This is a genomic window from Streptomyces cucumeris, assembly GCF_024295805.1.
GTDB lineage: Bacteria > Actinomycetota > Actinomycetes > Streptomycetales > Streptomycetaceae > Streptomyces > Streptomyces cucumeris.
Map to the genome: position 1 here is coordinate 115344 of NZ_JANCLX010000013.1, position 57120 is coordinate 172463.

Annotated in this window: 53 protein-coding genes and 4 pseudogenes (1 of these 57 cut by a window edge); 8 read left to right on the forward strand and 49 right to left on the reverse strand. The window is 71.9% G+C overall.

Going from position 1 to position 57120, the window contains the following annotated elements; translation table 11 throughout:
- Positions 1-19 precede the first annotated feature (19 nt).
- From NMK44_RS20460 to proS, 20 genes and pseudogenes are all read right to left on the reverse strand, one after another.
- The gene (locus NMK44_RS20460; RefSeq protein WP_254745143.1) at positions 20-433 is read right to left on the reverse strand and encodes a hypothetical protein; all 414 of its coding nucleotides are present in this window, start codon (positions 431-433) and stop codon (positions 20-22) included.
- Positions 434-445: 12 nt separating this feature from the next.
- Positions 446-1042 (reverse strand): DUF6262 family protein, encoded by a 597-nt coding sequence (locus NMK44_RS20465; protein ID WP_254745144.1) that lies wholly within the window; start codon positions 1040-1042, stop codon positions 446-448.
- On the reverse strand, positions 1039-1212 hold the full coding sequence (locus NMK44_RS20470) for a hypothetical protein (protein ID WP_254745145.1): 174 nt from the start codon (positions 1210-1212) through the stop codon (positions 1039-1041). Before NMK44_RS20470 ends, NMK44_RS20465 begins: the two co-directional genes overlap by 4 nt.
- Positions 1209-3845 (reverse strand): tyrosine-type recombinase/integrase, encoded by a 2637-nt coding sequence (locus tag NMK44_RS20475; protein ID WP_254745146.1) that lies wholly within the window; start codon positions 3843-3845, stop codon positions 1209-1211. The genes NMK44_RS20470 and NMK44_RS20475 overlap by 4 nt, the downstream gene beginning before the upstream one ends.
- Entirely contained in the window at positions 3842-5035 is a 1194-nt protein-coding gene (locus tag NMK44_RS20480) for a tyrosine-type recombinase/integrase (protein ID WP_254745147.1), read from the reverse strand. The genes NMK44_RS20475 and NMK44_RS20480 overlap by 4 nt, the downstream gene beginning before the upstream one ends.
- 125 nt (positions 5036-5160) lie before the next feature.
- Positions 5161-6150, reverse strand: a pseudogene (locus NMK44_RS20485) (YifB family Mg chelatase-like AAA ATPase); the annotation flags it as partial.
- Entirely contained in the window at positions 6150-6509 is a 360-nt protein-coding gene (locus NMK44_RS20490) for a YraN family protein (RefSeq protein WP_254745148.1), read from the reverse strand. The gene NMK44_RS20490 and the pseudogene NMK44_RS20485, both read right to left, overlap by 1 nt.
- A 92-nt stretch (positions 6510-6601) precedes the next feature.
- The gene (locus NMK44_RS20495; RefSeq protein WP_176180398.1) at positions 6602-6910 is read right to left on the reverse strand and encodes a DUF2469 domain-containing protein; all 309 of its coding nucleotides are present in this window, start codon (positions 6908-6910) and stop codon (positions 6602-6604) included.
- A 39-nt stretch (positions 6911-6949) separates the two neighbouring features.
- Positions 6950-7483: an NUDIX hydrolase gene (locus tag NMK44_RS20500; protein ID WP_254745150.1), complete on the reverse strand. Its 534-nt coding sequence runs from the start codon at positions 7481-7483 to the stop codon at positions 6950-6952.
- Complete coding sequence (lepB, locus tag NMK44_RS20505) at positions 7476-8225, reverse strand: signal peptidase I (protein ID WP_254745152.1); 750 nt, start codon at positions 8223-8225, stop codon at positions 7476-7478. Before lepB (NMK44_RS20505) ends, NMK44_RS20500 begins: the two co-directional genes overlap by 8 nt.
- A gap of 145 nt (positions 8226-8370) precedes the next feature.
- Positions 8371-9462 carry a signal peptidase I gene (gene lepB, locus NMK44_RS20510; protein WP_254745154.1) on the reverse strand — a complete coding sequence of 364 codons (1092 nt, stop codon included), beginning with the start codon at positions 9460-9462 and terminating at the stop codon, positions 8371-8373.
- Positions 9398-10432: pseudogene (lepB, locus tag NMK44_RS20515) on the reverse strand (signal peptidase I); the annotation flags it as partial. The pseudogene lepB (NMK44_RS20515) and the gene lepB (NMK44_RS20510), both read right to left, overlap by 65 nt.
- Positions 10425-11249, reverse strand: a complete 825-nt coding sequence (lepB, locus tag NMK44_RS20520) for a signal peptidase I (protein ID WP_254745156.1) — start codon at positions 11247-11249, stop codon at positions 10425-10427. The gene lepB (NMK44_RS20520) and the pseudogene lepB (NMK44_RS20515), both read right to left, overlap by 8 nt.
- A gap of 62 nt (positions 11250-11311) precedes the next feature.
- The gene (gene rplS, locus NMK44_RS20525) at positions 11312-11662 is read right to left on the reverse strand and encodes a 50S ribosomal protein L19 (RefSeq protein ID WP_254745158.1); all 351 of its coding nucleotides are present in this window, start codon (positions 11660-11662) and stop codon (positions 11312-11314) included.
- A 133-nt stretch (positions 11663-11795) separates the two neighbouring features.
- The gene (trmD, locus tag NMK44_RS20530) at positions 11796-12617 is read right to left on the reverse strand and encodes a tRNA (guanosine(37)-N1)-methyltransferase TrmD (RefSeq protein WP_254745160.1); all 822 of its coding nucleotides are present in this window, start codon (positions 12615-12617) and stop codon (positions 11796-11798) included.
- The gene (gene rimM, locus NMK44_RS20535) at positions 12614-13183 is read right to left on the reverse strand and encodes a ribosome maturation factor RimM (RefSeq protein WP_254745162.1); all 570 of its coding nucleotides are present in this window, start codon (positions 13181-13183) and stop codon (positions 12614-12616) included. Before rimM ends, trmD begins: the two co-directional genes overlap by 4 nt.
- Before the next feature lie 84 nt (positions 13184-13267).
- Entirely contained in the window at positions 13268-13507 is a 240-nt protein-coding gene (locus NMK44_RS20540) for an RNA-binding protein (protein WP_254745164.1), read from the reverse strand.
- A gap of 2 nt (positions 13508-13509) precedes the next feature.
- Positions 13510-13953 (reverse strand): 30S ribosomal protein S16, encoded by a 444-nt coding sequence (gene rpsP / locus NMK44_RS20545; RefSeq protein WP_254745166.1) that lies wholly within the window; start codon positions 13951-13953, stop codon positions 13510-13512.
- Positions 13954-14107: 154 nt separating this feature from the next.
- Complete coding sequence (locus tag NMK44_RS20550; protein WP_254745168.1) at positions 14108-14701, reverse strand: hypothetical protein; 594 nt, start codon at positions 14699-14701, stop codon at positions 14108-14110.
- Positions 14702-14878: 177 nt separating this feature from the next.
- On the reverse strand, positions 14879-16294 hold the full coding sequence (proS, locus tag NMK44_RS20555; protein WP_254745170.1) for a proline--tRNA ligase: 1416 nt from the start codon (positions 16292-16294) through the stop codon (positions 14879-14881).
- A gap of 278 nt (positions 16295-16572) precedes the next feature.
- On the opposite strand from proS, the gene NMK44_RS20560 reads away from it, so the two are divergent.
- The gene (locus NMK44_RS20560) at positions 16573-17469 is read left to right on the forward strand and encodes an SAM-dependent methyltransferase (RefSeq protein WP_254745172.1); all 897 of its coding nucleotides are present in this window, start codon (positions 16573-16575) and stop codon (positions 17467-17469) included.
- A gap of 107 nt (positions 17470-17576) precedes the next feature.
- On the opposite strand, the gene ffh is transcribed toward NMK44_RS20560, so the two are convergent.
- The 5 genes from ffh to nsdA form a co-directional block, all read right to left on the reverse strand.
- A complete protein-coding gene (gene ffh, locus NMK44_RS20565; protein WP_254745174.1) occupies positions 17577-19133 on the reverse strand; it encodes a signal recognition particle protein in 1557 nt (518 codons plus the stop codon).
- A gap of 96 nt (positions 19134-19229) precedes the next feature.
- The gene (locus NMK44_RS20570) at positions 19230-21740 is read right to left on the reverse strand and encodes a [protein-PII] uridylyltransferase (protein ID WP_254745260.1); all 2511 of its coding nucleotides are present in this window, start codon (positions 21738-21740) and stop codon (positions 19230-19232) included.
- A gap of 146 nt (positions 21741-21886) precedes the next feature.
- Complete coding sequence (locus NMK44_RS20575; RefSeq protein WP_176180413.1) at positions 21887-22225, reverse strand: P-II family nitrogen regulator; 339 nt, start codon at positions 22223-22225, stop codon at positions 21887-21889.
- On the reverse strand, positions 22222-23526 hold the full coding sequence (locus NMK44_RS20580; protein WP_254745176.1) for an ammonium transporter: 1305 nt from the start codon (positions 23524-23526) through the stop codon (positions 22222-22224). The genes NMK44_RS20575 and NMK44_RS20580 overlap by 4 nt, the downstream gene beginning before the upstream one ends.
- 202 nt (positions 23527-23728) lie before the next feature.
- The gene (gene nsdA, locus NMK44_RS20585) at positions 23729-25234 is read right to left on the reverse strand and encodes a transcriptional repressor NsdA (protein WP_254745178.1); all 1506 of its coding nucleotides are present in this window, start codon (positions 25232-25234) and stop codon (positions 23729-23731) included.
- 466 nt (positions 25235-25700) lie between these two features.
- Here nsdA and NMK44_RS20590 point away from each other — a divergent pair, with 466 nt between their 5' ends.
- The gene (locus NMK44_RS20590) at positions 25701-26372 is read left to right on the forward strand and encodes a bifunctional DNA primase/polymerase (RefSeq protein WP_254745180.1); all 672 of its coding nucleotides are present in this window, start codon (positions 25701-25703) and stop codon (positions 26370-26372) included.
- A gap of 123 nt (positions 26373-26495) precedes the next feature.
- Here NMK44_RS20590 and ftsY read toward each other — a convergent pair whose 3' ends face one another.
- The 5 genes from ftsY to NMK44_RS20615 all read right to left on the reverse strand — a co-directional run bounded on the left by ftsY (position 26496) and on the right by NMK44_RS20615 (position 31638).
- A complete protein-coding gene (gene ftsY, locus NMK44_RS20595; protein WP_254745181.1) occupies positions 26496-27722 on the reverse strand; it encodes a signal recognition particle-docking protein FtsY in 1227 nt (408 codons plus the stop codon).
- A gap of 33 nt (positions 27723-27755) precedes the next feature.
- Positions 27756-28424, reverse strand: coding sequence for a response regulator (locus NMK44_RS20600; protein ID WP_254745183.1), 669 nt, complete (start codon positions 28422-28424; stop codon positions 27756-27758).
- On the reverse strand, positions 28414-30789 hold the full coding sequence (locus tag NMK44_RS20605; protein ID WP_254745185.1) for a histidine kinase: 2376 nt from the start codon (positions 30787-30789) through the stop codon (positions 28414-28416). Before NMK44_RS20605 ends, NMK44_RS20600 begins: the two co-directional genes overlap by 11 nt.
- A 1-nt stretch (position 30790) precedes the next feature.
- Positions 30791-31075, reverse strand: coding sequence for a hypothetical protein (locus tag NMK44_RS20610; RefSeq protein ID WP_254745187.1), 285 nt, complete (start codon positions 31073-31075; stop codon positions 30791-30793).
- Between the two features lie 140 nt (positions 31076-31215).
- Positions 31216-31638, reverse strand: coding sequence for a hypothetical protein (locus tag NMK44_RS20615; protein WP_254745261.1), 423 nt, complete (start codon positions 31636-31638; stop codon positions 31216-31218).
- 228 nt (positions 31639-31866) lie between these two features.
- Between NMK44_RS20615 and NMK44_RS20620 the strand changes: the two genes are divergently transcribed.
- Positions 31867-32901 (forward strand): LLM class flavin-dependent oxidoreductase, encoded by a 1035-nt coding sequence (locus NMK44_RS20620; RefSeq protein WP_254745189.1) that lies wholly within the window; start codon positions 31867-31869, stop codon positions 32899-32901.
- Here NMK44_RS20620 and NMK44_RS20625 read toward each other — a convergent pair.
- The 4 genes from NMK44_RS20625 to NMK44_RS20640 all read right to left on the reverse strand — a co-directional run bounded on the left by NMK44_RS20625 (position 32898) and on the right by NMK44_RS20640 (position 39617).
- Entirely contained in the window at positions 32898-34319 is a 1422-nt protein-coding gene (locus tag NMK44_RS20625) for a sugar porter family MFS transporter (RefSeq protein ID WP_254745191.1), read from the reverse strand. The genes NMK44_RS20620 and NMK44_RS20625 overlap by 4 nt on opposite strands.
- Positions 34320-34536: 217 nt before the next feature.
- A complete protein-coding gene (locus NMK44_RS20630; protein WP_254745193.1) occupies positions 34537-38523 on the reverse strand; it encodes an AAA family ATPase in 3987 nt (1328 codons plus the stop codon).
- 239 nt (positions 38524-38762) lie between these two features.
- A complete protein-coding gene (locus tag NMK44_RS20635; RefSeq protein WP_254745195.1) occupies positions 38763-38966 on the reverse strand; it encodes a hypothetical protein in 204 nt (67 codons plus the stop codon).
- A 369-nt stretch (positions 38967-39335) separates the two neighbouring features.
- The gene (locus tag NMK44_RS20640) at positions 39336-39617 is read right to left on the reverse strand and encodes an acylphosphatase (protein WP_254745197.1); all 282 of its coding nucleotides are present in this window, start codon (positions 39615-39617) and stop codon (positions 39336-39338) included.
- A gap of 269 nt (positions 39618-39886) precedes the next feature.
- Between NMK44_RS20640 and NMK44_RS20645 the strand changes: the two genes are divergently transcribed.
- The gene (locus NMK44_RS20645; protein ID WP_308358482.1) at positions 39887-40708 is read left to right on the forward strand and encodes a CAP domain-containing protein; all 822 of its coding nucleotides are present in this window, start codon (positions 39887-39889) and stop codon (positions 40706-40708) included.
- Between the two features lie 128 nt (positions 40709-40836).
- Here NMK44_RS20645 and NMK44_RS20650 read toward each other — a convergent pair.
- A pseudogene (locus NMK44_RS20650) lies at positions 40837-41418 on the reverse strand (flavodoxin family protein); the annotation flags it as partial.
- Between the two features lie 111 nt (positions 41419-41529).
- On the opposite strand from NMK44_RS20650, the gene NMK44_RS20655 reads away from it, so the two are divergent.
- Complete coding sequence (locus NMK44_RS20655; protein WP_254745201.1) at positions 41530-41976, forward strand: winged helix-turn-helix transcriptional regulator; 447 nt, start codon at positions 41530-41532, stop codon at positions 41974-41976.
- Here the strand turns inward: NMK44_RS20655 and mutM are convergent.
- From mutM to NMK44_RS20700, 9 genes are all read right to left on the reverse strand, one after another.
- Positions 41919-42818 carry a bifunctional DNA-formamidopyrimidine glycosylase/DNA-(apurinic or apyrimidinic site) lyase gene (mutM, locus tag NMK44_RS20660; RefSeq protein WP_254745203.1) on the reverse strand — a complete coding sequence of 300 codons (900 nt, stop codon included), beginning with the start codon at positions 42816-42818 and terminating at the stop codon, positions 41919-41921. The genes NMK44_RS20655 and mutM overlap by 58 nt on opposite strands.
- A 109-nt stretch (positions 42819-42927) precedes the next feature.
- A complete protein-coding gene (gene rnc, locus NMK44_RS20665) occupies positions 42928-43809 on the reverse strand; it encodes a ribonuclease III (RefSeq protein WP_254745205.1) in 882 nt (293 codons plus the stop codon).
- 19 nt (positions 43810-43828) lie between these two features.
- The gene (rpmF, locus tag NMK44_RS20670; protein WP_009714764.1) at positions 43829-44002 is read right to left on the reverse strand and encodes a 50S ribosomal protein L32; all 174 of its coding nucleotides are present in this window, start codon (positions 44000-44002) and stop codon (positions 43829-43831) included.
- A 2-nt stretch (positions 44003-44004) separates the two neighbouring features.
- Positions 44005-44595 (reverse strand): YceD family protein, encoded by a 591-nt coding sequence (locus tag NMK44_RS20675; protein ID WP_254745207.1) that lies wholly within the window; start codon positions 44593-44595, stop codon positions 44005-44007.
- A 183-nt stretch (positions 44596-44778) separates the two neighbouring features.
- The gene (locus NMK44_RS20680) at positions 44779-45960 is read right to left on the reverse strand and encodes a DivIVA domain-containing protein (RefSeq protein WP_254745209.1); all 1182 of its coding nucleotides are present in this window, start codon (positions 45958-45960) and stop codon (positions 44779-44781) included.
- Between the two features lie 101 nt (positions 45961-46061).
- Positions 46062-46541 (reverse strand): pantetheine-phosphate adenylyltransferase, encoded by a 480-nt coding sequence (gene coaD, locus NMK44_RS20685; RefSeq protein ID WP_254745211.1) that lies wholly within the window; start codon positions 46539-46541, stop codon positions 46062-46064.
- Between the two features lie 26 nt (positions 46542-46567).
- Positions 46568-47155, reverse strand: a complete 588-nt coding sequence (gene rsmD, locus NMK44_RS20690) for a 16S rRNA (guanine(966)-N(2))-methyltransferase RsmD (protein WP_254745213.1) — start codon at positions 47153-47155, stop codon at positions 46568-46570.
- 119 nt (positions 47156-47274) lie between these two features.
- Positions 47275-49506 carry an ATP-dependent DNA helicase RecG gene (gene recG / locus NMK44_RS20695; RefSeq protein ID WP_254745215.1) on the reverse strand — a complete coding sequence of 744 codons (2232 nt, stop codon included), beginning with the start codon at positions 49504-49506 and terminating at the stop codon, positions 47275-47277.
- A gap of 60 nt (positions 49507-49566) precedes the next feature.
- Positions 49567-51357: a DAK2 domain-containing protein gene (locus NMK44_RS20700; RefSeq protein ID WP_254745217.1), complete on the reverse strand. Its 1791-nt coding sequence runs from the start codon at positions 51355-51357 to the stop codon at positions 49567-49569.
- A 221-nt stretch (positions 51358-51578) separates the two neighbouring features.
- Here NMK44_RS20700 and rpmB point away from each other — a divergent pair.
- Positions 51579-51689 (forward strand): annotated as a pseudogene (rpmB, locus tag NMK44_RS42895) (50S ribosomal protein L28); the annotation flags it as partial.
- A 211-nt stretch (positions 51690-51900) separates the two neighbouring features.
- Here rpmB and thiD read toward each other — a convergent pair.
- Together thiD and NMK44_RS20715 are read right to left on the reverse strand one after the other, a co-directional pair.
- On the reverse strand, positions 51901-52740 hold the full coding sequence (thiD, locus tag NMK44_RS20710; protein WP_374215310.1) for a bifunctional hydroxymethylpyrimidine kinase/phosphomethylpyrimidine kinase: 840 nt from the start codon (positions 52738-52740) through the stop codon (positions 51901-51903).
- A gap of 10 nt (positions 52741-52750) precedes the next feature.
- The gene (locus NMK44_RS20715) at positions 52751-53719 is read right to left on the reverse strand and encodes a thiamine-phosphate kinase (RefSeq protein ID WP_254745219.1); all 969 of its coding nucleotides are present in this window, start codon (positions 53717-53719) and stop codon (positions 52751-52753) included.
- Positions 53720-53856: 137 nt separating this feature from the next.
- Here NMK44_RS20715 and NMK44_RS20720 point away from each other — a divergent pair, with 137 nt between their 5' ends.
- Positions 53857-54090 (forward strand): Lrp/AsnC ligand binding domain-containing protein, encoded by a 234-nt coding sequence (locus tag NMK44_RS20720; protein WP_254745221.1) that lies wholly within the window; start codon positions 53857-53859, stop codon positions 54088-54090.
- Between the two features lie 19 nt (positions 54091-54109).
- The gene (locus tag NMK44_RS20725; RefSeq protein WP_254745223.1) at positions 54110-54607 is read left to right on the forward strand and encodes a DUF3515 domain-containing protein; all 498 of its coding nucleotides are present in this window, start codon (positions 54110-54112) and stop codon (positions 54605-54607) included.
- A 30-nt stretch (positions 54608-54637) separates the two neighbouring features.
- Here NMK44_RS20725 and NMK44_RS20730 read toward each other — a convergent pair whose 3' ends face one another.
- The 3 genes in view from NMK44_RS20730 to NMK44_RS20740 are tightly spaced (at most 34 nt apart) and all read right to left on the reverse strand, a layout consistent with a single transcriptional unit that may run on beyond the window.
- Positions 54638-55810: a D-alanine--D-alanine ligase family protein gene (locus tag NMK44_RS20730; protein WP_254745225.1), complete on the reverse strand. Its 1173-nt coding sequence runs from the start codon at positions 55808-55810 to the stop codon at positions 54638-54640.
- A gap of 34 nt (positions 55811-55844) precedes the next feature.
- Complete coding sequence (locus NMK44_RS20735) at positions 55845-56864, reverse strand: NAD(P)H-dependent glycerol-3-phosphate dehydrogenase (RefSeq protein ID WP_254745227.1); 1020 nt, start codon at positions 56862-56864, stop codon at positions 55845-55847.
- Positions 56861-57120 carry the final stretch of a lysophospholipid acyltransferase family protein gene (locus NMK44_RS20740; RefSeq protein WP_254745229.1) on the reverse strand. Its footprint extends 505 nt past the window's final position, so the window shows 260 of its 765 coding nt (coding positions 506-765); its start codon lies beyond the right edge, outside the window — the gene reads right to left on this strand; the stop codon is at positions 56861-56863. The genes NMK44_RS20735 and NMK44_RS20740 overlap by 4 nt, the downstream gene beginning before the upstream one ends.

Consider the following 57120-nt stretch of genomic DNA (forward strand, 5'->3'; position numbering starts at 1 on the left):
CGAGTCGACGGGCGGTAGGTCAGAACGGCGTGGGTGCGAGCGGGTCGACGGGGATCTTCTGGTCTGGGATGACGAAGGGGGTGGCGCCGATGTCGCGGGTGCGGGTTTCGTGCCACCGGTTGCTCTGCCGCTCGGCCCAAGGCACTGGTCTGCGGCTGATCACGAACGAGTCGGCGCCGGGGTCCCGCTGGATGACGACCAGCGCGGGTTCGCCGGTGGTGTCCTCGGCTTCGACGTCGACGAAGGGCAGGTGCCGCATGTCACCGTCCCAGCGGACGGCCGGTGCCGCGTCGGCCAGGGCGAGTGTCGCCTCCAGGAGCCAAGTGGCCTTCTCTGGCTGGACGTTGTCGGTCAGCCAGTAGGTGAGTGGAAGGACGCTGTCGTTGTCGTCAGCCCAGAGGTCCATGGGCTTGTCGAGGTGGTAAACGAACATGGCGGGGTTCCTTCACTGCCGGGCGCCGACCGGGACGGTCTGCTGGAGTTCGAGGACTTGGGCTTCGAGGTCGGCGATACGTTTGTCGGCGAAGCGGAGGTTGGTGCGGGCGCCTTCGAGGCGTTCTTGGAGCTTGCGGTGCTCCTGGGTCACCTGCTGGAGGCGGCGTTTGAGGGTGGTGTTCGCGGTGGTGAGTTGCTGGACGGACTCGCCGGGGACCATCTGGTCGATGTCGCGGAGCTGTCCCATGAGCTCACCGATCCGCTGTCGCTGGACCAGGACCTCGTTCTGGGTCCGGCTGAGTTCGGCCTCGGCGTTCAGGGCCCGCTCGCGCCAGGACGCCTCGATCTGCTCGTGCTTCTCGCCGGTGCGCCGGTCGTGCCGGCTCTTGCTGTCGGTGACGGCCTGCTGGACGAGGGCGCGGGCGTCGGGGTTCTCGTAGAGAAACGTGGCGGACACGTCCGCCCGGTCGGCGATGGCCCGCACTGCGAGCCGTCCGCGTTCGCGGCGGAGCTGTCCGATCGCCTTCTCGACACGGGTGATCTTGTCCTTGGTCTGTTGACGGCGGGCGGCGATGGCCGCCTCGGTCTGGCCGGGTCCGGAGGTCACGGCGTCACCTCGTCGTCCGGCCGGTTCGTGTCGATGACGGTGATCGCGCCGCTCTCGACATACTCGGTCGCCGCGGTGGTGTCCGCGTGGATGTAGAGCTCGCTCGACTCGACGCAGAGGTGTCCCAACTGCCGGCGAACGATCTGCGTGCTGAAGCCGCCGTTGGTCATGACAGGTCCTCGGTCTCGTCGGTGTCGTACTCGTCGTCGAAGTCGTCGCCGTGGTCCTCGTGCTGCGCGAGTTCGTTGGCACGGAAGGCGGTGGCCCAGACGCGGCCGAAGTAGTCCTGGGGCCGTCGCAGGTCGAGGGCGAGGGCCTCGTCCAGGAGGCCGACGGCGGCCAGGGCCTTCTCCAGGCCGTCGATCGCGCGGGCGGTGGGCTCGAAGAGCTGATGGAGGTAGTCGGCGACCTTGGGGTCGCCCGCGCGTTCGGCGAGCATCCGCCACTGCTCACGCTTGCGGTGCCAGTAGACGAGGTCGGCGCCGGACATCACGAACTTCTCGCAGTTGTGGCAGTCCAGCTGCCAGGGGCAGGCGCCGCCGTCGACCACGACCTGGAAGGTGCAGAAACCGCCCTCGGCCGGGGTGGACCTGCGGGTGAGGTCGATCATCATCGCCTCGGCCTGCTCGCGGGTCATCGGTTCGCCGCCGGACAGCACCACTCCCGGTTCCGGGGCGCCGGGGCCCGTGACCCAGATCGCGTTGAGGGCGTCTTCGAGCCGCTGGTCGGTGTTGGCGATGTGGACGTAGTGCTCGGCCATCGCCTCGGACACCTGGCCGAGGTAGCGCTTGACGTGGGTGAGGTTCGCCCCGTTCTTGAGCAGGTTCGTGGCCAGGGTGTGACGGGCCTGGTGGGTGACGACATGGATGTCGGTGAGGGAATCGATCCAGTCCCGGAACTGGCGGTTGAACCAGCCGTAGCTGACGCCCTTGAGGTGCTGGCGGTTGGAGTTCCTGCTCGGGAAAAGCGCGATCACGCCGCGTTCGTCCGGAGTCGGGACGCGGCCCTCACGTTCGAGGAACCGGTCGACGGTCTTCGCCTGGCGCCGCTCGATGCGCTGGTAGAGGCGTTCGGGGATGCGGATTGCCTCGTCGTAGTTGCCGACCTTCGTCGCGTCGTACCAAAACATCGGAAGCCCGCCGAGCCGGCTGATGCACTCCAGCCGCAGTTCCAGCACCTCGCGGCAGCGGCGGCCAGTGAGAACCAAGGCTTCCCAGGCATCGCGCAGTCCGCGGTCGTCGACGTCCTGGGCGTCCAGGGCCTGCAGATTGGCCTCGTTCGCGACGGCCTTGGCCACGTCGTCCGGATAGGGGCGACGACGACGCTTCACCCTCTGGAGTGTTGGAACGGCAAGAACGAACGCTCTGTCCAGCCCCAGCCGCTCGCAGTCCCCTGTCTCCAGAGCCTTGCGCAAGGTCCGGCGGATCCCGTTGAAATACCCGGAGATCATGCCCTGACTGACCGGCTGGGGCGGCCTGTGGTCGCGACGGTCCCCCGCCAGGGGCGGCAGCCCGTGCTCTGCGCGGTGGCGCTGGTCGGCAACGAAGTCGATCATGTGGCTGGCGTCGAGGAGCCGTGGATCATGACCGCCCTGGGGCGCGTGGGCCTCCAGGAACGCGCTGAGTTCCGCGCATCCGCGCCGGTTGGTGTCGAAGGGACTGGAGCTGCGGGGCGGGGAGGCCACCAGCCGGTCGGCCATCTGGTCCCAGAGCAGATCTCTCAGCCAGCGCTGCGTGGTTCCGGTCAGGTCGACCTGCCCGCCGTGGCTGCCGAGCTTCACCCCGAAGTGCTCGGTTTCGATGTAGCCGGCGTCCTTGGTGTCCTCGCGGGTGAAGTAGATCATCCGCAGCATGCGGAGCATCGCCTTGGCGACCATCGCCGGGAAGTTGCGCATCGCCTCTGTGTCCAGGTCAGCCAGCGAGTTGACCTGCAGGTTCCGGCAATCGTCCGCGAGATACTGGATCCAGGGCAGAGGCCAGTGGCCTCCCTCGACCTTCATCTGGGTGCGCTGGAACATGCACCACTGGATCTCGGCCTTCGCCAGCGGCTTCAGCCCCAGCAGGGACACCTTGCCGTCCATCCGGTGGGCCGGGTCGGCTTCCGCGCACCACTTCCGGAACGCCAGCTCGTCGTCGTAGAGGACCGGGATCGTCTTGCCGCGGTCCGCCAGCCAGCGGCCCCAACTCCGCGGCAGCCGGGCCCCACCGGGCCAGCCGGCCTTGCGGTAGCGGCGGATGTGACGCTGACACAGCCCAACCGGGTTCTCCGCCAGGTCCGGGCAGGCCAGCACCCGGCACTTCCCGAAGGGCACGAACGGCTGCTGCGAGGCGAGGAACGCCTCGTAGTCCGGCTGGCCCTCCTTGCCCCGCCGCTTCCAGTGCGCCTTGCGCTGAAGCCACCGCTGGGTATGCAGGAAGCACAGCGGCGAGGACGCCCAGGCCGGGATGTCCGGGCAGATCGTGCAGTCCTCGGGCTGATACCAGGCCACAGGCATCAACGGCTCGGCCGTGCGCATGAAGTCGGCAAGTGTGCCGCCGGCCGCGCGGGCCTTGCGCCACTCGATGATGTGGTTGGCGCAGAGTGAGCAGGCCGGCTCCTGAGCACGCCGGCACTGAGGGACCCTGCAGATCCACCCGTAGGCCTCGTGCTGTTCCGGGATGCGGATCACGTCCTGGGCGAACAACTCCTCGAAGCCGGGCGCCTTCATCAGGGCATGCAGGACCTCCAGACGGTCGCCAGTGGTCCGGGTAGGTGAATGGCCCGGGGTGACAACGGGCAGCAGCCTGCGGACGGGCTCGCTCACGCCTCCTCACCCCAGACCGTCTTCAGCGCGGAGACGAACTTCGGGGAGTGCATGTCGGGGTGCCCGTAGACCTCTTCGACGGTCTGCACCGACGCCCAGTTGCCGGCCTCCTTGGCCACCCAGCTGTCGTTGTCCGTGACGTCGAGGATCTTCGAGGTTGTCGTGTGCCTGAACGCGTGCGGTTTGATGCGGCCGGGCAGCTCGGCCCGCCTTCCGGCCCGCCGCAGCACCCCGCGGGCCGCGTCCGCCGTCCACGGCTCACCGATCCGCGGGCCTGCCAGCTGGATCAGGAGCATGCCGTGCCCCGTCGCGTACTTCGCGTACTCCGTCGTCATGTACTTGAAGTAGGCGCTGACCATGGCCGGGCTCGCCCGGTAGATCTCGCCGCCGGTGATCACGCCGTCGGTCATGTGCCAGTCCTCCTTCTTCTTCGCCATGGCTCGGTTGGGGTTGGTCCGCCGGTGGCAGACGTGGACGTGCGGGCTCTTGCACTCGCCGCAGGCCGCGTTCTCGCGCAGGTGCAGGTCGACCAGGTGCAGGCCGGTCAGGCCGCCGATCCGCAGGGTCGTGTCGGACAGCCAGGTCACGACCATCTCGTCGCGGGCGGTGTTCACCGCCCCCATCAGCTCCGGCCGGGCACCGTCGGGCAGCATCTTCGGATGCCGGCGGCGAGTTCCCTGCCGTGGTGCCAGCGGGTTCGTCGGCACTGAGGTGATCACGTGCCCCAGGAAGGCCCTCTTGCGGTCCGTCTGGGTGGGCAGCCGCTCGACGTTCAGCGCTTCACGCAGCTCGCCGTTGATGCCCCGCCTCACGCACTGGTGCAGGTAGAAGCGCTTCAGGACCGTCGCCGAGACCGACAGGGCCGACGTGCTGTACGGACGCTTCGGCGGCACTCGCCACGGTTGCCCGTACGGCATCGGCACTTGCGCACCGACCGCCCCTTGGTAGCGGTGGAGGTCCATGATCGTGATCGTCTCCGTGGTCAGGCCCTCGCGGATGCGCCACCGAAGGTGGTCGACGAGGTAGTAGGCGTAGGTCTCCTGGGAGCCCGAGCCGTCGAAGAGGCGCAGATAGCTCTCGGCTTCTTCGTCGACCGAGTAGTCCGGCCAGAGGATCGAGAACGACCAGCTGCCGTCGGCCCGTCTGATCTTCTGGACTCGCAGGTCTTCCAGCACCAGCGTGCTTCGCACAAGGCATTCCTTCCGATTCGTCCCGTACAGGGCGAACAGAAGCAAACCGTCAGCTAAAGACCTACGGGACGCGCCAGAACTGCGTCTCAACGAGCGACACGGACACGCAGCTAGTGATCGCTAAAGTCCAGGAAGAGCACCCCGCGGTGGGCCAGCGAGACCGCACCGGGCCGGGGCAGGCCGTTGCCCCCGCCGACCAGGGCGGCCATGGTGGCCGAATGGTGCGGTGCACAGTACGGCGGGGTGTCCACCAGGGGCTGGCCGGGCGGGAGCACTCCGGCGATCGAGTGGACCGCGGTGACCTCCAGGGCCTCCTGCCGGGTGAGCGGCGGCAGCAGCCCGGGAAGCCGCTCGGCCAGCATCGTCTTGCCCGCGCCCGGCGGTCCGGTCAGGAACAGATGGTGTCCTCCCGCCGCCGCGACCTCCAGGGCGCCGCGCGCGGCCCGCTGTCCGGCGACATCGGCCAGATCGGGACCGCCCGCCCCGCTCCCGGGCCCCGCGGTCACCCCCGTGCCCATGCCCGCGCCCGGCACGGTGAGCCCCGCCAGCAGCGGATCGGGACGTCCCGGCTCGAACGGCTCCTGCTCCTCCTCGGGCACCGGTTCATCCGTCAGCACCGCGATGAGCTGACGCAGACTGCGCACCCCGAGCACCGAGACCCCGGGCACGAGCGCCGCCTCGGCCGCCGTCTGCTCCGGCACGACGACCTGCTGATAGCCCGCCTCGGAGGCCGCGAGCACCGCGGGCAGCACCCCGCGCACCGGACGCACCCGGCCGTCCAGCCCGAGCTCCCCGATCATCATCAGATCGGCGATCTGCCGTGGGTCGATCCGCTCGGCCGCGCCCAGCACCGCACACGCCACCGCCAGGTCGAATCCACTGCCGCCCTTGGGGACGGACGCGGGGCTCAGCCCCACCGTGAGCTTCTTCTGCGGCCAGACGGCCCCCGAGTTCACCAGGGCGGCACGGACCCGGTCGCGGCTCTCCACCAGGCTCTTGTCGGGCAGCCCGACCAGGGTGAAGGCGGCCACCCCGGGCTCCAGATCGGCCTGGACCTCGACCACCACGCCCTCGACCCCGACCAGCGCCACCGAACAGGTGCGGGCGAACCCCATCAGGCCACCCCCCGTACGTGCTCGACGACGGGCGCGCCCCGGTGCGGCAGCACCACACCGACCAGATCGATCCGCACCCCGCCCGGCGGCGGGCCCCCGTGCCGCTCCAGCCAGCGCTCCGCCAGCAGCCTCAGCCGCTCGGCCTTGCCCGGTCTGACGGCCGCCATCGGATGCTCATAGGATCCCGCGCGGCGCGTCTTGACCTCGCACACCACCAGCGCTCCGGCGTCGAGCGCGACGATGTCGATCTCACCGTCCCGGCACCGCCAATTGCGCTCCAGAACGGTCATCCCGGCCTCGGCCAGCCGTCGTACCGCCACATCCTCGCCGTAGCGACCCAGTGCCCCTCGGGCGTTCATCGGCACCACCTCCGGCACCGACTGTGACGCCTTGGTCACTCACTGTGGGATCTTGGAGGATTTCCGTGGAGGGGCATCAGCCTGTGGACAACTCAGCCACTCGGAAGGTCGAGGTCGCTCTTGTTGAGCTCCTCGATGTTCACATCCTTGAACGTGAGCACCCGGACCTGCTTCACGAAACGCGCCGGGCGGTACATGTCCCAGACCCAGGCGTCGGCCATCGACACCTCGAAGAAGACCTCACCCTGGACGGAGTGCACCTGCATCTCGTACTGGTTGGTCAGATAGAAGCGGCGCTCGGTCTCGATCACGTATTTGAACAGACCGACGACATCTCGGTACTCCCGGTAGAGCTTCAGCTCCATCTCGGTCTCGTACTTCTCGAGGTCCTCGGCGCTCATGGCATGTTCCCCTTCAGCCGTGCGTCCCCCCATTGTGCGTCAGACGCGCTCAGTCTCCAGGATCACCGGTGCACTCGGGGGTCCCTCGACGAGCAGCGTACGCAAGAGTCCGGGGAGGCGGGTCGGGTACACCGGTTCCTCCACCCCCGCCAGCTCCTCCGCGGTCCACCACCGCAGCCCGGCCACACTGCGCCGCTCCAGCTCCGTCAGACCCCCGCCGATCCCGGTCCCGGTCTGCTCGGTGCGCCCCAGGAAGTACCACTCGTCCTGGTCCCAGCGCCGCCCCGCGAAGGGGAACGAGCAGGTCCGCCGCCACAGCAGCGGGCCGAGCCGGACATCGGTGATCCCGGTCTCCTCGGCCAGCTCCCGCCGTGCCGCCTCCTCGTGGCTCTCCTCGCCCTCCAGGCCACCGCCGGGCGTGAACCACCAGGTCTTCGAGGGATCGTCCGGTTCATAGCCGTGCAGCAGCAGAATCCGGTCCCGCGGGTCCAGCAGCACCACCCGGGCGACCTGCCGCAGCGGCCGTTCCTCCGCGCCGGTGCCCGGCGGCCGTCCGGCCGCCCCGTCAGCCACTCGCCGTCACCGTCCCGCGCGCCTCCTCGCGCCGCACGGCGCCGGCGCGCCTGCGGCGGGCGATCGGCCCGTACGCCGCTCCCGCCAGGATCAGGACGGCACCGCTGACCACCGCGATCACCATCAGCCGCAGCGGCCCCGGCTGTGAGACCCCGCCCGGCAGCCCGTCGAACGTCCCCGGCCGCTCCAGCATGCCGAAGCCGCTCATCGGCCAGGCCGTGGCGTCGACCCGGGCGCTGACCGCGCTCCTGGGCACCGCCCCGTGGCTGCTGTCGGTGAGATGCACCCGGGAGTCGAGCGAATCGCTGCGGTGGTCGCCCATCAGGAACAGCCGTCCCTTGGGCACCGTGGTGGAGAAGCCGGTCAGGGACCCCTGGTCCTTCTTCTCCAGATAGGGCTCGTCCAGCGGCGTGCCGTCCACGCTCACCCGGCCCTGCCTGTCACAGCAGACGACCTTGTCACCGCCGACGCCGATCACCCGCTTCACCATGGGCATCGCGCCCCAGACGGCGTCCTGGAAGACCACCACGTCACCGCGGCGCACCTCATCGCCGTCGATCCGCTGGGCCAGCACCCGGTCGTCCTTGCCGATGGTGGGCGCCATGGAGTCGGTCGGGACGGTGTACGGCTTGTAGACCACCGCACCCCAGGCGAATCCGCCCAGGAACAGCACACAGCCGAGGGCCACCGCCACACCGGACAGCAGGCTGCCGAACCTGCCCTCCCCCACCGGTCTGCTCATTCCCGTGCTCCCGCCTTGCGCCACCGACGTCAGAAGATCAGGTCCCGTGCCCGAGGGCACGGGACCGCACCTTACCCGCGGTAGGCGCCCGGCGTCAGCAGCAGGACGCCGCGAGGAGACCCCGCGGCAGCGGCGGAGGGCCAGGTCAGCCGCTGCGCTGCAGCTCGGCGATCATCCTGCGGCGCCGCCACAGCACAAGCGGCAGCGCGCCCGCGAGCCCGCCCGCCGCCGGCGCCAGCGAAGCCGCCGCGCTCAGCCCCGGCTGGTCGAAGGTGCCCGGCACCGACAGCGTGCCCCAGCGGTCGACCGGCCAGGCGACCACGATCGCGCGACCGACGACATCGTCGACCGAGACCGTGCCCTGGTGCAGGTTCTGGTGGTAGCGCGAGTCCAGGGAGTCCTGGCGATGGTCGCCCATCACCCAGATCCGGCCCTCGGGCACCTTGATCGGGCCGAACGGCTTCTCGTCACAGGGGGTGTTCCCGGGGAAGATGTACGGCTCGTCCAGCGGCTTGCCGTTCACCATGACCTTGCCGCCGCGCTTGCACGAGACGGTGTCCCCGCCGACCGCGATGACCCGCTTGATCAGGTCCTTCTCCTCGGCCGACGGCATCAGCCCGATGAAGCTCAGCGCCTTCTGGATGCCCTCGGCGACCGGACCGGAGTCCTTCTTCTCCGTCTCGCCGAGCCAGCCGCCCGGGTCGTGGAAGACCACCACCTCACCGCGCTCCGGCTCCGAGCCGAACCACGGGGTGAGCTTGTCGACCAGCACCCGGTCGCCCCGCTGCAGGGTGTTCTGCATCGAGTCGGACGGGATGGAGAACGCCTGCACCAGGAAGGTCTTGATCAGCAGCGCCAGCAGCAGGGCGATGCCGACCAGGATCGGCAGCTCCTTCCAGAACGAGCGCGCCTTCTTCTGGTCAGCGGTGCCCCGCTTCGCCCCCGGCGCGGCCCCGGCGCCGGAAGGGCCGCCGGACACCCCGGAGGGCGTCTCCCGCTCCGTGCCCGTCGCGGAGTCCTGGGGCTCGGCGGACCCTGGGCGGTCCGAGGGATCCGCCGCGGTCGCACGGTCCGAACCGGCCGGTCCCGCCGGATCGTCCGAGGCCCGGTCCGCGGGCGCACCGGTCTGTGGCGCCGTGTCCGCCCCGTCCCCGTTCACAGGGGTGTCTCCCCGTGCTCCGGGTCGCCGCTCGGGCTCTTCGTGACCGGAACGCGCGCCGACCGCCAAATCCCCCACATCCACTCCTCACACCTGACTGCCGCCTGCTCCACGAACGGCGCAGGACCACCACTCCCATAACGAGCGGGAGTTCCGCAGGGGTCGGGAGCTGGACCATTCCTTGCTGATCCATGGGGGACAGCCTATGCGGCGAGCCCTGCGCCCGTGTCTCCCCGCCCGGCGCGTCCTTCACCGATGCATACGTTCCCGGCTCCTCCAGCTGGCGCATATGACCGAAGGGCCAGGCGATCACCACGGCGCGGCCGACCACCATGTCGTCCGAGACGGTGCCCTGACCCGGTTCGTCCAGATGGACCCGGGAGTCCGCCGAGTTGGAGCGGTGATCACCCATCACGAAGATCCGCCCCTCGGGGACGGTCACCTTGAACTGACGCTGCGAAGGCTCGTTCCCCGGATGCAGATACGGTTCGTTCAGCGGCGTGCCGTTGACGGTCACCTTGCCGCCCGAGTCACAGCACGCGACGGTGTCACCGCCGACTCCGACCACCCGCTTGATCAGGTCCTGTTCGTCGTCCGACGGCAGCAGACCGATGAAGGTCAGGAACTGCTTGCCCTGCTTGATGACCGGCGGATCGTCCTTGGGCGGCTTGCGCTCGTCCTCCAGCCAGCCGCCGGGGTCCTTGAACACCACCACATCACCGCGCTCCGGCTTCGAGCCGAACCACGGGGTGAACTTGTCGACCAGCACCCGGTCACCGATGCGGATCGTCTGCTCCATCGACCCGGACGGAATCACGAACGCCTGCACCAGGAAGGTCTTCAGCACCAGCGCGATCACCAGTGCCACACCCACCAGGATCGGTATCTCCTTGGCCTTGGAGCGGCGGCGCCTGCGCTTGATCCGGCGCTGGATCTTGCGGCGCTCGGCACGCCCGCCCAGGGGGCGCTCCCCCGGACGCGACTCATCCGCCTCCGGCGGCGCGCCCGCGCGGCGCTTTCCGTACCGGGGCCGTCCGCGGCTACCCATGCGCGCCGCCCGGTTCGGGGACCGCCGAGAAGGTCTCCGGCCGCTCCAGCCGGGACCAGCGGCCGACCGGCCAGGCGATCCAGTCGGCCCGGCCGATCACCCGGTCCAGAGGGACGGTGCCCCCGCCGGGCGCGCCGAGGTGGTCCCGTGAATCGCGGGAGGCGGAGCGGTGGTCCCCCATCACCCACAGCCGCCCTTCCGGCACCACGATGTCGAACGGCACACGCGAGGGGCTGTCCCCCGGGTGCAGATAGCGCTCGTCCACCGGTTGACCGTTCACCTCGATCCTCCCCCGCTTGTCGCAGCAGGTGACCCGGTCACCGCCGACGCCCACCACACGCTTGATGTAGTCGGTCTCGGCCGGGGCGGCCAGTCCGACCGCGGCGGCGGCCTTGCGCAGTGCTCCGGTCACAGGGTTCCCCGACGGCTGCTCGCCGCGGAAGGAACCGTTTCCGTCGAACACCACAACGTCGCCGCGCCGCGGATCGTCCCCGAAGCGGTAGGCGAGCTTGTTCACCAGCACCCGGTCCCCGGGTCGCAGGGTGTTCTCCATCGAGCCGCTGGGGATCAGGAACGGCTGGACCACCCAGCCGCTCACCAGCAGGACCAGTACGGCGCTGAGCGCCGTGACCACTCCCGCCCGCCGCCAGGGCCCGCCTCCGGTCAGCCACCCGAGCGTCCGCCGGGCGGGCCGGGACGCGGCGGCGGTCTCTTCCGCCGCGTCACCCGGCGCATGCGAAGAGCGCGACCGGTCCTCCGGCTCCGTGGTGGAGCGGGAGGAGCGATCGCGCTCCGCGAGCTGTCCTTCGGTGTCCATCGGGCCAGAGCCTATCCGCCCCGGCCGGATGATCCGGCGGTAGCTCAGTAGTCGCGCAAAACTCAGTTCTCGCGCTTCTCCTTGATCTTGGCGGCCTTGCCGCGGAGGTCGCGCAGGTAGTACAGCTTCGCACGGCGCACATCACCGCGGGTGACGACCTCGATCTTCTCCACGATCGGGGTGTGCACCGGGAAGGTGCGCTCGACGCCGACGCTGAAGCTCACCTTGCGGACGGTGAAGGTCTCACGCACGCCGGAGCCCTGGCGGCGGATGACCACGCCCTTGAACTGCTGCACACGGGAGCGGTTGCCCTCGATGACGCGCACGTGCACGTTGACCGTGTCACCCGGGCGGAAGGTGGGGATGTCGCTGCGCAGCGACGCGGTGTCGACGGTGTCGAGCAGGTGAGACATGATCGTCTGCTTTCCTCGCTGATGCCACAGGTCATCAGCGGCATATCGGATGCTGATTCGGAGTGCCGCCCTCATCGGGTGGGCGTCGATCCCCCTGTGGCAGGGGCGCCGCGCCCGGACGTACGGCAGCGGCCTATTCTTCCACGGCCCGGTCGCGGCGCCCAAATCCGCCCCCGGGCAGCTCCTCCCAGCCCAGTTCCGCCAGGGTCTTCCGGTCGTGCTTGTCCAGCGCCGCGGGGTCGCAGCGCTCGATCAGATCGGGGCGGTTGGCGCTGGTGCGGCGGAACGCCTCGTCCCGCCGCCAACGGGCGATCTTGCCGTGGTGCCCGCTGACCAGCACCTCCGGGATGTCACGGCCACGCCACTCGGGGGGCTTGGTGTACACCGGCCCCTCCAGCAGATCGGCCATGGCGCCGGGCGCGAAGGAGTCGTCGCGGTGCGATTCGGCGTTCCCCAGCACACCGGGCAGCAGCCGGGCGACCGCCTCGGTGATCACCAGCACCGCGGCCTCGCCGCCGGCCAGGACGTAGTCGCCGATGGAGACTTCGTGGACCTCCAGCCGCTCGCCGTACTCCTCGATCACCCGCCGGTCGATGCCCTCGTAGCGGGCGGGCGCGAAGACCAGCCAGGGGCGCTCGGCCAGCTCCACGGCCAGCTCCTGGGTGAACGGGCGGCCGCTCGGCGTCGGCACCACCAGCACCGGCGCGGCCAGCCCCTCGGCCTCCCCCGAGGCGAGGACGGAGTCCAGCGCCTCGCCCCACGGCTCGGGCTTCATCACCATGCCCGGACCACCGCCGTAGGGGGTGTCGTCCACCGTGTTGTGCCGGTCGTGCGTCCAGGAACGGAGGTCATGGACCCGGACGTCGAGCTGCCCCCGGGTACGGGCCTTGCCGACCAGCGAGACGTTCAGCGGTTCGAGGTACTCGGGGAAGATCGTGACGACATCGAGCCTCATGACGACGGGCCCTCGTCCCGGGAGGCGTCCTCGCGGCTACTGGCGATCTCCGCCTCGGCCTCGTCCAGCAGCCCCGGCGGCGGGTCGATCACCGCGCGCTGCGCCTCGAGGTCGATCTCCGGCACCACCTCGGAGACGAACGGGATCATCGCCTCGCTGCCGTCCGGACGCCGGACGATCAGCAGATCGTGGTAGGGCAGATGGGAGATCTCGGAGATCCGGCCGACCTCGGTGCCGTCCACGGTCACCACATCGAGGTCGATGAGCTGGTGGTCGTAGAACTCCTCGGGGTCCTCGGGGACTTCCTCCGGATCGACCTCGGCGATCAGCAGGATGTTGCGCAGCGCCTCCGCGCCCGTACGGTCCCGGACGCCCTCGAAGCGCAGCAGCAGCCGGCCGCTGTGGACCCGGCCGGTCTCGATGGTCAGCGGCCCGGCCGAGGCGGGCTCGGTGGCCAGCACGGCGCCCGGGGCGAGCCTCAGTTCCGGCTCGTCGGTACGCACCTCGACGGTGACCTCACCCTTGATGCCATGGGCTCGGCCGATCCTCGCCACAACCAACTGCACGTGTCCGATGTCCCTTCACGACACACGGGCCGGGGACGGCCCCATGGCCCTCCCCGGCCCGTGCCGGTGCTCTCTTTGATCGCCTCAGCGGATCTGGTCCACGTCGACCAGGTCGACGCGGATACCACGGCCGCCGATGGCGCCCACGACGGTCCGCAGGGCACGCGCGGTCCGGCCGTTGCGGCCGATCACCTTGCCGAGGTCATCGGGGTGCACCCGGACCTCCAGCACGCGTCCACGACGCAGGTTGCGCGAGGCGACCTGCACTTCGTCGGGATTGTCGACGATGCCCTTCACCAGGTGCTCGAGGGCCTCCTCGAGCATCCTCAGGCCTCGGTCGACGCGGTGGACTCGGCGGCCTCGGCCGCGTCGTCCGACTTCTTCTCGGCCTTCTTCGCCTTCTGGGTGATCGCCTCACCCTTCGGCTCGTCACCGGCGTCCTTGGCGGCAGCCTCGAACAGCGCGCGGTGGTCGGCCTTCGGCTCGGCGACCTGCATCGGCGCCGGGGCGGGCAGACCCTTGAACTTCTGCCAGTCGCCGGTGACCTTCAGGATGGCCAGCACCGGCTCGGTCGGCTGCGCGCCGACCTTCAGCCAGTACTGCGCGCGCTCCGAGTCGACCTCGATGCGCGACGGGTTCTGCACCGGGTGGTACAGGCCGATCTCCTCGATGGCCCGGCCGTCACGGCGGGTACGGGAGTCGGCGATGACGATGCGGTAGTGAGGCGAACGGATCTTGCCCAGACGCTTCAGCTTGATCTTGACTGCCACGGGAGTGGTGTCTCCTGGTCTTGACGTGGTTGAGCACACGAAGTGCCACGTGGGGTTGTGGTACCCGAGTGCCCGATGGACGCGCCAGCCGGAGGAGAGAGGGGTCCTGGTCGACTGTCGAGTACAGCGGACCATTGTGCCACACCGCCGCCGGTCAGCCGACCGCGGCCACCGCCTCCGGGATGCGGAACGGCTTGCCGCAGCCGCCGCACATGATCGGCGCCTGCGCCAGCACCGACGGGACGACGCGGACGTTGCGCCCGCAGTCGCACACGGCCTTGACCCGGACGCCGCCGCCGGAGGAACCGTGCCGCGCGGCGGGCCCGCGGAAGGTGCGGGAGGTGTCGGCGGTGGTCGCGACGGTGTGCGCCTTGAGGGCGCGCTGGAGTCTCTCGATCGTGTTCCGGTAGCGCTTTCTCGCCTCGGGACTCAGCGTGACCAGGGAGAAACCACTGCTGGGATGTGGCTCCTCGGGATGGTCCAGCCCGAGCTCCTCGGCGATCGCCAGGAACCGGCGGTTGTGGTAGCGGCCGGCGCGCGAGGTGTCACGGACACCGCGGGCGGCGGCGATGCCATGGACGGCCTCGTGCAGCAGCCGTTCGAAGGAGAGCTCGGCGCCACATGCGGACGACGACTCTCCGATCAGCGATTCGGGCGCGGCGAGATCCGGCAGCTCGGAGTGGTGCCGTTGAATATCGGCCCACGCCTGCGCCAGCTCTGCGGCGAGAACAGGTGGTGTCGTGCTCACGTCGTGCTAACGAGCCGGAGCGGCCCGGTGTTCCGATTCCGGGGCATCCCAAATAATTTGCACGTACCAGTCAGTTCACGATGAGTGCCGCGACGAGGGCGGGTGCGCCGATCTGCGGAGGAGCCGCCCAGCGGGCACCAACCCGGTACGTACCGGTTCCGCGGCACCGGCCCGGCCTCAATAGGCCCGCGCGACGTAGGCGACGTTACCCGGAGTGTCGTCCGCGTCCGGCACCGACCCGTCCTCGGCGACCAGACAGCGTACGGACACCGCCTGCGCGGCGAGCGCCGCCTCGCCCTCCGGTCCCAGGTCCGCCCACCGGATCCGGGCCCAGCCGCCCGCGGTCGCGGCCTCGGCCGCCTGCGCGATGGTCGCCACGTCCGTGGTCCGCGCCGCCCGGCGGTCCCGCGCCTGGCGCAGCAGCAGCGCCTGGTCCTCCTCGAGGATCCCGGGCACCAGCCCGGCGAGCCGCTCGACGGGCACCGGCTCCTTGCCGCCCGGGATCCGGCGCGCCAGCGTCGCGGTGCCGGCCTCCAGGTCGCGCGGACCGATCTCGACCCGGACCGGTACGCCCTTGAGCTCCCAGTCGACCGCGCGGCGGCCGAACGGGGTGTCCGTGCGGTCGTCGACCCGCACCCGCACACCGGCCGCGGTCAGCCGGTCGCCGACCTCCCGGACCCGCGCGACCACCGCGTCATCGCCCTTGACCGCCATGACGACGGCCTGCACGGGAGCCAGCCGGGGCGGGATCCGCAGGCCCTGGTCGTCGCCGTGCATCATCACCAGCGCGCCGATCATGCGGGTGGTGCTGCCCCAGGAGGTCTGCCACACCAGTTCCTGCTCACCCTCCCGGGAGAGGTAGCGGGTGTTGAAGGCACGGGAGAAGTTCTGGCCGAGCTCATGGCTGGTGCCCAGTTGCAGCGCCTTGCCGTCGCCCATCATCCCTTCCAGGGTGAGGGTGTTGAGCGCTCCGGCGAACCGCTCCGCCGCGGTCTTCCGGCCCAGCACGACGTCCATGGCGAGCACGTTCTCCATGAAGTCGGCGTAGACGTGGCGGTGGATACGGGCCGCGAAGTCCCGGGCGTCCTCGTAGGTGGCGTGGGCGGTGTGGCCCTCCTGCCAGAGGAATTCGGTCGTCCGCAGGAACAGCCGCGGCCGCAGCTCCCAACGGACCACATTGGCCCACTGGTTGATCAGCAGCGGCAGATCGCGATAGCTCTGCACCCATTTGGAGAAGTACTCGTTGACGATCGTCTCGGAGGTCGGCCGGACGACGACCGGCTCCTCCAGCTCCTTGCCGCCGCCGTGGGTGACGACGGCGAGTTCGGGCGCGAACCCCTCGACGTGATCGGCTTCCTTCGTCAGATACGACTGCGGGATGAAGAGCGGGAAGTACGCGTTCTGCGTACCGGTCGCCTTGATACGGGCGTCCATGTCCGCCTGCATCCGCTCCCACAGCCCGTAACCGTACGGTCGGATCACCATGGTGCCGCGCACCGGGCCGTTGTCGGCCAGCTCGGCCTTGTTGATCACGTCCTGGTACCAGCGGGGGAAGTCTTCCGCCCGCGGGGTGAGTACGGGAGCTTTCGCCATGGCGCCGATCGTACGGCGGCGGCGCGCGGAACCGTGAATCGGGCGAAAAGCAACCGGCTGCGGCGGACGCGCCGCCGGGGCGGCCCCGGGAGCGGGGCGGGGCGCGGGGGTGCGGGGGCGCACGGAGGGGGCATGCAAGCACGGCCGTGAAACCTCTGGACGCGGGCACGGATGGGGAGTTCCCTGGCATACGGGGGTGGGACGCCACAGCGCACGACGGCGGACGGAAACCGGATCTGACGACGGCACTTCGCTCTTCGCTGATTGGGGCCCTTTCGATGACATCAACGCTCGTCCGGCGGCACCGCCCGCACCCCTCCTCGTCGCACTCCGCGGATCCCGGCATCCGCACCCGCGACTGGACGGAGATCCAGGAGCGGATGCTGGTGCCGTTGTACGAGGCCGTGTACGAACGACTGGACGTCGGCGCCGGGACCCGGCTGCTGGGCCTGGGCTGCGGCTCGGGGCTGGCCCTCCTCATGGCGGCCGCGCGCGGTGCGGCGGTCTGCGGGACGGACACCGATCCGGACCGGCTGGACCTGGCGCGGGAGCGGCTGACGGCCGCGGGCGGAGCGCGCGGCCAGGACACGCCCCCGGCGCGGCTGGGGCCGGGCGACCCGGACAGCGCCTGGGTGCGGGAGGCCGCGGAGGCGGCGGCGGACGCCAGGGCGACGGCGGGGTTCACCGTCGTGACCGCCTTCGAGCCGCTGCCCGCCCTGGGGGCGGCCCCGGGAGCCGCGATGGACGCCGCGGTCTCCGCGCTCACGTCGGCCACGGCGCTCACCGAGCGCGGCGGTGCCGTGGTGCTCGCCGGATGGGGCCCACCCGAGCGGTGCGCCACCTCGGCCGTCCTGCGGGTGGGCGCACGGCTCGCCGATCCGATGTGCGCGCCGGCCCGCTGGCGGCCGTGCGGCCGGGACGACCTGGAGCGGCTGGCGGAGCGGGCCGGGCTGCGGCCCGACGGCTCGGGCCGGGTGGCCTGCCCGTTCGGCTACGCGGATCTGGACAGCGCGGTGCGCGGGCTGCTGTCGACCGGGCTGTTCGACGCGGCGGAGCGGGCCACGGATCCGACGCAGGTCGCCAAGGAGGTCGCCGAGGCGCTCCATCCGCACCAACGGGCGGACGGGACGGTGTGGATGCCGAACGTCTTCCGCTATCTGATCGCGCGCGTCTGACCGTTCGTCCCCGGGCGACCGCTCGTTTCCGGCCGGGAAACACGCCGGGCCCCCGGCATACGCGCAGGGGCCCGGTGAACGGGGCGGCACGGGCGCCCCCAGGGGACTCAGCCCATGAACTTCTTGAACTCATCGGGCAGCTCGAAGTCCTGACCGCCCTGGTCGCCCGGCATGCCGAACGCGCCGCCCTGCTGGCACGCCTGCTCACGGCGCGCGGCGGCGGCCTGCTCATCGGCCTTGCGCTTCATGGGGTTGCCGCTGCGCTGCTTGCCCTTGACCTTCTTCTGCTGCTTGCCCTTGCGCTTCTGACCGCCGCCCATGCCCGGCATACCCGGCATGCCAGGCATCCCGGGCATACCGCCCTGGGCCATCTTGGACATCATCTTGCGGGCCTCGAAGAACCGCTCCACCAGGTTCTTCACCGCGCTCACCTCGACACCCGAACCACGCGCGATACGGGCGCGGCGCGAGCCGTTGATGATGTTCGGGTCCTGGCGCTCACCGGGGGTCATCGACTTGATGATGGCCGCGGTGCGGTCCACGTCCCGCTCGTCCAGGTTGTTGATCTGCTCCTTCATCTGGCCCATGCCCGGCAGCATGCCGAGCAGCTTGGAGATGGAGCCCATCTTGCGGACCTGCTCCATCTGGGCCAGGAAGTCGTCGAGCGTGAACTCCTTCGGCCCCTTCGCCAGCTTGGCCGCCATCTTCTCAGCCTCTTGCTGGCTGAAGGTCTGCTCGGCCTTCTCGATCAGGCTGAGCATGTCGCCCATGCCGAGGATGCGGGACGCCATGCGGTCCGGGTGGAACGCGTCGAAGTCGTCCAGCTTCTCGCCGTTGGAGGCGAACATGATCTGGCGGCCGGTGACATGCGCGATGGACAGCGCGGCACCACCGCGCGCGTCGCCGTCCAGCTTGGAGAGGACCACACCGTCGAAGCCGACGCCGTCACGGAACGCCTCGGCGGTGTTGACCGCGTCCTGACCGATCATCGCGTCGACGACGAACAGGACCTCGTCGGGGCGGACCGCGTCGCGGATGTCCGCCGCCTGCCGCATCAGCTCCTCGTCGATACCGAGGCGGCCGGCGGTGTCGACGATCACCACGTCGTGCTGCTTGGTGCGCGCGAACTCGATCGAGTCCTGGGCCACCTTGACCGGGTCGCCCACGCCGTTGCCCGGCTCGGGGGCGAAGACCGCGACCTCCGCGCGCTCGGCGACCACCGAGAGCTGGTTGACGGCGTTGGGGCGCTGGAGGTCACAGGCGACCAGCAGCGGGGCGTGGCCCTGGCCCTTCAGCCAGCGGCCGAGCTTTCCGGCCAGCGTGGTCTTACCGGCGCCCTGGAGGCCCGCCAGCATGATCACGGTCGGCGGCTGCTTGGCGAAGCGCAGACGGCGGGTCTCGCCACCGAGGATGCCGATGAGCTCCTCGTTGACGATCTTGATGACCTGCTGGGCGGGGTTCAGCGCCTGGGAGACCTCGGCACCCGTCGCCCTCTCCTTGACCTGCTTGATGAAGGCCCGGACGACGGGAAGCGCGACGTCCGCCTCGAGCAGGGCGATACGGATCTCGCGCGCCGTGGCGTCGATGTCCGCCTCGGAGAGGCGGCCCTTGCCCCGGAGGTTCTTGAAAGTCGCTGCGAGGCGATCGGAGAGGGTATCGAACACGGTGGTCGCGAATCCTTCGGTCGGCGGTCGGGTCGGCGGTCGGCCTCCAAGGGTATCCGCCCGTCGCGTGAACGGTCTGCCCCCGGGCCGCGGCCGTCACCCCAGGGCCCGCTGGACCTCCCGCGCCACCTCCGCCGCGCGCATGGGCTGCAGCGGCGCCCCGGAGGCATCGGTGACATAGAACGCATCCACCGCGTTGGCGCCGAGCGTACTGACATGGGCACTGCGGACCGTCACACCCGCGTCCTCCAGGGCGCGGCCGATGCGGTGCAGCAATCCGGGCGCGTCCTGGGCGCGGACCTCGATCACCGTGGCGAGCTGGGAGCTGCCGGGCGCGACCGTGACGCGCGGCGGCGGGGCATGCACACCGCGGCGGCGCGGGTACTTGCGGTACGCGGCCTCGCGCTCGGCGAGCCGGGCGACGATGTCCAGCGAACCGTCCAGCGCCCGCATCAGATCGTTGCGCAGCCGGGCGGCCTGCGGCAGCGAACCGTACTCGGCCGCCACCCGCCAGCTCAGCAGCAGGACGTCACCGCCCCGGCCGGAACCGTCAGCCGTCTCCCGGACGCCGTCCAGCTCCGGCGGCAGCTCCACGGCGCGCAGATCCGCCGCGCGCACGGTCAGCCGGTGCAGGGCCAGCACCCCGGCCGCGGTGGCCAGCACACCGGGCTGGTCGGGCACGGCGATCAGCAGCTCGACACCGATCGGCTCCGGCTCCGGCTGATCGCCCGTGTCGGCGTCGGCAGCCTCCGCCTCCGGCGGGGCCTCGGACCGGGCGTGCAGGGCCAGCACCGGACTGCCGGTACGCCAGGACTCGACCGCCAGCCGCTCCTGTTCGGCCGTGGTCTCCTGCGGTGCGATCTGGTCCGCCGCGGGCTCCCCGGCCAGCACCGCCGCGACCCGTTTGACCAGGTCGGCGACGAGCGAACCGCGCCAGGCGCTCCAGGCGGCGGGGCCGGTGGCCAGCGCGTCCGCCTCGGTGAGGGCGTGCAGCAGCTCCAGCGTGACGGGGCCGCCGACAGCGTCGGCGACCGACCGCACCGTGGCCGGATCGTCCAGGTCACGGCGGGTGGCGGTCTCGACGAGCAGCAGATGGTGGCGGACCAGGGTGGCCAGCACGGTGACGTCCGCGCGGTCGAAGCCGATACGGGCGGCCACGTCCCGCACGATCGTCTCCCCGGCCACCGAGTGGTCGCCGGGCCAGCCCTTCCCGATGTCGTGCAGCAGCGCGGCGACCAGCAGCAGATCGGGGCGGCCGACCCGGCGGCTGAGCGCGCTGGCCCGGACGGCCGTCTCGACCAGGTGCCGGTCGACGGTCCAGCGGTGCACGGGGTTGCGCTGGGGACGGCAGCGCACCCGCTCCCAGTCCGGCAGCAGCCGGGTGATCAGGCCCTCGGCCTCCAGCGCCTCCCAGACCGCGACCGTGGACTCACCCGCGCCCAGCAGGGTGACCAGCTGCTCCCGGGCCTCGGGCGGCCACGGCACCGGCAGCGGGCGCGTAGCGGCGGCCAGCCGCCGCACGGCGTGCAGCGAGAGCGGAAGTCCGGCCTGGGCGGCGGCCGCGGCGGTCCGCAACGGAAGCACGGGGTCACGCTCGGGGCGCGCGGTGCGGGCGAGCACCACCTCGCCGTCCTGTTCCACGACGCCCTCGGCCAGCGGGCTGCGCTCCCCCGCGTCCGACCCGGTGCCGGTGGCCCGGCCGCGTCCGCCGAGGAGTCCGCGCAGCCGGGGCCGGGACGCGGAACGGGCGCGCAGCACCCGTTCGACCTCGCGCCAGGTGACATCGCCGGCGTAGCCGATGGTCCGCGCCGACTCGTACACCTGGCGCAGCAGGGTGTCGGCGTCGAGCAGTCGGAGGTCGGCCGCGACCTGGTCCTGTTCCTGGAGCGCGAGCCGGTCGGTGGCACGGCCGGTGGCCAGGTGGAGGGCGTCGCGGACGTCCAGCAGCCGCCGCCGTGCGTCGGCGAGGCCCTCACGCGGGGCGTCGGCGAGCCAGGAGGCGGCGATGGCGCGCAGCGCGGTGGCATCGCGCAGTCCGCCGCGCGCCTCCTTCAGATCGGGCTCCAGCAGGAACTGCAGCTCGCCATGGCGCTCGGCGCGCTCCTGGCACAGTTCGCGCAGCTCGGGCAGGCGCTTGGGGGCCTGGGCCCGCCAGTCGGCGAGGACGGCGGTGCGCAGACCCGCGGTGAGGGCCGGGTCACCCGCGATATGCCGGGCGTCCAGCAGACCGAGCTGGACCTTGAGGTCCTCGCCCGCGGTCGTCCGGGCCTCCTCGGGGGTGCGCACGGAGTGGTCGAGGGCGAGCCCCATGTCCCAGACCGGGTACCAGACCTGGTCGGCGAGGGCGGCGAGGGCGGCACGGTCCGCGGAGCCGTCGTGGAGCAGCAGCACATCGAGGTCGCTGCGCGGGGACAGCTCCCCCCGTCCGTAGCCGCCGACGGCGACCAGGGAGACGCCGGTGCCGATCCCGGCGGCCCGTGACCCGCTGGTGAGCAGCGCGGTGAGCCACTGGTCGGTGAGATCGGCCAGGGCGGAACGGCGCGGCGGCCCGGACCGCGACCCCTCCTGGAGGAGTCGCAGCCGGGCCGCCGCGTAGCCGCCGGGCAGCGAGCCGCTGGTCTCGGTCGTGTTCTCGACGGTGCCGGTCGTGGTTCCGGTCCGGTCCGTCGTGGTCTCGACGCTGTCCGTCAACTCGGCTCCCTGTGCGCTGCGTCCGGTCGGTGCGGGCCCTGAGGAGGGGCGGTCCTGACCCCTCAGAGGGCGTCCGGGCCGCGTTCCCCGGTGCGGACCCGGATCGCGGTCTCGACGGGGACGCTCCAGACCTTTCCGTCCCCGATCTTTCCGGTGCGGGCCGCCTTGACCACGACCTCGATGAGGTCATCGGCGTCCTCGTCCTCGGCCAGCACCTCGATGCGGACCTTGGGCACCAGGTCGACGGTGTACTCCGCGCCCCGGTAGACCTCGGTGTGGCCGCGCTGGCGTCCGTAGCCACTGGCCTCGGTGACGGTCAGGCCCTGGACGCCGAACGCCTGGAGGGCTTCCTTGATCTCGTCGAGCCGGTGCGGCTTGACCACTGCGGTGATGAGCTTCACGCGTCCACCTTCTTGTCCTGCGACTTCTTGTCCTGCGGCGCGGTGGCGCCGCTCTTGGCGTGGCTGACGGCGGGAACCGTACTGCGGGGCGAGCCGCCGACTCCGCTGAAGTCGTAGGCGGTCTCGGCGTGGAACGCCTGGTCGATCCCGCTGACCTCGTCGTCCTCGTCGGCCCGGAATCCCATGGTCGCGTGGATGAGCTTGGCGAGGATGTAGGAGACGACGAAGGAGTAGCCGAGCACGGTGAAGGCGCCCAGTGCCTGCTTGCCCAGCTGGGTCATACCGCCGACCCCGTCGGTGGCGAGGACGCCGACCAGGAGGGTGCCGATGAGACCGCCGATCAGGTGGACGCCCACCACGTCCAGCGAGTCGTCGAAGCCCAGCTTGTACTTGAGGCTGACCGCCCAGGAGCAGACGACACCCGCGACGAGGCCGATCACGATGGCGCCCCAGGGGTCGACCGCCGCACCCGAGGGGGTGATGGCGACCAGGCCCGCGACGGCGCCGGAGGCGGCGCCCAGGGTGGTGAACGCGCCGTGCCGGACGCGCTCGTAGGCGAGCCAGCCGAGCATCGCGACCCCGGTGGCGATCTGGGTGTTGAAGGCCATGTTGGCGGCGGTGCCGTTGGCGGCGAGGGCCGAACCCGCGTTGAACCCGAACCAGCCGAACCACAGCAGACCGGAGCCCAGCATCACCAGCGGCAGGCTGTGCGGACGCATGGGGTCCTTCTTGAATCCGATGCGCTTGCCGAGCACGAGGGCGAGGGCGAGTCCGGCGGCGCCCGCGTTGATGTGCACCGCGGTGCCGCCCGCGAAGTCGATGACCTCCTGCTTGAACAGCCAGCCGTCGGCCTGCCACACCCAGTGGGCGACCGGGAAGTAGACGACGGAGACCCACAGGGTGATGAACAGCGTCCATGCGCCGAACTTGACGCGGTCGGCCACGGCACCGCTGATCAGCGCGGGGGTGATCACCGCGAACATCAGCTGGAAGAGGGCGAAGGCCAGGACCGGCACGGCGTCCGGCTTCTCGCCCCACAGCGAGGTCGGGTCGATGCCCTTGAAGCCGATGTGGTCGAGGTTGCCCAGCAGACCGCCGCCGATGTCATCACCGAAGGCGAGCGAGTAGCCGAACAGCACCCACAGGAGGGATACGACGCCCAGCGAGATGAAGGACATCATCAGCATGTTGAGGGTGCTCTTCACCCGCACCATGCCGCCGTAGAAGAAGGCCAGGCCAGGGGTCATCAGCATCACGAGCGCGGCGCTGATCAATACGAATGCGGTATTTGCGCCATTCAATGTGGACGTCTCCTCGAAGCAACGGCCCGTGCGGGCAGAACATCAAGTGGGCCGGTTATGCGCCACGAGATTGGCGCAGCGCCGTTTCAGTCGATGCCACTCGATGTTTCGCTGCAGTGACGAAGGACGCGGGAGTGTTACGCCCGGGTGAACTGCCGTCGTCGGGCCCGATCGCTCCGTTACCGTCCGGCCACCCGGAGGGTCAGACGGCCTGGCCGGTGCCCGCGCCCTCGGGGGTGTCCGGCAGCAGGGTCACCAGCCGGTCACTGAGCGCGGCGATCTCCGGCACCTCACCGAACTGGCGCACGGCGGTGTCCACGGTCTTGCGCAATCGGTTGTTCACCCGCTCCGAGCGGACCCGCTTGGCCAGCGGCAGCGCCTGGCCGGCGATGGCCGCGCACTGCTCGGGCTCCTTCTGGAGGAGGTGGACGGTGGCCATGCCGATCAGATTGAGCGCATACGAACGCTGGTGGCCGGCGCCCTCGCCATGGTCGGTCTCCTGGCCGAAGAGGTGCACGGCCTTGCGCATCACCGGGTCGGCGAGCTGTGCGTAGGTGGGGCTGCGCCCGGCCACATAGGCGAGGTCCCGGTAGGAGTGGGCGTTCTCCGCGTTGAGCTCGGCCTCGGAGAAGAAGCCGATCCAGTCCGGGTCGCCGTCGCCCCCGGCACAGTCGGCGAAGGTGTCCTCGGCCATCTTCACGGCGCGGTGGCATTTGCTGGGCTGGCCCATATTGGCGTACGCCCGGGCCTCCATCGCATACAGCATGGCCTGGGTGCGCGGGGTGGCGCTCTCCCGGCTGCCGTACTGCGCGAGGTGGACCAGCTCCAGGGCGTCGTCGGGCCGCCCGACATGGATCATCTGGCGGCTCATACTGGAGAGGATGTACGAGCCCAGCGGGCGGTCCCCGGATTCCTTGGCGGCGTGCAGGGCGAGGACGAAGTACTTCTGGGCGGTGGGCTGGAGCCCGATGTCATAGCTCATCCACCCGGCCAGCTCGGCCAGTTCCCCGGCGACCTTGAACAGCCGCTTGGACACCGGCTCCGGATGGGACTCCTGCAGCAGATCGGTGACCTCGTGGAGCTGGCCGACCACCGCCTTGCGGCGCAGTCCGCCACCGCACTGGGCGTCCCAGGCGCGGAACATCTTGATCGTGGACTCCAGCAGCTCCAGCTCCGGCTCGGAGAGCCGGGAGACGCGCCGCGAGCGCCCCTTCTCCGCCGGACGCGCCCCGCCGGCCGCCCCGCCGGGCGAGGGCACCAGCCAGCGCTGCATCGGCTCGATCAGGGCGGGTCCGGCGGAGAGCGCGAGGGAGGTGCCGAGGAATCCGCGGCGGGCGAGCATCAGATCGCTGCGGGAGAACTCGCCGATCAGCGCGACCGTCTCGGGCCCGGCCCAGGGGAGGTCCACCCCGGACACGGACGGTGACCGGTGGGCGGCACGCAACCCGAGGTCCTCGATGCCCACGACACAGCCGAAGCGCTCGGAGAACAGCTCGGAGAGGATCTGCGGGATCGGCTCGCGCGGCTGCTCGCCATCGAGCCAGCGGCGCACCCGCGAGGTGTCGGTACTGATGTGATGAGCACCTAACTGACGTGCTCTGCGGTTGACTTGTCGGGCCAGCTCCCCCTTCGACCAGCCGCTGCGCACGAACCACGACCCCAACTGTGCGTTGGGGCGCTTCTCAGCACCGCCGCCGCTGTCGCCCACTGGAAGGCCCCCATCCCACACGTCTGCCCGAACCGCCACCAGAATGCCTTCTGTCACGGTCAGTTGTCCCCTCGATACGGCACATCAACCGTCGGGGACGCGGATCGCTTCATGCCTCTGGCATGTACCGATCCGCACTCCACCCATGCTCAGGCCGTGCTCCACCGAGCGCCGGGCCCAGGGTTCATGCACTCAAAGTAATCCTACGATCACGCCTCCGGCGAGGCAGTTCGGGAAAACGCCACCATTCGCCACCCCTTCGAATGAACCCCTTTACCGATTCCCACGATTCACTTGACACCGGGGCAGCCGGAGACGGTGAAGGGGTGCACACCGGGGCGCATGAGTCGCGCGACACCACCCTGGTCACACCGGAGCGCACCGTCGTCGCGCCCCTGCCGACGACGGAGCGTCATCACCGCATTCCGGCTCGTAACCATCGAGAGCGCGACCCGTTGGAGGAGGCATGGGCTTCACGATCGGCGGCATCCGGGACATGCGGTCCGGCTCACGGCGCCGCGGCCGTATGTCCGAGTCCACGACGGTGGCTGAGTACACCGGCCTGTGGGGCTGGGACGTCGCGCCGGGCGCACGGGCGGCACGGGGTACGGGCGCCGGCAGAAACGAATGTTCTTGCGGAGCGGACGACTGCGCCTCCCCCGGCGCCCATCCGCTCTCCTTCGCCTCCGTCGTTCCGGCGGGCGCGACCCTCGGTGCCGCCGCGGCGGCGTGGGAGGAGACCCCGGGCGCGGCCGTACTGCTGCCCGTGGGGCGTGCTTTCGACGTCCTGGAGGTGTCGGAGTACGCGGGGCGCCATGCGCTGGTCCGGCTGGAGCGGATGGGGCTGCCGCTGGGGCCGGTGGCGGTCACCCCGCACGGCCGCGCCCAGTTCTTCGTGGCCCCCGGCGCCGCCCGTGAACTCCCCGAGCTGCTCTACCGGATGGGCTGGGACGACGCCGATCTCGATCTGCGCTGTCTGGGCCCGGGCGACCACATCACCGCGCCGCCCTCCGACTTCGGCGGCCTCGGCCCGGTCCGCTGGCTGCGCCCGCCGGCGCTGGACACCGCGGGGTGTCCGCCGCACGCCCGGCTGGTGCTGGGCACGCTCGCCTATCTGAGCCATCGCGCGGGGGCCTGAGCGCCGCTTCCCGGCGTCCGGGCCCCATGAGCGCGGGGCGGACCGGATCTCTCCGGTCCGCCCCGCGCTCATGGGAACCCTTCGGAAACGTCCCCCGCCGATCAGCCGCCGGCTCTCCCGCCGTCAGTCGCCGATCAGCGCGTCGACGAACGCCTCCGGCTCGAACGGCGCGAGATCGTCCGCGCCCTCGCCGAGGCCCACCAGCTTGACCGGGACGCCCAGCTCGCGCTGGACCGCGACCACGATGCCGCCCTTGGCGGTGCCGTCCAGCTTGGTCAGCACGATGCCGGTGATGTCCACGACCTCCGCGAACACCCGGGCCTGCACCAGGCCGTTCTGCCCGGTGGTGGCGTCGAGCACGAGCAGCACCTCGTCCACCGCGCCATGCTTCTCCACGACCCGCTTGACCTTGCCCAGCTCGTCCATGAGACCGGTCTTGGTGTGCAGCCGCCCCGCGGTGTCGATCAGCACGACGTCCGCGGCCTCGGCGATGCCCTCCTTGACGGCGTCGAAGGCGACCGACGCCGGATCACCGGCCTCGGGGCCGCGGACGGTCCGGGCGCCGACCCGCTCGCCCCAGGTCTGGAGCTGATCGGCGGCGGCCGCGCGGAAGGTGTCGGCGGCGCCCAGCACCACCGACTTGCCGTCGGCGACCAGCACCCGGGCCAGCTTGCCGGTGGTGGTGGTCTTGCCGGTGCCGTTGACGCCGACGACCAGGACGACGCCCGGCTTCTCCTCGCCGTTCGGGCCCACCCCGCTCTCGGTGTGCACGGTGCGGTCCGCCTCGGTGCCGATGAGGTGCAGCAGCTCCTCGCGCAGCAGACCGCGCAGCTCCTCGGGGGTACGGGTGCCGAGCACCTTGACGCGCTCACGCAGCCGCTCGACCAGCTCCTGGGTCGGGGTGACGCCGACGTCGGCGGTCAGCAGGGTGTCCTCGATCTCCTCCCAGGTGTCGTCGTCGAGGTGCTCCCGGGACAGCAGTGTCAGCAGTCCCTTGCCCAGGGTGTTCTGGGAGCGGGACAGCCGGGCGCGCAGCCGGACCAGCCGTCCGGCGGTCGGCTCCGGAACCTCGACCGGCGGGACCTCGGGCGCGGCGGGCGCGGGCGCCTCCGCCGTCGCGGCCGGGGCGCCGGACCCCGGCAGGTCCACCTCCTCGATGGTCCTGCGCGGTTCCTCGCGCGGGGTTTCGGCCTCCTCGCCGACATGCGGTTCGGCGGGCGGCGCGGTGACGGACGGGCTGCTCGGCGGGGCCGTGGGCAGCCGCTTCTTCTTGCGGCTGGTGACCACGAACCCGCTGATCGCGGCGACCGCGATCACAGCGATGACTACGGCAAGGATGACGAATTCCATAACCCACCCAGTATCAGCCACGAGCCCGGGAAGTCATTCGCCCCCGAGCCCGGCTTCCCGCGCGCGGACGATCGCCTGCGCACGATCACGCACCTGGAGCTTGGCGAAGATGGACCCGACGTGATTGCGCACGGTCTTGTCGGTGACCACCAGCCGCTGGGCGATCTGGCGGTAGCCGAGCCCGCGCGCCAGCAGGTCCAGCACCTCGCGCTCCCGTGCGGTGAGGGTGGGGAACGCCTCCTTCGCGGACGCCGACGCGGAGGCGCCGAGCAGCGCCCCGAGCCGCTCGGCCATCCGCGGGCTGAACACCGCGCCGCCGCGGGCCACGGTGTGCAGCGCCCTGAGGATCTCGTCACGCCCCGCGCCCTTGAGCAGATAGCCCCGGGCCCCGGCGCGCACGGCGGCCAGCAGGCTGTCGTCGTCCTCGGACATCGTCATGACCATCACCCGCGCCTCGGGACGTCCGCACAGGATCCGGCGCGTGGCCTCCAGCCCGGACCGCCCCGGCAGCCCGAGGTCCATCACCACCAGATCGGGCTCGGTGCGCGCGGCCTCGGCGACGGCCTCGTCCGCACAGGCGGCCTGTCCGACGACGCTGAACGCCTGGTCGAGGTTGACGGCCGCCGCCAGCCCCTCGCGGAACAGCGGATGGTCGTCCACCAGGAGGACCCGCCACTGCGGCCCCTCCGTCTCATCGGTCACCGTCCCGGCGTCCTCTCTCCACATGGTGCGGACTCATGGGCTCCCAGGGATGCCCGCCCGGGCGCTCGGTGTCGTCCGCCGCGGGCGCCCGGCGCAATGGGGTGTCCGCCGGTGTCATCGGCGCACGCCGCGGCGCATCCACCGCGGGGCGCTCCGCCGCACCCGCCGAAGCGCCGGGCGCCCTGGGCGGCGCGGGCGCCGGAGCCGGAGCCGGTCGCGGTGGCTCGGGCGGGAGCGGAGGCGGGGATGGGGGCGGGGGTGGCCTCAGCGCGGCGCAGGTCTCATGGCCCGTGGCCGTCCCCCGGTGCGCCTCGGGGTTGCCGTGTTCCCCGGGACCGGCCAGCGGGAGCACCGCATGCACCACCGTGCCCGTGGCCGAGCCGGTGACCGTGCAGGAGCCGCCGATCTCCTCGGCGCGTTCGGTCACCGAGGCCAGGCCGATACCGGGGACCGCGGTCTCCCGCAGACCGCTGCCGTCGTCGGTGACCTTGACCTGGAGGGTGTCCGGGCCCGCGGTGAGTTCGATGTGCACCTGGCGTGCCCGGGCGTGCCGCACCGCGTTGGTGAGCGATTCGGCGGCGATGCGGTAGGCGGCCGTCTCGACCCCGGGCGACAGCGGCGGCAGGGCGAGCGGGCGGCTGGCCACGCCGACCCGCAGCCCGTCGATGCCCAGCCGGTGCCCCAGGTCCCGTACCGCACCGGCCAGTCCGCGGTCGGCCAGCGCGGCGGGCGCGAGCCCGGAGGTGATCCGGCGCACCTCGACCAGCGCCTCGGCGAGGGTTTCGGCGGCCTCGCGGAGCTGCGCACGGGCGGGGTGGCCGGGGGCGCAGGAGGTCTGGGCGATGTCCAGGCGCAGCCGTACGGCGGCCAGTTGGGGGCCGAGGCCGTCGTGGATCTCACGGCGCAGCCGCCGGCGTTCCTGTTCGCGGGCGAGCACCAGCCGTTCCCGGGCCGCCTGGGCCTCCTCGGCCAGGCCCAGTGCGGCGAGCGCGGGGGCGGCCTGGTCGGCGAGGAGGGAGAGCAGCCCGCTGTCGCGCTCGGCGGGGGTGCCGGATGCGTCGCGGGAGACTTCGAGACGGCCGACGGGACGGCCGTGGTGGCGCAGTACGAACGTCTGGACCGGGCCGGTGAGCGGTGCTCCGGCGGCGGCCAGCCGCCGTGGCCCGGCGCGGGTGTCGACGCTGACGGCGGCGCCGGAGACACCGAGGTCCTCCACCGCGCTGCGGCAGATCTGCTGGGGTACCTCGCCCGGGTGCGGGGCCTGCTGGAGGCGTACGGCCAGGGCGCTGACGGCTTCGTGCGGGCGGGCGCGCGGCCCGTAGAAGGCGCGCTCGACGCGGAGGGTGAGCCAGCGGGCGCCGGGCCGCAGGGCCCAGCCCAGCAGCAGGGCGCCGCCCGCGGTGAGGGTGGTGGCGCCGCTACGGACGGAGGGGATCCCGGCCTGGACGGCGACGACGGCACAGACCACCACGGCGGCCAGGGAGGTCAGGACGAAGGCGCGGGCGAGCCGGTGGCTGGTGGAGCGGTCCAGCCGCCATATCCCGGTGCGGGCGACGCCCAGGCAGATGGCGGCGGCCCAGACCGCGCTGCCCAGGGTGCGGGCGACGATGGTCGGCACGCCTTCGCCCCATTCGGTGAGCAGGAGGGAGACACAGGCGGGGTAGGCGGCGGCGAGCAGCGCCCAGTCACGGCGTTCGGCACCGTGGGAGACGGTGGCGTGCCAGCACAGGGCGGCGGTCACCGCGAAGGCCACGGTGCGCAGCACCCAGGGTTCGGCCTCGGCGTAGGTGCCCAGGTGCTCGAAGGCCCACTGTCCGCAGCCGGTGTCGAAGGCGGGGTTGGGGACGGTGCCCACCAGGGGTTCGCTGATGACCCACAGCACCGCGTAGCCCAGCCAGTAGGCGGAGGCGCCGGCGCTCATGGCCCACCACTGCCATCGTCGCCGGGCGCCGCGCGGGAACAGCCACAGCGGCAGCAGCAGTACGGTCAGCGGACGGCAGGCGATCTTGGCCGCGGCCAGCAGCAGTGACACCACGGCGCCGGTGGTGCCGAGGTCGGCGATGCCCAGTAGCTGGGCCACGGCGGACGGCAGCAGCCACAGCGCCCCGGCCACCAGCAGCACGCTGCCGTAGCGCCGGGCGGACCGCTCGGCGAGCAGCAGCACCCCGACGCCGAGCACCGGGATACCGACGGCGACCCGGGTCAGGACGGCGGCGCCGCGCGGCCGCGGGTAGGTCAGCGCGAGCCACTGGTCGTTGACGCGCAGCAGTCCGGCGAGCCAGCCCGCCGCCACCACCACGAACAGCGCCGACACCCCGCCCGCGGCCTGGACGGCCCGGTCCCTGGGCAGTGCGGCACGCCTCATGTCAGCGCGCGGGCGCGTGGTGCGCGCCCGCGCGGGACCGGCCGCCCCTGACCCACAGCGTGACGTAGGCGTCGCCGCGTCCGGGGCGGCACTTGTACTCGTCCCACCGGTGTTCGCGGATCCCTTCCTTGCCCGCGCGCTGGCACGCCCCGCTGGTGTCGAAGTGCCCCTCCTCGCGCCAGGAGGTGCTTCCGGAGGCGGTGGCCGGGAATGCGGCGGCGTTCCACAGGACGGCTCCTGCGAGCAGGCCGAGCGCGATGGTCGCGCGGGTCGGGAAAGGGCGCATGGTCGGTCTCCTTGTTCTCGCCCCCGAGCACTACCCGCCGTCACGGCGCTGAAGTGCGAGGACGCCCCAGCCCACCCGAACCGGTGACCTCCTAGTACCCGCGTTCCGTTCGGAGCGTGGGGAGTTGGGGGCGGACGGGTTCACCACACGAACATCAGGACGGTGACGGCGATGTCCTCCGCCTCCGCGTAGCACAGGCCGATCCGCATCAGATGGAGCATGATCGGCTGGGCGGCCCAGTTCTCCGGCGTGTCGAGGAAGTTGGCGAGCCGGTGGGCGTACCGGCGGACCATGGCCGTCTCCCGGGCGGTGAGCCGGGTGAGGAGTTTGGCCAGCAGCGCGCCGCCGTGGCGCAGCGCGATCACCACCAGCCGCCGGCGGACCAGCCGGGCGACGGCGGGGTCGGGGTCCCCGGGCGAGCAGAGGAAGGCACGGGCGGCGTCGAGTTCGGCCGCGAGGGCCGCGCCGTGCTCCGGGCCGCGGGGGCCGTTGAGCCGGACCCGGGTGACGAGATCGTCGATGTCGGATCCGGTGATGAGGTGTGGCTCCCCCGTGCTGATCATCACGCGCCGCTCCTTGGTGTGGGGATGTGCGGCCCGCGGAGCGGGCCGTGTCCCACGATGGGCCGCCCCGCGTCCCAGGCGCATGAGTCATCCGCCCCGGTCCGCCCGTGCGCCGGGAAGGGCGCGGGCGGGGTCTGCCGTCCGCCGCACACCGATGGAAATTTGACGGATCGTCAGTTACGGTCGCACTCCCCCGGGGGCCCGCCCAGGACGAAGGGGAGTTCCGCCATGCCCGTCACGGTCGTACGGCTGAATCTCGTCGATCCCGCCGCCACCTCCGGCTCCCTGTCCGCCCGCTACCGCGCCGCCGTGGAGATGGCTGCCTACGCGGACGAACAGGGCGTCGACACCGTCCAGACCGAGGAGCACCACGGCTCCGCCGACGGCTGGCTGCCCGCACCGCTGGTGTTCGCGGGCGCGGTGCTGGGCGCCACCCGGCGGATCACGGTGACGGTCTCCGCCCTGATCACCCCGCTGTACGACCCGCTGCGGCTGGCCGAGGACATCGCGGTGCTGGACCTGGTGAGCGGCGGCCGGCTGGTGACGGTGGCGGGGATCGGCTACCGCCCGGAGGAGTACGCGGCGCACGGCCGGGACTGGGCGGGGCGCGGTGCGCTCCAGGACGAGGCGCTGGAGACGCTGCTCGCGGCCTGGACGGGCGAACCGTTCCGCCACCGCGGCCGTACGGTGCGGGTGACCCCGCGCCCCGCCACCCGGCCGCATCCGCCGCTGCTGGTGGGCGGCAGCTCCCGGCCCGCGGCGCGCCGGGCCGCCCGGCTGGGGCTGCCGTTCTTCCCCAGCGCCCATCTGCCGGAGCTGGAGGAGTACTACCACGCCCGGCGGGCGGAGTACGGCACCGAGGGCTGGTGCCTGATGCCGCCGGAGTCCACACCGCTGCTGCACGTGGCGGAGGATCCGGACCGGGTCTGGGCGGAGTACGGCCACCATCTGCTGCACGAGGCGCGGACGTACGCGTCCTGGCAGCCGGAGGGGGTGCGGTCGGCGGTGCGCTCCCGGGCCGCGGACGCCGCGGCCCTGCGCGCGGAGGGCGTCTACCGCGTCCTGACGCCCGGGGAGTGCCTGGCGTACGCGGCGGAGGACGGCGGCCGGACCAGTCTGGTGCTGCATCCGCTGTGCGGCGGGATGCCGGTGGAGGAGGCCTGGCGCTCGCTGCGGCTGTTCGCGGAACGAGTACTGCCCCGCCTCGAGGACTCGGGGCGGGGCAGCTCTCCTGTGCGAGGAGCGGGCGGCGGGGGGATTTAGCCCATCTCCTCCAACGCCTTGCCCTTGGTCTCCGGCACCCACTTGAGGATGAACGGGATCGAGAGCAGGGCGAAGGCCGTGTACATGATGTACGTCGCGGACAGATTCCAGTCCGACAGGCTCGGGAAGCTGGCGGTGATGGCCCAGTTGGCGATCCACTGGGCGGAGGCGGCGACACCGAGCGCCGCGGCGCGGATCTTGTTCGGGAACATCTCGCCGAGCAGGACCCAGACCACCACACCCCACGAGAGGGCGAAGAAGAGCACGAACGCGTGGGCGGCGACCAGGGCCACCACACCCTCGGTGTGCGGCAGCTTGCCGCCCACCAGGTTCGCGGAGAAGGCCCAGGCGACCAGGCCGAGCGAGACCGCCATGCCGATCGAGCCGATGAGCGCCAGCGGCTTGCGGCCGATCCGGTCGACGAAGATCATCGCGATCACGGTGCCGAGGATGTTGATGATCGACGTGGTGAAGGAGTAGAAGAACGAGCCGCTCGGGTCGACGCCGACGGACTGCCACAGCGTCGAGGAGTAGTAGAACGCCACGTTGATGCCGACGAGCTGCTGGAACACCGACAGGCCGACACCGATCCAGACCACCGGCAGCAGACCGAAGCGGCCGCCCAGCAGGTCCTTGAAGGTCGACTTGTGCTCACTGCGCATCGCCCGGTCGATCTCGTCGACCCGGACGTCCAGGTCGACGGTCTTGCCCTCGACCTCGCGCAGGACCTCCTTCGCGCGGTCGAGACGGCCGACGGAGATCAGGAAGCGGGGCGACTCGGGGATCGCGAAGGACAGCAGACCGTAGAGGACGGCCGGGACGACCATGACGCCGAGCATCCACTGCCACGCCTCGAGACCGGCGATGGTGCCGCGCTGGTCACCGTCGGCGAGGTTGAGGATGCCCCAGTTGACGAGCTGGGACAGGGCGATGCCGATGACGATCGCGGCCTGCTGGAAGGAGGCGAGACGGCCGCGGTACGCGGGCGGGGCGACCTCGGCGATGTAGGCCGGGCCGATCACGGAGGCCATACCGATGCCGATACCGCCGAGCACCCGCCACATGGCCAGGTCCCACAGCGAGAACGGCAGGGCGGAGCCGACGGCGCTGACGGTGAAGAGCGCGGCGGCGATCTGCATGACGCGGATCCGGCCGATACGGTCGGCTATCCGGCCGGCGGTGGCGGCGCCGATCGCCGAACCGATCAGGGCGATGGCGACGACCTGGGCCAGGGCTGCGGAACCGATGTCGTACTTGCCGCGGATGGCTTCGACCGCTCCGTTGATCACCGAGCTGTCGTAGCCGAAGAGGAAGCCGCCCATCGCGGCGGCGGCGGTGATGAAGATGACGTGGCCGAGGTGGTCCGGCTGGGCCTTACGGCCCTCGGATCCCTTCTGGGCCTGCGCGGTGGTGGTCAACGTGAACTCCTGTGGCCCGCCCGGCAACGCTGCCGGACGTCGGGGCTGGCTGGCTCTTCCAGCGGAGGCGAGCCGAGCGGTCGGCCACCACTTGAAGGTAAAAGCAACGTTGCAGAGACTATTCCTTCAAGTTTCGAAGTCAATAGGGTGTGACGAATAAATCCGCCGCACGTGGCGACACGCTCTGTTGAGCACTTGACTTCAAGTGTTGAAGCGGTCACCGCAGGCGCTGGCTGATGACCTTCGATACGCCGTCGCCCTGCATGGAGACGCCGTAGAGGGCGTCGGCGACTTCCATCGTCCGCTTCTGGTGCGTGATCACGATCAGCTGGGAGGACTCCTGGAGTTCCTCCATGATCCGGATCAGCCGCTGGAGATTGGTGTCGTCCAGCGCCGCCTCGACCTCGTCCATCACATAGAACGGGCTCGGCCGCGCCTTGAAGATCGACACCAGCAGCGCCACCGCGGTCAGCGACCGCTCACCGCCGGACAGCAGCGACAGCCGCTTGACCTTCTTGCCCGGGGGTCTGGCCTCCACATCCACCCCGGTGGTCAGCATGTTCTCGGGGTCGGTCAGGATCAGCCGCCCCTCCCCGCCGGGGAACAGCCGGGAGAAGACGCCCTCGAACTCCCGGGCGGTGTCCCGGTACGCCTCGGTGAACACCTGCTCGACCCGCTCGTCGACCTCCCTGACCACCTGGAGCAGATCGGCCCGGGTCTTCTTCAGGTCCTCCAGCTGCTCACTGAGGAACTGGTGCCGCTCCTCCAGCGCCGCGAACTCCTCCAGCGCCAGCGGATTGACCTTGCCGAGCTGCTGGTACGCACGCTCCGCCGCCTTCAGCCGCTTCTCCTGCTGCGCCCGGACGTAAGCCACCGGCTGGTTGCGGGGGTGCTCGGGATCCTCCGGCAGCTCCTCGCCCTCGGCGGGCGGCGACGGCGGCACCGGCTGGTCCGGGCCGTACTCGGCGATCAGCCCGGCCGGTTCGACGCCCAGCTCCTCCAGCGCCTTGGCCTCCAACTGCTCGATCCGCAGCCGCTTCTCCGCGCCCAGCACCTCGCCCCGGTGCACCGAATCGGTCAGCTTGTCCAGCTCGCCCTTGAGGTCACGGCCCTGGTTGCGCTCGGCGACCAGCTCCCGTTCCCGCTCGGCCTTGGCGCGCTCCGCCGCGTCCCGCTCCTCCCCGGCCCGCACCAGCGACACCTCGACATGGGCCAGGAGCTGACGGCCGCCCGCCGCCACGGCCGAGGCCACCTCCGCCTCCCGGCGCAGCCGGGCGCGCCGCTGCTCGGCGCGCGCCCGTGCCTCGCGCTCGGCGCGTGCACCCCGGTCCAGCGCGTCCGCCCGCCCCGCGAGCCCCTTGACGCGCTCCTCATGGGTGCGGACCTGGAGCCGCGCCTCCATCTCGGTCTGCCGCGCGTTCGCCCCGTCCGCCGCGAGGCGGTCCCGTACCGAGGTGTCCGGCTCCTCCTCGCCGGGTGCCTCCTCGGCCACCGCGAGCCGCTCGGCGAGCTCCTCGGCCTCCTCGACCGCCCGCTCCAGCGCCTCTTCGGCGCGGGCGGCCGCCGCGGTCGTGCGCTCGGCCTCCCCGGCCGCTCCGCGCGCCTGTCCACCCAGCCGTCCGAGGGACTGCGCGACCTGCGACTTCTCCCGGTCGGCCGCACTGCGCCGGGCCGCCAGCTCCTCGACGAGGGCCGCACACGCGGTACGCCGCTCCGCCGCGGCGCGCTGCGCCCCGGCCAGTTCCTCGCACCGTACGGCCAGCTCCGCCAGTTCCGCCGCGGCCTCGTCGACCGACGCCTGTACCTCCAGCAGACTGGGCACCCCGGCGGACCCGCCCTGGGCGAAGTGGGCCCCGAGCAGATCCCCCTCGGCGGTCACCGCCGTCACTTCCGGCGACCGCCCCACCAGGTGCTCGGCGTCCTCCAGGGTGGGCACCACGACCATGCCGTCGAGCAGCCGCCGCAGCGCCGGCAGCAGCTCCTGGGGACCGCCCACCAGATCGACCACCCGCTGTGGGCTCCCGGCACCGTCCGGCCCGGTCCGCGCCCCGGGCACGCTGATGTCTCCTCCGGCCCCGCCGCCGTGCGCGGCGGGATGCGGCACCCGGACGACCTCGTCCGGCCCTCCGCCGTCCCCGGACCGCGTCCCTGGGACGACGCCTGACCCGCCCGAGGCCGCGGGACCCCGTGCGGCGGAACCGCCGGGTGACGGCGCGGGGGCGGCACCGGCCGCGCCGGCACCGGCGGCCCCCGGCTCCCCGTGATCCGCGCCGGTGGCCCCGTGGGCGGACGGTCCCCGGGCCGGACCGGCCGCGGGGTACGACACCGTCGGCCCCTGCGGGGCCGGGACCGCCGGATGGCCGGGCGCGGCCGCGTCCGGGACGGAGGTGGTGCCGGGCCCGGTCGCCCCGTGGGTACCGCCGTCCGCCGTCGCGGAGGCGCCGTGGGACTCCCGGGCGACGGCAAGCGGAGCCGGGGCGCCCGGGGGCGCGCCCAGGAGGAGGGCGGCGCGGCCCGCGTCCTGGGCGCGCAGCAGCCGCAGGGCGTCCGCCGCGGCGGCGGGGTCGGTGACGGCGAGGGCGTCGGCGGCGGCGCCCAGGGCCGCGGCGACCGGGACCTCGAAGCCCGGGGTGACGGTCAGCAGTTCGGCGGCGGGGCCGAGGAGACCGGTGAGCCGGTCGGAGGCGGCCAGCAGTGCGCCGGTGCCGTCCTTCCGGCGCAGTCCGAGTGCCAGCGCGTCATGCCGGGCCGCGGTGGCCGCCCGCTCGCGCTCGGCGGCGGTGACGGCCTCACGGGCGGTGCTCAGGGCCGCGTCCGCCCCGGCCAGCTCCCGTTTGGCCGTCTCATGGCGCTCCGCCAGTTCCGCGTCACCCGCGTCGAGTCCGTCCACCTCGGCCTGGAGCTGTTCGTACTCCTCCTGAGCGGCGACGGCCCGGGCCTGGGCCTCGTCCCGGGCGGTGGCCAGCCGTTCGATCTCGGCGCGGGCGGAACCGGCCCGGCCGCGGGCGGCGTTCACCTGGCCCTGGAGCCGGGCGAGCCCTTCACGGCGGTCGGCGATGGCGCGGGCCACGTCCTTGAGCCGGCGCTCCTCCTGGGCGAGGGCGCGCTCCAGCCCGGCCCGGTGGGAGACGGTGTCCTCCAGAGCCCGGCCGGCCGCCTCCAGGGCCGCTTCGAGCTCGGCCTCCTGCTCCCGGATCCGGGCGGCCTCGCGCTCCATGTCCTCCGGGTCACGGCCGCGCCGCTCCTCGGCCGGGGCGGAGGTCGCGCTGGTGACCCGGGCGTCCGCGAGACTGATGGTGCCGCGCACCCGTTCGGCGAGCTGGGAGAGCTCGTACCAGGTCGCCTGCGCGTCCCGCAGCCGCGGCGCGAGCTGCCGGACCTGCTCCTCGAGTGCCGCCTCACGCGCCTGTGCGGCCCGCAACTCGGCCTCGGCGGCCTCCTTGCGCTCCTTCAGCGCCGCCTCGTCGGCGACCTCGGCCCGCAGCGCCTCGCGCAGGGTCACCAGGTCATCGGCGAGCAGCCGCAGCCGGGCGTCGCGCAGATCGGCCTGGATGACGGCGGCCCGCCGGGCGACGGCGGCCTGGCGGCCGAGCGGTTTGAGCTGGCGCCGCAGTTCGTCGGTGAGGTCCTGGACACGGGCGAGGTTGGCCTGCATCGCGTCCAGCTTCCGCAGCGCCTTCTCCTTGCGCTTGCGGTGCTTGAGGACGCCCGCGGCCTCCTCGATGAAGGCACGGCGGCCGGTGGGATCGGCGTGCAGAACGCCGTCGAGCTGGCCCTGGCCGACGATGACGTGCATCTCACGGCCGATACCGGAGTCGGACAGCAGATCCTGGATGTCCAGCAGACGGCAGGTGTCGCCGTTGATCTGGTATTCGCTGCCGCCGTTGCGGAACATGATCCGCGTGATCGTCACTTCGGCGTAGTCGATGGGGAGCGCGCCGTCGGCGTTGTCGATGGTGAGGGAGACCTCGGCACGGCCCAGCGGGGGGCGGCCGGTGGTCCCGGCGAAGATGACGTCCTCCATCTTGCCGCCGCGCAGCGATTTCGCGCCCTGTTCACCCATGACCCAGGAAAGGGCGTCCACGACATTGGACTTGCCCGAGCCATTGGGGCCGACGACGCAGGTGATACCCGGCTCGAACCGGAGCGTCGTGGCGGAGGCGAAGGATTTGAAGCCTCGGAGGGTCAGGCTCTTCAGGTGCACGCCGTTGGACTCTACCCGCCGCTTTCCGCCCGGCACCGTCCCCGGCACGGGGCGGCGCGGGCGCGTCCGGGCTTTTTCCGGGTTTCAGGAAAGATCGGTTTCACCGATGAGAGGGAGGGGCACATCAGTCGGTAAGGAAAACCCGGAAGAACGCGGGGGACACGACGAAGGGACGCCGAGGCGTCCCTTGAAGATTCTCAAGCGGCTGACGATGCAGCCCGACCGGCCCTGGGGCTGGGTCAGGCGAGCGCAGGCTCCGCCTGGGATACGTCGATGCCTTCGAGCAGCGAGTCGTGTCGAGCGGCGGCCGCAAGAGCGTCGTTCTCGGCCTGAATCCGAATGATCTCGGATTCAAGATCCTGAACGCGCTGCTGAAGCCGTCGCATCTCGGCGAGGACTCGGGGGTCGGAGCCGCCGACGTAACCGAGAAGCGCCTTTGCCATGATGGATGGTCCTCCACAATGAGTGACCGACCGAAGCGGTGTGGGTCGTGAGGGATCGCACCCGCGATGTCTGCCCGTACTACCGTGCTGCCTGGCGGACAAGTTAAGGTGCGCGGGGACTTCCAGCGTCTCACCAATTGGTTTGAGGGTCAACACGATCACACGTCGCCCAGGCCGCGGGGGACGAGAGCACACCGGCGGAACAGAATGCCGCCCTCTCCAGAAGAGCCCCGCGGTGACGAAGATCTTCCGTGACTCCGCAGCCTTCCACGGAGCGGCGCCGTTGGCAACCATCAGCCGATTTCTGCTCACAGGCGGCGAGGACGGCACGGCCGGAGCGGCCTTCGGAGGATCATTCCGGTGGGTCCGTCAGCGGATCTCGAAGGTCTCGTAGCCGCCTCGCGGTGTGTCCCAGATCTCTGTCACACCGTCGACCCGGCCGGGCGTGTCGCCGTCCCGCAGCCAGTCGAGCAACTGTTCGCACTCCGGTCGCGGACCCTCGGCGACGACCTGCACCCGGCCGTCGGAGAGGTTGGAGGCGAAGCCGACGAGGCCCCCGATACGCAGTGCGTTGGCCCGGGTGTACCAGCGGAACCCCACCCCCTGGACCTGGCCGCGGACCCACACGGTGAGACGGACTCTTTCGTTCATGCGTGCACGCTAACCGTCCAATTAGCCGGTCAGCACGCCAGACAGGGGCCTCATGGCGTACAGTCCGGCGTCAACAACACTCACCCACACGAGTGGTTCATGAGTCGCCCACACGAGTGACACAATTCCTATCGAGCACATAAGGAAGGCAGGAGATGGGCCGCCATCGACGATCTGCCCCCGGTCCCGCGGTAGTTCCCCCGCGCGCCGGACGTCACCGGGGGGCGCACCGCAGCGCCTTCGCGCCGGTGCGGACCGGACTGTTGGGCATGTCCGCCGCCGTCGCCGTGGGCGCGGTGGCGATGGCCTCCGGCCTGCTTCCCGGCGGTGGTCACCAGGTCGGCGGCGGCAATGACCCCGCCGGTCAGGTCCAGGCGGGAGGCCCGGTCGACTCCGGCCTGGGGCCCCAGGGCACCCAGTCGCCGTCCCCCTCGCTGCCCGGTCAGGCCCCGGCGGGAGGGGGCGACAGCGGTGCCAAGCCACCGTCCAGCGGCCCGTCGAAGCCCTCGCAGCCGTCCAAGCCCTCCACCCCGTCCACTTCGCCGTCCGACCAGCAGGGCTCGCCCGGCTCCTCGGACCGCGGCGGGGACGAGGACCGCGGCCGCGACGGCGGCAAGGGCTCCTCGGACAAGGAGCGGGACACCCGCCCGCCGGCCAAGCCCGCCGATCCGCCGACCGCGGCCGAGGACCCGGACGACGAGCGCGGCGGCCGGGAGGCGGCGGTCGAGAAGCAGGTGCTCAAGCTGGTCAACAAGGAGCGGGGGAAGGTCGGCTGCTCACCGGTGACCGCCGATCCCAAACTCTCCCAGCTGGCCGACGACTTCAGCGACGACATGGCGCTGCGCGACTTCTTCGACCACGTCAACCCGGACGGCGAGAGCCCCTGGGAGCGTGCCGAGCGGGCGGGCATCATCGACCTGGGCGGCGAGAACATCGCCCGCGGCCAGTCGACCGCACAGGAGGTGATGGACACGTGGATGGACAGCTCCAGCCACCGTGCCAACATCCTCAACTGCGACTACGAGACCATGGGCGTCGGCGCGCACTTCGACGGCGACGGCCCCTGGTGGACCCAGGACTTCGGCTACTGAGGCCGTAAGGGCCTCATCCGGATCCACGCTCACGACCCGGCGGGGCCGGGGGCGGGCCCAGGGCCCCCGGGGGGCCGCACCCCCGGACCCCCCCCCCCGGCGCGCCGTCCCCCCCCGCCGTATCCGGCGGCGGCGGGCCGGCCCGCCGCGAAGGTGCGCGCGGTCTCGGTGACCCGGCGCCCGAGATGTGCCGCGGTCTCCACATCCGCCTTGTGCACACCCTCCACACCCTGGTCGGCATTGGACTGGGCCGCGGCGCCGAGCGAGAAGCCGAGCCGGTTGAGGTCGTTCTCGGACGCGGTGCTGGCGTTCCACCCCGGCTGGAGCCCCAGGTTCACCCAGTGCATGCCGAGCTGTGCGGCGAGCACGGTGAAGAACTGGAGGGTGTGCAGCTTGTCCCCGCTCTTGGAGGCGGAGTTGGTGAACCCGGCGGCCAGCTTGTCCTTCCACGCCTGGCTGAAGAAGCGCGACGAGGTGGACTCGGCGAAGGCGTGGAAGGCGCCGGACGCGGTGCCCATATAGGTGGGCGAGCCGAAGATGATCGCGTCCGAGGCGTCCAGCAGCTCCCAGTCCTGGTCGGTGATGGTGTCGACCTTGATCAGGTGAACGGTGGCCCCGGCGGCGGCCGCGCCCTCGCGGACGGCCTCGGCGAGGACGGCGGTGTGGCCGAAGCCGGAGTGGTAGGCGATGGAGACAACAGGGGTGGTCACGGTGGCGCGCTCCTCAGGCGTCGTAACACGGTGGCTGACGCGACAAGAGAAGCACTAACTTTTAGAAAGCGCAACCTCAGGGTTAGCGCTGCGGACGCGTATGGTTGCTCCATGGACCGTGAACACACTGGTGCGGTATGTCCCGCGACAGGGACCGGGGAAGCGGCCTTCGACGTGTTCGCCCGTGCCTGCCCGTCACGCGCGACGCTGGAGCACGTCACCGGGAGGTGGGGCAGTCTCACCCTGGGCGCGCTGCGCGAGGGCACGCTGCGCTTCAATGAGCTGCGCCGCCGGATCGACGGCGTCAGCGAGAAGATGCTGTCCCAGACGCTGCACGCGCTGGAGCGCGACGGACTGGTGCACCGCGACGCGCAGCCGACCAACCCCCCGCGCGTGGACTACCGGCTCACCCCGCTGGGCGGCGCGGTCGCGGAGCGGCTGCTGGCCCTGATCGACCTGGTCGAGGAACGGATGCCGGAGGTGCTGGAGGCCCGGACGGCCTACGACGGCACGCGCGCGGACAGCGGCGGTACGGCGGCCGGGCGCGGCGGGCGCTGACAGCGCGGGCAGAAGTAGCTGGAGCGGTTCATCCAGGGGCGGCGGCGCATCGGGGTGCCGCAGCGGCGGCAGGGCTCGTTCTCCCGGCCGTAGGCGTCCAGGGAGCGCTCGAAGTACCCGGACTCGCCGTTCACATTGACGTAGAGGCTGTCGAAACTGGTGCCGCCGACCGCCAGCGCCGCGGTCATCACCTCGCGTACATGGCCGAGGAGTTCGGCGCTGCGCGGACGGGTGAGGGTCGCGGTCGGCCGGTCGTAGTGCAGCCGGGAGCGCCACAGCGCCTCGTCCGCGTAGATGTTGCCGACCCCGCTGATCAGCGACTGGTCGAGCAGGGCGCGCTTGACGGTGGTCCGGCGGCGGCGCAGCGCGGTGTGGAACGCCGCCTCGTCGAAGGCGGGGTCCAGGGGGTCCAGGGCGATATGCGCGATGGCGTCGGGCAGTCCGTCCGCGGCGCCGGGCACGGTGTCGTGCAGGGAGAGGCCGCCGAAGGTGCGCTGGTCGACGAAGCGCAGCTCGGTGCCGGTGTCATCGGCGAAGCGCATCCGGACGCGCAGATGCTTCTCGTCCGGGGCGGAGTGCGGCTGGACCAGGAGCTGACCGCTCATCCCGAGGTGGGCCAGGACCGATTCGGCACCGTCCTCGAACGGCAGCCACAGGTACTTGCCGCGGCGGCGGGCCACGGAAGTGGTGCGGCCGGTCAGCCGGGCCGCGAAGTCCTCCGCGCCGCCGAGGTGGCGGCGGACCGCACGGGGGTGCAGCACCTGGACCTCGGCGACCGTGCGGCCGCTGACCCAGCGCTCCAGTCCACGGCGGACCACCTCGACCTCGGGCAGCTCGGGCAACGCGGGCCTCCTTGAGCCTGAAGCCCTCCCGCCCCGCGGGGAACGGCCTGAGCCGTCCGCCGCGGGGCGGGAGGAGCCGTATCGACAGTACGGACGGTGCGGAAGGAGATCAGCGTGCCGTGGAGGCCGTGTCGGCGGCGGCTCCGCCGTCCGCCGTGGTGGCGGACGCGGCGTCCGCCTCGGCCTTCGCCGAGGCTTCGGCCTTGGCCTGGGCCTCGTCGGCAGCGGCGCGGATGGCGCGCCAGGCGGCCTCGGCCGCCTGCTGTTCGGCTTCCTTCTTGCTGCGGCCGGTGCCGGTGCCGTACGCGACACCACCGACGCGGGCGGCAGCCGTGAAGGTCTTCTCGTGGTCGGGCCCGGTCTCGGAGACCAGGTACTCGGGAACCCCGAGACCCTCGGTGGCGGTCAACTCCTGGAGGCTGGTCTTCCAGTCCAGGCCGGCGCCGAGATTCGAGGACTTCTCGATCAGCGGGTCGAAGAGCCGGTGCACCAGTTCGGCGGCGGCGTCGAGCCCCTGGTCGAGATAGACGGCGCCGATCACCGCTTCGAGGGTGTCGGCGAGGATGGATGCCTTGTCCCTGCCCCCGGTGCCCTCTTCGCCCCGGCCGAGCCGGATGAAGGCGCCGAGATCGAGCCCGCGGCCCACCTCTGCCAGCGCACGCGAGTTGACCACCGCGGCCCGCAACTTGGCCAGCTGGCCTTCCGGCAGGTCCGGGTGGATGCGGTACAGCGTGTCGGTGACCACCAGGCCGAGCACGGAGTCCCCGAGGAACTCCAGCCGCTCGTTGGTGGGCAGCCCGCCGTTCTCGTAGGCGAAGGAGCGGTGGGTGAGCGCACGCACCAGAAGGGCGGACTCGAGCTGGTACCCGAGCCGCCCTTCCAGGATCGTGTGGGACGAGGCCGTGTCCGCCTGGACCGCTTCACCGCCGCGCGGATGACCCCCGCGAGGTTCACCCCCGCGCTTGCGGGGAGGCGTAGTGGCGTCTGACATAGAGCCTGTCACCCGCCGATCAGACCTCGAGGACCTGGCGGCGGTTGTAGGTGCCGCAGCTCGGGCACGCGATGTGCTGCTGCTTCGGCTCGTGGCAGCGCTCGCACGCCACCAGGGTGGGGACCGCAGCCTTCCACTGCGACCGGCGGTGGCGCGTGTTGCTGCGCGACATCTTCCGCTTCGGAACAGCCACGGCTACTTCTCCTGTGGGTCATCCCCGCGCTCGCGGGGTGCGTTGTCCTTCTCGCCGTCCCTCATGGTGTCGGCGAGTCCCTGCAGCGCCGCCCAACGGATGTCGGCGGCGTCATGGTGGTGGTCCGGGTCGTCCGCGAGCCGCGCACCGCATTCGGCGCACAGCCCCGGGCAGTCCTCCCGGCACACCGGCTGCAACGGCAGTGCGAGCACCACCGCGTCCCGCAGCACGGGCTCGAGGTCGAACAGGTCGGCCTCGAGAAAGAGCGTCTCCTCTTCCTCGGCGTCGTCGCCGGTGTCCGCTTCGCGGCTCCGGTCGTCGGCGTCGGGGTAGGAGTACATCTCCTGGAAATCCGCTTCGAGCTCATGCTCCAGCGGCTCCAGACACCTTACGCACTCCCCCGTGAGCGGCGCACGGCCGGTGCCTGTGACGAGCACCCCTTCCATGACCGACTCAAGACGGAGCTCGAGCTCCACGGTCGCGCCCTCCCGCACCCCGATGACCTCGATACCGAGGTCCTTGGGTGCCGCCACGGAGCGGGAGATCCTTTTCAGCGCACCGGGACGACGGCCCAGCTCACGTGTGTCGAACACGAGGGGGGCACGGTGGTCGAGGCGGGCGTTCAGGGCTTCCTGCTTTCTACGCTGCGGCGGGCCGCCCGGAGCTGATGCAAGGTGGGCAGCCGAGATCGCGGACGTACGCGCGACCGAAGAGCCAGGATACTGGACGGTTCGCCGTAGACCCAATCCGGCCGGTGAGGAGGGACCGGGGCGGGACTAGCGGCCCTGTTCGTACTGACGGAGCTGATCGAGGTCGATCATGCTCGTGTCGAACAGGCTGGTCTCGTCCAGCGCCGCGCCCTGCTGCGCCTGCGGGTGCTGCTGGGGGTGCTGGTGCTCCGGGGCGGCGTATCCGGCGGCCGGGTCGTATCCCTGGGCCTGCTGCGGCCAGCCGTAGGCGTCCTGCTGCCCGTAACCGGACTGCGCGGCCGCGGCGTACGGGTCCTGCTGGGGCATGGGCGGCACGTACTGCTGCGGGTAACCGTAGGCGTCGACCTGCGGCGGTGACTGCGGCTGGCCCTGGGCCTGCTGTGGATAACCCGCGGTGGCGGCGTAGTACCCGGCGTCGGCCGCGGCGTGCTCAGGCGGCGCGACGGGCACCTCGGCCGGGGCGACCGGGATGCCCGGGGCGCCGGGCACGTCCGGGGCGAGCCCCATCCCGGACCGGGCGAGGTCCGCGAGGTAGTCGTCGTCGCTGGTGTGCAGACCGCCGGCGGCCGCGTCCTGGGCCGCCATATGGGCGCCCAGCTCATCGGCCGGACGCGCGCCCAGCAGCTTCTGACGGCCGCGGCCGACCGCCTCCAACGTCTTGGCGAGCACTGCCGAGACCGCGCCCAGCTTGGTGTCCACGTAGTCGTCGGCCCGCTGGCGCAGGGTGTGCGGATCGGCGCTGCGCTCGGGTGCCTCCTCCGGCTGTCCGGCCGCGGCCGTCCCGTCGCCGTAGGGGTCCGCGGGGGCGCGGCCGAGCAGCTTCTCCCGGCCGCGGTCCACCGAGCCGATGGTCTTGGTCAGCACGACCTCGAAGTTGGCCAGCTTGCTGTCGACGTAGTCGTCGGCCTCCGCGCGGATCTCCTCGGCCTCCCGGCGGGCCTCCCCCAGGATCCGGTCCGCCTCCTCCTGGGACTGCCGGGCCACCTCGGTGCCGGAGATCAGCGAGGTGCGCTGGGTGTGCGCGGCCTCGATGATCCGGTCGGCCTCCTGGCGGGCGTCCTCGACCATCCGGTCACGGCCGCCGATCAGCTCCTGGGCGTGGGCGAGCGAGTCCGGGAGCGCCGCCCGCACCTCTTCGAGCATGGCGAGCAGCTCGGCCCGGTTGACCACGCACGAGGCCGACATGGGCATGGACCGGGCGCTGCCGACGGCCTTGACGATCTCGTCGAGCTTCTTCTGCACGTCCACTGTGACTGCTCGCAGACTGATCGGATGCGGATGGACAGGAACGGGGACGACTGTACGGCCAGCGGGCCCCTCCCGGACACCCGCTGACACCCCGTCAGCGGCTACTTCCGTCCGAGCCTCTCGGTCAGGGCCTCCAGTACCAGCGGAGGCACCAGATGGGCGACGTCGCCGCCCCAGGCCGCGACCTCCTTGACCAGGCTGGAGGAGAGGAAGCTGTAGGTGGGGTTGGTGGGGACGAACAGCGTCTCCACGCCCGACAGGCCGTTGTTCATCTGCGCCATCTGCAACTCGTAGTCGAAGTCGCTGACGGCCCGCAGCCCCTTGACGATCGCGGGGATCTCACGCTGCTTGCAGAAGTCGACCAGCAGTCCGTGGAACGCCTCCACGGAGACGTTCCCGTACTCCGCGGTGGTCTGGCGGAGGAGGTCCATACGCTCCTCCACCGTGAACAGCCCCTGCTTGGACTTGTTGATCATCACGGCGACGTACACCTCGTCATAGAGCTTCGAGGCGCGGCCGATGATGTCGAGGTGTCCGTTGGTGACGGGGTCGAAGGACCCCGGACAGACTGCGCGGCGCAACAGTGGTTCCTCGCTCTCGGGTCCGGTCATGACGCGTTGTCGCACGTCGAGGCGGCGCGACCGTACCAAAGCGTGCCCTCGCCGTAACGACGGGCCCGCAGTCCCTCGTAACCGTCCGGCCACCCGAACTCCCCGCCTCGTGTGCTCCGCTCCACGGTGGCCAGCGCGTCCGGCGCGAGCCAGCCCTTGTGGCGGAGTGTGAGCAGGATCTCGCGGAGATCGTCGTCGGTCACGGCGTACGGCGGGTCCAGGAAGACCACGTCGTACGGGCCGGTGGCGGGCGCCGGTCCGGCCAGGGCCTGTTCGGCCTTCGCGGTGCGCAGCTCGGCCCCGGGCAGGCCGAGCGTACGGATGTTCTCGCGGATGGTGCGGGCCGCGCGCTGGTCGGATTCCACCAGCAGTACGTGGGCCGCGCCCCGGGACAGCGCCTCCAGGCCGACCGCGCCCGAACCGCCGTACAGATCCAGGACCCGTGCCCCGTCGAGGGAGCCGAGCAGCGACTCCCAGGTGGAGAACAGGCCCTCGCGCGCCCGGTCCGAGGTGGGTCGGGTGCCGTTTCCGGGGGGCACGGCCAGCCGTCGGCCGCCGGCCGCTCCGGCGATCACGCGGGTCATGGGTCAGGCAGTCCTTCGGGGTGGTCGGGGCAGCGGAGGCCGCGCGGTCACGCGCCGCCGCCCCTCCACGATATGGCGTCCCGGGCGGCCGGGGGCCGCCGAGCTCCCGCCGGCGGCCGTCAGCCCTTGTCGAGGAACTCCTCGCGCTCCTCGTCCAGCAGGGCGTCCAGCGCGGTGCGCAGCTCCGGATAGCCGGTGAGCTCCGGATCGGCCGTGACCAGGGCGGTGGCCTCCTCCCGGGCCGCGGCGATGACCTCCTCGTCGTCGATGACCGCGAGCACCCGCAGCGAGGAGCGGGCGCCGGACTGGGCCTGGCCGAGCACATCGCCCTCGCGGCGCTGCTCCAGGTCGATCCGGGACAGCTCGAATCCGTCCAGGGTGGCTGCCACCGCGCCGAGCCGGGTCCGCGCGGGACTGGCCTCGGGCATCTCGGTGACCAGCAGACACAGCCCGGGGGCCGAGCCACGGCCGACCCGGCCGCGCAGCTGGTGGAGCTGGGAGACGCCGAACCGGTCGGCGTCCATGATCACCATGGCGGTGGCGTTCGGCACGTTGACGCCGACCTCGATGACGGTGGTGGCCACCAGGACGTCGACGGCGCCCGCGGCGAAGCGGCGCATCACCTCGTCCTTGGCCTCCGGCTGCATCCGGCCGTGCAGCACCTCCACCCGCAGATCGGCCAGCGGGCCCTTGGCGAGCTGCTCGGCGATGTCCAGCACGGCCAGCGGGGGCCGCTTCTCGGCCTCGGCCGCCTCGGCTCCCTCTTCCCCGGATTTCTTCTGCTTCGCGGCCTTGGCCTCGTCCTCCTCGTCGCCGATGCGCGGACAGACCACATACGCCTGATGGCCGCCCGCCACCTCCTCGCGCACCCGCTCCCAGGCGCGGGCCAGGAAGTGCGGCTTGTCCTTGGCGGGCACCACATGGGAGGCGATCGGGGAACGTCCGGCGGGGAGCTGGTCCAGGACGGAGGTCTCCAGATCGCCGAAGACGGTCATGGCCACGGTGCGCGGGATGGGGGTGGCCGTCATCACCAGCAGATGCGGGGGCTGCTTGCCCTTGGAGCGCAGGGCGTCCCGCTGCTCGACGCCGAAGCGGTGCTGCTCGTCGACGACCACCAGCCCCAGGTCGTGGAACTGGACCTTGTCCTCGATCAGCGCATGGGTGCCGATCACGATCCCGGCCTCGCCGGTGACCAGGTCCAGCAGGGCCTGGCGGCGGGCCGCGGCACCCATGGAGCCCGTGAGCAGCACCACCTTGGTGCCCTGTTCGGCGCCGCCCAGCATGCCGCCCTCGGCCAGCTCGCCCATCATCTCGGTGATCGAGCGGTGGTGCTGCTGGGCGAGCACCTCGGTGGGCGCGAGCATCGCCGCCTGTCCCCCGGCGTCCACCACACCGAGCATCGCCCGCAGCGCCACCATGGTCTTGCCCGAGCCCACCTCGCCCTGGAGCAGCCGGTGCATGGGGTGTTCGGTGGCGAGGTCGGCGAAGATCTGCTCACTGACCCGGCGCTGGCCGTCGGTGAGGGTGAACGGCAGCCGGGCGTCGAACGCGGTGAGCAGACCGTCCTCGACGGGACGGCGCGGGGCCGCGGGCAGTTGGGCCTCGGCCCGGCGGCGCCGGGCCAGGGCGACCTGGAGGACGAACGCCTCGTCCCACTTCAGCCGGTCCCGGGCGGCGGCGATGTCCGCCTTGGTGCGGGGCCGGTGGATCTTGCGCAGCGCCTCGGGCAGGGTGGCCAGGCCCCGGCCTTCCCGCAGCGCACCGGGCAGCGGGTCCACCAGCTCGGCCAGGACGGCGTCCTCGCTGCCCGCGGGGCCCAGCACGATGTCCACGGCCTGCTGGATCTGCCAGGACTCCATCTGCTTGCACGCCGGGTACAGCGGCAGCAGCTGGTTGGCGAACGCCTCGACGGCGTCCGCCCCGCTCCCGGCGCCCAGCGTCTTGAACTCCGGGTGGGCGAGCTGGCGCTTGTGGTTGAAGACCGTGACCTTGCCCGCGAACATGCCGCGGGTGCCGGGGACCAGCTGGGTACGGGGCTTGTGGACGCCCTTGCCGAAGAAGACGAGCTGGAGACGGCCGCTGCCGTCGGTGATGGTGACCTCCAGGCGCTGCCCGCGTCCCCCGTTGAACTTCAGCACCCGGGCGTCCGCGACCTGCGCGACGACGGTCACATGCTCGTCCAGGGGCAGATCGGAGAGCCGGGTCAGCTCACCCCGCTCCGCGTACCGCCGCGGGTAGTGGTGGAGCAGATCGCCGACCGTGTGCAGGCCGAGGTGCTCGGCCATCACCTTCGCGGTGTTGCCGCCGAGGACCTTCTTCAGGGGTTCTTCGAGCACGGGCACGGAGTCCATTGCACACCACCGCACCGACAGACGGGGCCAGGCGAGGGGGCGCAGGCCCGTCCCGTGGGGTCATTCGATGCCTATGATCAGCGGCACGGAGGGCTGGCCGCCGCGGTAGACGACCGTGTCGACGGCGAAGTGCACATCCCGCACATGGCGTTCCAGCCGCTCGGCGAGGTCGTCCGGCAGATCCTCGCCCAGCACCAGCGTCACCATCTCGCCGCCCGCGGCCAGCATCCGGTCCAGCACGGTCTCGGCGGTGTCCGCCAGTCCGGCCCCGATCACCGCCACATCGCCGTCGATCAGCCCGAGGACGTCCCCGGCCTGGCACACCCCGGCCATGGTCCAGGACTGGCGCTCGGCGACGGCCAGTTCGGCGTAGCGGGTGGCGCCCGCGGCCGAGGTCATGGCGACGACGTCCTCGTCGAAGCTGCGCGCGGGCTCGTGCACGGCGAGCGCGGCGATGCCCTGGACCGCGGAGCGGGTGGGGATGACGGCGACCCGTACGCCTTCGGTCCGGGCCTGGGCCGCGGCGGCCGCGGCGGGGTGGCGCAGTCCGGCGTCGTTGGGCAGCAGGACGACCTCGCGGGCGTGCGCCCGCCGGACGGCCTCGGCCAGCTCACCGCTGGCGGGCGGCTCCCCGGGGCGGGCGGTGACCACGGTGGCCCCGGCACCTGCGCACAGGGCGGCCAGCCCGTCGCCGGGGACGACGGCGACCACCGCGCGAGGCGCGAGCGGGGTGCCCGGTGGCTCCTGGTCGCGCGGTTCCTCCGGGCGCCGCCCGGCGGTGTCCGCGCTCAGCCGGTCCGGGTGTCCGGTGGCACCGAAGTGGGTGATGCGGATCCGGTAGGGCCGTCCGGCCTGGATGCCCGCCTCCACGGCCGCGCCCGCGTCGTCCACATGGACATGGACGTTCCACAGCCCGTCGCCGCCGACGACCACCAGGGAGTCACCGAGGGGCTCCAGCCGCTCGCGCAGCCGGGCCACGGCGGTGTCGTCCGCCTCCAGCAGATAGATCACCTCATAGCCGGGCCCGTCGGAGGGGGACGCCTCGGCGGCGCAGTCCCCGGCGTCCGGGAGTCCCGGGGGCCGCGGTGCCGTGGCGGGCGCGCGCTCGGCGGTACGGGGCCGCCCCGGGGCGGCGGGGGCCGCGGGGGCCTCGCCCGACAGGGTCTCGGCCAGTCCGCCCAGCACGGTCACCAGGCCGTAGCCGCCCGCGTCCACGACGCCCGCGCGGGCGAGCGCGTCGAGTTGTCCGGGGGTGGCCTGAAGCGCGGCGCGCGCCCCCTCGTACGCGGCCCGCGCCACCGTGCCCACATCGCCGGTGGCCCGCTCCGCGCTCTCGGCGGCGGCCACCGCGACGGTCAGCACGGTGCCCTCGACGGGGTGCGCGACGGCCAGGTAGGCCAGCTCGACCGCGCGCCGCAGGGCCCGGCGCAGCCCGTCGGCCTCGTCGGCCCCCGCGCCCCGGTCCCCCTCGCCGGGGCGGTCACCGGCCAGCACATCGGCCATCCCGCGCAGCAGCTGCGCCAGGATGGTGCCGGAGTTGCCCCGGGCGCCGATCAGCGCGCCGTGGGCCATGGCGCGCACCACATCGGCGAGGGTGGGGCGGGAGGCGGCGGCCGAGGCGGCGTGGCCGTCGAAGGCGGCGTCCACGGCCCGGGCGGCGGATTCGACGGTCAGGTAGAGATTGGTGCCGGTGTCCCCGTCCGCGACCGGGTAGACGTTGATCGCGTCGATCTCCTCGCGGGCCCGGCCCAGTGCGTCCAGTGCCAGCCCGCACCAGGTCCGTACCGCATCGGCGTCGAGCGTGTGCGGCACGTACGTCCTCCTCGGGAGGGCTGGGGCGGGGTCCGTCATCGGATCATCGCAGGGTAGTCGCCGCCCTCGGCGGGTGCCGGGGCAGCCATGATAGTTTCGTTGTACGGGAGTGGCCGTTGTATGCTGCTCCGGTTGCCCGATGAGAATCGGGCCATTCCCCCAGGCGCAGCCGGTCCCCCAGGATCTTGGCAACGCCCGGGGTTCCCGTAAGTGTCTGTCTCCTCGCGAGAAGCGAGGCTGACCCGTCTTTGGAGTAACCCGTGGCTGCCAACTGCGACGTCTGCGGCAAGGGGCCGGGCTTCGGCAACAACATCTCGCACTCGCACCGCCGCACCCGCCGTCGTTGGAACCCCAACATCCAGACGGTGCGCGCTGTGGTCGGTCGTACCCCGAAGCGGCTCAACGTCTGCACCTCGTGCATCAAGGCCGGCAAGGTCTCGCGCTAGGCGCACGGCCTCCCCGCTCACGCGGGATCCGGTGCTCAGGCCGGTCCACCGATGACGTGGACCGGCCTTTTCGCATGCCCTCGGACGGCCTTCCGGCGGTCCGAGGGCGCCTGCGTGTCCCGGTTCGCGGCCGGGTTCACAGCCAGCCGTGGTCGACCGGGCCGATACCCCCGCCGAGAGGGAAGCCCGCCGCGATGGCACCGGTGACGTACTGCTTGGCGGCCGTGACGGCCCGCGGGACGTCCTCGCCCCCCGCGAGATAGGTGGCCACGGCCGAGGCGAGGGTGCAGCCCGTGCCGTGCGTATGGCGGTTGTCGTAGCGCGGCGCCCGCAACCAGTGCTCCTCGCTGCCGTCGGTGAGCAGATCCACCGCGTCGCCCGCCAGATGACCGCCCTTGATCAGCGCCCAGCGCGGCCCGAACGCCAGCACCGCCCCGGCCGCGCGCCGCAGATCGTCCTCCGACTCCACCTGGACACCGGTGAGCTGGGCCACCTCATCCAGGTTGGGCGTGGCCACCGTGGCGGTCGGCAGCAGCTTGGTACGGACCGCGTCGAGCGCGTCGGCGGCCAGCAGCGCATCACCGTGCTTGGAGACCCCGACCGGGTCGACCACCACCGGAACGGTCAGTTCCGCCAATAGCGCGGCAACGGTCTCGACCAGTCCGGCGGTGGCCAGCATTCCGGTCTTGACCGCCTGGACGCCGATGTCGTCAACCACACTGCGGAACTGGGCCCGGACGGCGTCGGCGGGCAGTTCCCAGGCGCCCTGTACGCCCAGGGAGTTCTGCGCGGTCACCGCGGTGATCACACTCATCCCGTGGGCGCCCAGGGCCAGCATCGTCTTCAGATCGGCCTGGATGCCCGCCCCGCCGCCGGAGTCGGACCCGGCGACGGTGAGCACCCGGGCGGGCGCCCCGGTGGTGCGCGCCATCCGCGGCGGACGGGCGGGCGGCTGGGGACGAGAGGAGAGCGGCATACGCCCGAATCTACTCGGCGTCCTGGTCGTCCCCGAAGTGGTCCCACCCCGCGTGCAGCCAGGGGGCGCCGTCCACCGTCACCTGCGGCAGCGCCGAGGGGTTGAGCACCCCGCCGATCACCTTCCAGCGGGCGGGCAGTTTCACGTCCGGCGGGAAGGTGGCCACGATCGCGTGGTCCTCTCCCCCGCTGAGCACCCACTGCAACGGATCGACGCCCACCGCCTGTCCGATGTCCGACATCTGCGAGGGGATGTCGATGTCCCCCGAGCGCAGGTCGATCCGGACCCCGCTGGCCTCCGCGATATGTCCGAGGTCGGCGACCAGGCCGTCGCTCACATCGGTCATGGCGGTCGCGCCGAGCCCGGCGGCCGCGGGACCCGCGTGGTACGGCGGTTCCGGACGGCGGTGCGCCTCGACGAAGGCCCGCGGGGAGCGGAATCCCCGGGAGAGCACCGCATGTCCGGCCGCCGACCAGCCCAGCCAGCCGGTGACCGCGACAACATCGCCCGGCTGGGCACCGGATCGGGTGACCGGCTCGTGGTTGCGCAGATCGCCCAGGGCGGTGATCGCGACCGTGATGGTGTCCCCGCGCACCACATCGCCACCGGCCACCGCGGCGCCCGCCACCTGGCATTCGTCCCGGATGCCGTCCATCAGCTCGGCCGGCCAGGTCACCGGCAGATCGGCGGGGACCACCAGCCCGAGCAGCAGGGCGGTCGGCACCGCGCCCATCGCCGCGATATCGGCCAGATTCTGTGCCGCGGCCTTGCGGCCCACGTCGTACGCGGTGGACCAGTCCCGGCGGAAGTGGCTGCCCTCCAGCAGCACATCGGTGCTCGCCACCACCCTGCGGTCGGGTGCGGCCACGACCGCGGCGTCGTCACCGGGCCCCAGCTTCACCGCCGGGGTGGTGGTGAGCCGTGAGGTGAGCTCCCTGATGAGCCCGAACTCCCCCAACTCGCCCACGGTGCCCTTCATCCCATTGCCCCTTCGTACCGATGGCTCATTGCCCGCCGCGCCGCGCACCGAGCGCGGGTCTCCCCGAGCCGCCTGGCGACGCGGTACCGTGGCGTCCCTTCTCCCCACATGATCCTCGTAGGCGCCCTGGAGGTTCCGTGGTACAGGCGTACATCCTGATCCAGACCGAGGTCGGCAAGGCGTCGACCGTGGCCGACGTCATCGCCAAGCTCTCGGGAGTGATCCAGGCCGAGGACGTCACCGGACCGTACGACGTGATCGTGCGGGCCCAGGCCGACACGGTCGACGAGCTGGGACGCATGGTCGTCGCCAGAGTCCAGCAAGTGGAGGGCATCACGCGCACCCTGACCTGCCCGGTGGTCCATCTGTAGTCCCCCGTATCATCGAGCGGTGAATTCCGCACACCGTACTTCCACCCGAAGGTCCGTCCCGCTGGCCGCCACCGCGGCGCTGGTCCTGTGCGCGGTGGCCGGCTGCTCGTTCACCAACGACTCCGACGACACCGGGGCACCGGCGGTTCCCAAACCGACGAAGCAGGCCGCCGCCTTCTGCCGGGCACTGCACAAGGAGCTTCCCCGCACCGTGAACGGGCTGAAGCGGGGCACCGCCGATCCCGTCTCGGACTTCACGGCCGTCTGGGGTGACCCCGCCGTACAGCTGCGCTGCGGAGTCTCCCGGCCGGCCGCCGCGGCCACCTCGACCCGCTCCGCCGGGGTCAACGGCGTGGAGTGGCTGCCCGAGGAGCAGGACGACGGCTATCGCTTCACCACGGTACTGCGCCGGGCGTATGTCGAGGTGACGGTGCCGGAGAAGTACGCGCCGGAGGTCGATCCGCTGATCGACCTCGCCGACGCCGTCAAGAAGACCGTGCCCGAGGGCGTGGCCTAGGCCGTTTCTTGTGGATCAGCTTCTTGTGGATCAGCGCAGCCCGGTGGAGCGGCGCAGTGCGGCCTGGATCAGCCGGTCGACCAGCTCCGGGTAGCCGACCCCGCTCTCCTGCCACATCCGCGGGTACATCGAGATCGGGGTGAACCCGGGCATGGTGTTCACCTCGTTGATCACGAACTCGCCGTTCTCCAGCAGGAAGAAGTCGGCGCGCACCAGGCCCTCGCAGGACACCGCGTCGAACGCCCGTACCGCGAGCTCCTGGACCCGCCGGGTCTCCTCCTCGGTGAGCGGTGCGGGCACCACGCCGTCGGCGGAGTCGATGTACTTGGCCTCGAAGTCGTAGAAGTCATGGGCGGAGACCGGCGGGATCTCGGCGGGCACACTGGCGCGCGGGCCGTCCTCGAACTCCAGCACCCCGCATTCGATCTCGCGGCCGCGCAGCAGCGCCTCCACGATGACCTTGGGGTCGTGGGCCCGTGCCTCCTCGATCGCGGCGTCGAGACCGGCGGCGTCGTCGACCTTGGTGATGCCGATGGACGAACCGGCGCGGGAGGGCTTCACGAAGAGCGGCCAGCCGTGCTCCCCGGCGAAGTCCACGATCCTGCGGCGGGCGGCGGCCGGGTCCTTCTCCCATTCGCGGGGGCGGATCACCTCGTACGGGCCGACCGGCAGCCCGAAGGAGACGAACACCCGCTTCATGTACTCCTTGTCCATGCCGACGGCCGAGGCGAGCACACCCGCGCCCACGTAGGGCACCCCGGACAGCTCCAGCAGCCCCTGGAGGGTGCCGTCCTCGCCGTAGGGGCCGTGCAGCATGGGGAAGACCACGTCCACGTCGCCCAGCGCCTTGGGCACCGATCCGGGCTCGCTGTAGACGACCTCACGGTTGCCCGGGTCGACAGGGAGCACGACCGAGCCCTCCACGGACTCGGCGAGCCCCGCGACGGTCGGCAGCTCGCGGTTGGCGATGGCCATCCGCTCGGGCTCGTCGGCGGTCAGGGCCCAACGGCCGTCCGAGGTGATGCCGATCGGCAGCACGTCGTACTTCTCGCGGTCGATCGCCCGCAGCACGGCGCCCGCGGTGACCACGGAGATGGCGTGTTCCGAGCTGCGCCCGCCGAAGACGACGGCGACGCGCGGCTTCCGCGGCTCGCCTTCGGAGGAGGCCGGGACAGGGCGTGGGGAAGGGGTCTGGCTGCTCATATCGCGTTGAGGTTACCTTGCGGTTCCGGCGCCGTCAGTGCCGCTCGGCCTTGGCGCTGCGCGACATCAGCTCTTTGAGTGCGACGAGCGGCTGTTTGCCGTCGTGCACGATGCCGACCACGGTCTCGGTGATGGGCATGTCGACGTCGTGGCGCCGGGCGAGATCGGCCACGGACTCGCACGACTTGACGCCCTCCGCGGTCTGCCGGGTGACCGCGATGGTCTCCTCCAGCGTCATCCCGCGGCCCAGATTGGTGCCGAAGGTGTGATTGCGGGAGAGCGGCGAGGAGCAGGTGGCGACCAGGTCGCCCATGCCCGCGAGCCCCGCGAAGGTGTGGGCGTCGGCGCCCATCGCCAGTCCGAGCCGGGTCGTCTCGGCCAGTCCGCGGGTGATCAGCGACGCCTTGGCGTTGTCGCCCAGGCCCATGCCGTCGGCGATGCCCACGGCCAGCGCGATCACGTTCTTCACGGCGCCGCCCAGTTCACAGCCGACCACGTCGGTGTTGGTGTACGGGCGGAAGTACGGGGTGTGGCAGGCGGTCTGCAGGCGGCGGGCCACCTCCTCGTCGCGGCAGGCCACGACGGACGCGGCGGGCTGCCGGGCGGCGATCTCCCGGGCCAGGTTGGGGCCGGTGAGCACGGCCACCCGCCCGGCCACCTCGGCGCCGGGGGACGCCTTGCCGACGACCTCCTCGATCACCTCGCTCATCCGCTTGGCGGTGCCGAGTTCGACGCCCTTCATCAGGGAGACCAGCACGGTGTCGGCGGGCAGCAGCGGCGCCCAGCCGGCGAGGTTCTCGCGCAGCGTCTGGGAGGGCACCGCGAGCACGGTGAACTCCGCGTCCCGGGCGGCCTCGGCCGGGTCGGTGGTGGCCCGCACCCCGCGCGGCAGCTCGGTGCCGGGGAGATAGTCGGGGTTGACGCGGTCGCTGTTGATCGCGTCCACCAGCCCGGCGCGGCGGCCCCACAGCGTCACCTCGCATCCGGCGTCGGCGAGCACCATCGCGAACGCGGTGCCCCAGGAGCCGGTGCCGAAGACGGCGCAGCGCGTCACTTGCTCTCCTCTTCGGCCACGGGGCGCGGCTGGTCGGCGGAGTGGGGGCGGGCGGCCGGGATGTCCTTGGCGGCGCGGACGGGCAGGGCCTCCCCGCGCACCTCGGCGAGGAGGTCGGTGATGGCGGCCATGATGGTGTCGGTGGCGGCCCGCAGCACCTCGGCGGTGGGCTCCTGCCCGTAGTACTCGGACAGGTCCACCGGCGGTCCGGCGTGCACCTTGAGGGTCTTGCGCGGGAAGAGGCGGACCTTCTTCT

Excerpts from the sequence above, each read along its gene's own strand:
- NMK44_RS20540 (WP_254745164.1), bottom strand. The coding sequence starts at position 13,507 with ATGCTCGAGGAGGCCCTCGAGCACCTGGTGAAGGGCATCGTCGACAAT.
- NMK44_RS20495 (WP_176180398.1), bottom strand. The coding sequence starts at position 6,910 with ATGAGCGCCGAGGACCTCGAGAAGTACGAGACCGAGATGGAGCTGAAG.
- thiD (WP_374215310.1), bottom strand. The coding sequence starts at position 52,740 with ATGCCGCTCTCCTCTCGTCCCCAGCCGCCCGCCCGTCCGCCGCGGATG.
- NMK44_RS20715 (WP_254745219.1), bottom strand. The coding sequence starts at position 53,719 with ATGAAGGGCACCGTGGGCGAGTTGGGGGAGTTCGGGCTCATCAGGGAG.
- NMK44_RS20605 (WP_254745185.1), bottom strand. The coding sequence starts at position 30,789 with ATGAGGCGTGCCGCACTGCCCAGGGACCGGGCCGTCCAGGCCGCGGGC.
- trmD (WP_254745160.1), bottom strand. The coding sequence starts at position 12,617 with ATGAGGCTCGATGTCGTCACGATCTTCCCCGAGTACCTCGAACCGCTG.
- ftsY (WP_254745181.1), bottom strand. The coding sequence starts at position 27,722 with ATGGAATTCGTCATCCTTGCCGTAGTCATCGCTGTGATCGCGGTCGCC.
- NMK44_RS20460 (WP_254745143.1), bottom strand. The coding sequence starts at position 433 with ATGTTCGTTTACCACCTCGACAAGCCCATGGACCTCTGGGCTGACGAC.
- recG (WP_254745215.1), bottom strand. The coding sequence starts at position 49,506 with ATGGACTCCGTGCCCGTGCTCGAAGAACCCCTGAAGAAGGTCCTCGGC.
- NMK44_RS20655 (WP_254745201.1), top strand. The coding sequence starts at position 41,530 with ATGGACCGTGAACACACTGGTGCGGTATGTCCCGCGACAGGGACCGGG.
- NMK44_RS20640 (WP_254745197.1), bottom strand. The coding sequence starts at position 39,617 with ATGAACGAAAGAGTCCGTCTCACCGTGTGGGTCCGCGGCCAGGTCCAG.
- proS (WP_254745170.1), bottom strand. The coding sequence starts at position 16,294 with ATGGCGAAAGCTCCCGTACTCACCCCGCGGGCGGAAGACTTCCCCCGC.
- NMK44_RS20645 (WP_308358482.1), top strand. The coding sequence starts at position 39,887 with ATGTCCGCCGCCGTCGCCGTGGGCGCGGTGGCGATGGCCTCCGGCCTG.
- NMK44_RS20615 (WP_254745261.1), bottom strand. The coding sequence starts at position 31,638 with ATGATCAGCACGGGGGAGCCACACCTCATCACCGGATCCGACATCGAC.
- NMK44_RS20635 (WP_254745195.1), bottom strand. The coding sequence starts at position 38,966 with ATGGCAAAGGCGCTTCTCGGTTACGTCGGCGGCTCCGACCCCCGAGTC.
- NMK44_RS20620 (WP_254745189.1), top strand. The coding sequence starts at position 31,867 with ATGCCCGTCACGGTCGTACGGCTGAATCTCGTCGATCCCGCCGCCACC.
- NMK44_RS20490 (WP_254745148.1), bottom strand. The coding sequence starts at position 6,509 with ATGAACGCCCGAGGGGCACTGGGTCGCTACGGCGAGGATGTGGCGGTA.
- rnc (WP_254745205.1), bottom strand. The coding sequence starts at position 43,809 with ATGTCAGACGCCACTACGCCTCCCCGCAAGCGCGGGGGTGAACCTCGC.
- NMK44_RS20590 (WP_254745180.1), top strand. The coding sequence starts at position 25,701 with ATGGGCTTCACGATCGGCGGCATCCGGGACATGCGGTCCGGCTCACGG.
- lepB (WP_254745152.1), bottom strand. The coding sequence starts at position 8,225 with ATGAGCAGACCGGTGGGGGAGGGCAGGTTCGGCAGCCTGCTGTCCGGT.
- rplS (WP_254745158.1), bottom strand. The coding sequence starts at position 11,662 with ATGTCTCACCTGCTCGACACCGTCGACACCGCGTCGCTGCGCAGCGAC.
- NMK44_RS20610 (WP_254745187.1), bottom strand. The coding sequence starts at position 31,075 with ATGCGCCCTTTCCCGACCCGCGCGACCATCGCGCTCGGCCTGCTCGCA.
- NMK44_RS20700 (WP_254745217.1), bottom strand. The coding sequence starts at position 51,357 with ATGACGGACCCCGCCCCAGCCCTCCCGAGGAGGACGTACGTGCCGCAC.
- NMK44_RS20560 (WP_254745172.1), top strand. The coding sequence starts at position 16,573 with ATGACATCAACGCTCGTCCGGCGGCACCGCCCGCACCCCTCCTCGTCG.
- rsmD (WP_254745213.1), bottom strand. The coding sequence starts at position 47,155 with ATGACCCGCGTGATCGCCGGAGCGGCCGGCGGCCGACGGCTGGCCGTG.
- lepB (WP_254745156.1), bottom strand. The coding sequence starts at position 11,249 with ATGGACACCGAAGGACAGCTCGCGGAGCGCGATCGCTCCTCCCGCTCC.
- NMK44_RS20470 (WP_254745145.1), bottom strand. The coding sequence starts at position 1,212 with ATGACCAACGGCGGCTTCAGCACGCAGATCGTTCGCCGGCAGTTGGGA.
- NMK44_RS20730 (WP_254745225.1), bottom strand. The coding sequence starts at position 55,810 with ATGAGCAGCCAGACCCCTTCCCCACGCCCTGTCCCGGCCTCCTCCGAA.